This window comes from Streptomyces mangrovi, from assembly GCF_900114215.1.
GTDB lineage: Bacteria > Actinomycetota > Actinomycetes > Streptomycetales > Streptomycetaceae > Streptomyces > Streptomyces barkulensis.
The window spans coordinates 516,191-570,417 of sequence record NZ_FOSG01000001.1 but is presented as its reverse complement, the minus strand read 5'-3'; the positions used below and the strand labels follow the sequence as shown (position 1 = coordinate 570,417).

Here is a 54,227-nt window from a genome sequence, read left to right as displayed (position 1 = left end):
GGGCGGCATGATGGTCGGCATGCGAGCTGTGGTGCAGAGGGTCAGTGGCGCGAAGGTCGTCGTCGCGGGGGAGAGCGTCGGCGAGATCACCGGGGAGGGGCTGTGCGTGCTGGTCGGGGTGACCCACGACGACACCCCCGAGAAGGCCGACCGGCTCGCGCGCAAACTGTGGGGGCTGCGGATCCTGGAGGACGAGAGGTCCTGCTCGGACACCGGCGCCCCCCTGCTGGTCGTCAGCCAGTTCACCCTCTACGGCGACGCGCGCAAGGGACGCCGCCCCACCTGGCAGGCCGCCGCCCCCGGCCCGGTGGCCGAGCCCTTGGTCGAGGAGGTCTGCGCCAGGCTGCGGGCGCTGGGCGCGCGGGTGGAGACGGGCCGCTTCGGGGCGAAGATGGAGGTCTCGCTCACCAACGACGGCCCGTTCACGGTGCTGCTGGAGGTCTGAGGGCCTGTCCCGCGGGTCCGCTCGGTCCGCACGGGCCCGCGGGACAGGCGCCCGGCCCCTGCCGCCCCCCGTAACGGCGGCAGGGACCGCTCACACCCCCCGCTCCCACCCCCCGCTCACACCCCCGTCTCCTGCGGTCACTTCACCGACCCCGCCATGACGCCCTGCACGAAGTGCTTCTGGAAGGCGAAGAACACCACGAGCGGAACGGCCAGCGACAGGAAGGCGCCGGGCGCGAGGATCTCGATGTTGCTGCCGAACTGCCGCATCTCCGACTGGAGCGCGACGGTCAGCGGCTGCGAGTCGCTGTCGGCGAAGATCAGCGCCACCAGCATGTCGTTCCACACCCACAGGAACTGGAAGATGGCCAGGCTCGCGATCGCGGGCCTGCCCACGGGCAGGACGAGCCGGATGAAGATCCGCCACTCCCCGCCGCCGTCCATCCGCGCGGCCTCCAGCATCTCCCGCGGGATCTCCGCGAAGTAGTTGCGCAGCAGGAAGACCGCGAACGGCAGCCCGTAGGCGACGTGGAAGAGGACCACACCGGGGATCGTGCCGAACAGCCCGACCGCGCCCAGCATCTTCGCCACCGGCAGCAGACCGACCTGGACCGGCACCACCAGCAGTCCGACGACCACCAGGAAGATCCAGTCGCGGCCGGGGAACTCCAGCCAGGCGAAGGCGTATCCGGCCAGTGCGGCGACCACCACCACGGCGACGGTGGTGGGCACCGAGATCAGCACGGTGTTCCAGAACGCCTGGGTGATGCCGGAATCCGCCAGCAGGGCCGTGTAGTTGTCGATCGACAGCTGGCCCGGCTCGGTCAGCGCCGTCCACCAGCCGCTGGCGGAGTTGGCCTCCTCCGACCGCAGCGAGGACAGGAACAGCCCCAGCGCGGGGGTGATCCACACCAGCGCGGTGACGACGAGGAAGACCTGGACCGCGGTCTTGCCCAGCAAGGAGCCGATCCGCGCGCCGGCGGGCCGCCGCGTCCGCCCTGCGCCCGGGGGGTGGTGCCCGGCTCCCGCGGCTGCCGCCGCAGCCGCGGGAGCCGGAGCCTGTGCGGCCGCTCCCTTCCCGGCGGGCTCCCCGGCCGGGCCGTCGACGGTGCCGTGGGTCATGACTGGCTCCTGCGGAAACGTCGGATGTTGAAGACCATGGCCGGGACCACCAGGAGCAGCAGCAGGACGCCGATGGCGCTGCCCAGTCCCTGGTTGTTGCCGCCGCCGAAGGACACCAGCCACATCTGCATGGCCAGCACGTTGGCGTCCTGGAGCACCGGGCCCGGGGCGATGATGTAGACGAGGTCGAAGACCTTCATCACATTGATCACCAGCGTCACGAAGACCACGGTCAGCACGGGCGCGAGCAGCGGCACGGTGATCCTGCGGAAGATCTGCCACTCGTTCGCGCCGTCCATCCGCGCGGCCTCCAGCACGTCCCGGGGCATCGCGGCCAGTCCGGCGCCGATCAGCACCATCGAGAAGCCGGTCCAGATCCACAGGTAGGCGCCGATGATCGCCGGGGTGACCAGGGCGGGACCGAGCCAGGAGATCCCGCCGTAGGGCTCGGCGAAGTTGGACGCCGGCAGCCGCAGGGCGTACGAGCCGCCGTCCAGGCCGGTGATGCGGAACGAGCCGTCGGCGGCGGTGGTGGTCTCGCCCACCGCCTTTCCGTCGCGCACCGCCTGGACGGTCATGCCGGGCAGGCCGCGCTCGCCGGAGTCGATCCGGCCCGGCTCGCCGCCCCCGCCGGGGGTGAAGTCCAGGTAGACGGTGCCGGCGAGCGATCCGTCCCCGGCACCGGAGGTGCCTTCGGGCGCGGTGGCGGGTTCCGCGTCGGAGGGCACCTCCTTGGGGGGCACGCCGACGACGCCGAGCGAGACGGTGCGGCCGGGCGCCAGGTCCGCGGCGGTGCCGTAGGAGCCGTCCTCGCCCTTGGCCAGCGGGGTCTCGCCGGAATCCTCCCTGCCCCGGGCGCCGGGGTAGGCGGGGCGGTCGGCGAAGACGTCGTGGACGCCGACGGCGACGGCGTTGAGGACGCCGCGGTCGGGGTCCTGCTCGTAGGTGATGCGGAAGATGATCCCGGCGGCGAGGAAGGAGATCGCCATCGGCATGAACATCAGCAGCTTGAACGCGGTGGCCCAGCGCACCTTCTCGGTGAGCACGGCCAGGATCAGGCCCAGGCCGGTCAGCAGGGCCGGGGCGACCACGACCCAGATCGCGGTGTTGCGGACGGCCTTGAGCGTGGTCGGGTCGCTGAACATCTCGACGTAGTTGTCCGCGCCGACGAAACGGGTGCCGGAGGCGTCGAAGAGACTGCGGCCGATGGAGAACAGGATCGGGTAGGCGACCAGCGCGCCGAGCAGCAGCAGCGCGGGCAGCAGGAAGGCGGCGGCGACGAGCCTGCGGCGGCGCGCCGCGCGCCTGCGGGGGTCGTCGCCCCGGGCGGGCGCCCCCCGCGAGGGGGAGGCGCCGGCCGGGGCGCCGCCCGCTTTCGCGGGCGGCACGGCGGATGCTTCGGCGGACATCGGTGCTTTCGCCTCAGCTCTTCTTCCAGGCCTTGGCCGCGGCGGCCTCCAGCTTCTTCGCGGTGCCCTCCGGGTCGGAGGGGTCGCGCAGGAAGTCCTGGAGGAGCTTCCACTCGCCGGCGCCCTGGGTGCCGCCGAAGGCGGCCGGGGCCTGGTCGGACATGTCGAACCGCACGCCGTCACCGGCCTCCACCAGGGACTGGGCGATCTGCCGGGTGGTCTCGTCCTGGTAGGCGTCCAGGTTCAGGGCCTCGTTGGGGGAGATGAAGCCGCCGGCCCCGGCCCACACCTCGGCGGCCTCCGGGGTGGCCAGGAACTCCACGAACTTCATCCCGGCGTCGGAGTTCTCCCCGTCCTTGAGGACGACCGCCGCGTCCCCGCCGCCGACCACCGGCGGCTCGCCGCCGTCCACGGCCGGGAAGGGGAAGAACTTGGCCTCCTCGCCGACCTTCTTGCCGAACTGCCCGCTGATCAGGCCCGCGACGAAGTCGCCCTCGTAGACCATGCCCGCCTTGGGGTCGTCGCCGAAGACCTTCTCGACGGACTCGGGGAAGTCCGTGCGCAGCGCGCCCGCGCCGCCGCCCTCCACCAGCTCCTTGTCGCCGAAGAGTTCACCGAGGGTGGTCAGGGCCTTGACGACGGACGGGTCGGTCCAGGGGATCTCGTGCGCGGCGAGCTTGTCGTACATCTCCGGGCCCGCCTGGGAGAGGTAGACGTTCTCGAACCAGTCGGTGAGCGGCCAGCCCGCCTCGCCCGCCACGGAGAAGGCGGCCACACCGGAGTCGGAGAGGGTCCGGCCGGCCTCCAGCATCCCGTCGTAGTCCTCGGGCGGGGTGACGCCGGCCTGCTCGAAGGCCTCGGGGCCGTACCAGACGGTCGACTTGTTGGACGCCTTGAAGTACAGGCCGTAGAAGACGTCGTCGATCGTGCCGTACTCCTTCCACACCGGGGCGAAGTAGTCGCGCGCGCGGTCGTCGGCGGTCTTCGACAGCGGCTTGAGCCAGCCCTTCTCGGCGAACTGCTCGAGCACGCCGACCTGCGGGACCATCACCACGTCCGGCGCGTTGCCGCCCTGGATCTTGGAGCCGACGACCGTTGAGACGTTGTCGCCGGTGGAGACGAACTTCATCTCGGCGCCGGTCTTCTCGGTGAAGGCGTCCATCACCTTCTGGAAGTTCTTCTGCTCGATGCCGGTCCACACCCCGGCGACCGTGACCGTCTCGCCCTTCAGCTCCTGGCCGCCCTTGTCGCCGCCCTCGGCGGTGTCGCCGCCGCCGCAGGCGGAGGCGGTCAGGGCGAGGACGAGCGCCGCCGCGCCGGCGGTCGCGGTGCGTCTGGTGGTGCTGCCTGTGTTCATGGCTGTCCCTCTCGGGGTCGGCCGGCCCGGGGGCCGGAGGGTGGATGGTGTGGGGAGTTCGGTGAAGTCGGTGAGGTCCGGGGTTCCGGGAGGTGGAGGTCAGCGGGGTGCGGGATCGGTGACCCACCAGGCGGCGGTGGAGCCGGGGAGCGTCCCGTCCGGGCACTGGCCGCTGGCCAGCAGCGGGGTGCCGGGCACCGGGGCGGGCACGGGGGAGGTGCCGAAGTTGACCGCGCAGACCAGCCCGTCGCCGCGTTCGAAGGCCAGGACCTCCGGTGGCGCCTCCAGCCAGCGCAGCGTCCCCTCGCCGAGCTGGGGCAGATCGCGCCGCAGCTGGAGGCCGTCGCGGTACAGGTGCCAGAACGAGCGGGTGTCGGCCAGCGCCCGGTCGGTGGCGTGCTCGGCGAACCACTCGGGCTGCGGCAGCCACGGGCGGGCCTCCTCCGCGCCCGAACTGAAGCCGAAGGGCGAGGCGTGGCCCGACCACGGCAGCGGTACGCGGCAGCCGTCGCGGATGCGGCTGCGGCTTCCGGTGCGGCGGAAGATGGGGTCGGTGAGCACCTCGTCGGGCAGGTCCACCACCTCGGGCAGGCCCAGCTCCTCGCCCTGGTAGACGTAGGCGGCGCCGGGCAGCGCCAGCATCAGCAGCGCGGCGGCGCGGGCACGTGCGGCGCCCAGGCCGGGGTTGCCCGGCCCGCTTCCCTCGCCCGCGTAGCGGGTGACGGTCCTGACCTGGTCGTGGTTGTTGAGCACCCAGGTGACGGTGGAGCCGGTGCCCGCGATGTCCCGCAGCGCCTCCTCGATGACCCCGCGGAAGGTGTCCGCGTCCCAGGGCGCGCCCAGCAGGTGGAAGAAGAACGCCTGGTGCAGCTCGTCGGGCCGTACGTACTTCGCGTGCTCGCGGGCGGTGGGCACCGACACCTCGCCCACCAGCAGCCGGTCGAGGCCGTCGCGCTCGGCGTACTCGTCGCACAGCGCGCGCCAGCGGCGCCACACGCCGTGCACCTCGGGCTGGTTCCAGGCCAGCGGGTTGACCGAGTCGCGGGTGCGCTCGTCGGCCTCCGGGTCGGGGGAGTCGGGCAGTTCGGGGTGCTTGAACAGCCCGGCGGCGACGTCGACGCGGAAGCCGTCCACGCCCCGGTCCAGCCAGAACCGCAGCACGTGGTCGAAGTGCTCGGCGACGGCGGGGTCGCGCCAGTTGAGGTCGGGCTGCTCGGGCGTGAACAGGTGCAGATACCACTGACCGGGCTCGCCGCCCGGCTCGGTGACGCGCGACCAGGCCGGGCCGCCGAACATCGCCCGCCAGTTGTTGGGCGGCATCTCGCCCTCCGCGCCGCGGCCGTCGGCGAAGTGGAAGAGGGCGCGGTGCGGGCCTCCCGGCCCCTCGGCCAGCGCGGCGCGGAACCAGGGGTGCTCGCTGGAGCAGTGGTTGGGGACGATGTCGAGGACGACCTTCAGGCCCAGGCGGTGGGCGGCGGCCACGAGGCGGTCGAACTCCTCCAGGTCGCCGTAGACCGGGTCCACGTCGAGGTAGTCGGCGACGTCGTAGCCGTGGTCGTGCTGGGGGGAGGGGTAGACGGGGCTGAGCCAGATGCCGTCCACGCCCAGTTTCCGCAGGTACGGCAGTCCGGCGCGGACGCCGGCCAGGTCGCCGATGCCGTCGCCGGTGCTGTCCAGGAAGCTGCGGACGTAGACCTGGTAGACCACCGCGTCCCGCCACCAGTTCCGGGACGCGCCGGGGGAGGAAGCGGGCCGCGCGATGCGGGGTGAGACGCCGTGGTCGGTCGTGGCTGTGAGCATCCCTCGTGATCCCGTTCCTGCTCGCGGAGCACATGCTTCGGAGCCGCTGTTCGTGAGCCGCTGTTATGCATGCATGTTATGTACGGGTGTCATCGAGGTGTCAACGAGTGGTCGAGAAGCCGCCCTCGTATGCCCTGGTATGTCCGGGCAAGGCAAGGGGTGTCCAGAAGTGCTCAGAAGGGAGTGCAGCTACTTAACATGTATGTAGAAGGTGAGTGGCTGAGAGGGGCGCGTAGCCCGCGAGCCGATCAGTCCTCGCGGGAAGGCCCGGCACCCGCGCGCGCGAGGGACCGCAGCTCGCGCGCCAGCCGCGCGACCGCCTGCCGCGGGGTCTGCCGCCCCGCCATCGCGTCGTGCACCACCGCCTGCACCACCAGGCTCACCTGGTCGTAGCGCGGGCTCTTGGGGCGCGGCTCGGCCGCCAGCACGCTCTTGCGCAGGGCCGGCAGATGGGGGAAGGCGCGCACCAGCTCCGGATCGGAGTACAGCGACGCCCGCACCGGGGGCAGCGCCCCCTCGGTGAGCACCCGGCGCTGCACCTGCTCACCGGTCAGGTACGCGATCAGGTCGGCCGCCGTCTCCGGGTGCCGGGACAGGGAGCTGACCGCCAGGTTGGAGCCGCCCAGCACGCTGACGCCCGGACCGTCCGGGCCGGGCAGCGGCACCGCCCCGAACCTCCCGGCCACCTTCGACCCCTCGCCGCCGGCCAGCGCGTACACATACGGCCAGTTGCGCAGGAAGAGCAGCCGCCCGTTCTGGAAGGCCTGCCGGGACTCCTCCTCCTTCCAGGTCAGCGACTCCTTCGGGATCCAGCCCTCGCGCACCCCGTCGGCCAGGAAGGCCAGCCCCTCCACGGTCGCCCCGGAGTCGGCGGTCACCGTCGCGCCCTCGTCGCCCAGGAGCGAGCCGCCCGCCGAGCGCACCGCCTCGGTGGCGTTGGCCGTCAGCCCCTCGTACGGCAGGAACTGGCCCGCGTAGCCGTCCAGTCCGTGCCGGGGGGCGACCTCGCTCGCCAGCCGCTCCAGCTCGGCCCAGGTGCGCGGCGGACGCTCGCCCTCCTTCGCCAGCACGTCCGAGCGGTAGTACAGCAGCCCGGCGTTGGTCACGTACGGCACCGCGTACAGCCGCCCGCCGAAGGTGGCGGTGTCCACCACCGGCGGCAGGAAGGCGTCCAGCGGGAAGCGGCCGGGGTCCACCGGGGCGATCCAGCCGGCCGCCGCGAACTCCGAGGTCCAGGCCACGTCGATGTTGAGCACGTCGAAGCGGGAGCTGCCCGAGCGCAGGCCGGTGACCATCTGGGCGCGGGTCTCGTCGGCGGAGTCCGGCAACTCCACCAGGGTCGCCTCCTCGCCCGGGTGCGCGCGGTTCCAGTCCTCCAGCACCGGGTCGAGGTAGTCGGTCAGATCGCCCGCGGTGACCAGGGTGACGGGGCCGCGCCCCCCGGCGTGCGCGACCGGACCGGCGGCCGGCGAGCCCAGCCCGGCATAACCCGCCAGCACCACGGCGGCGGCCAGGAGCCCCCTCCCCGCGGCCCGCGTCCACCGCATAGGTCCCTCCCCAGCGCACCGGTCGTGCGCGGCCTCACCGTCGAGCACCGGACGCCCATATATACCCGTTGGGCATGGGCGATACTAGACGCCGACCGACAGACAGCCGACGCACCGCCGACCGGGCCGCCGCCGCCCGGAAGGGGCCGCCGGCCCGGCACCGGCCCGGCACGGGACGGGGAGGAGGAGTGCGCGCGTGCGTCTGCCGCTCCTGGCCCTCCTCGCGGCCGGTCCCGCCCACGGATACGAGCTCAAGCAGGCCCTTGAGAAGCTGCTGGGCGCCGCGTACCCTCAGCCGAACGTCGGGCAGATCTACGTCACGCTGGGCAGGCTGGAGAAGTCGGGTCTGATCGAGGGGGAGGACGTCGAGCAGTCCGCCCGGCCCAACAAGCGGATCTACCGGCTCACCGACGCGGGGCGCGAGGCGGTGCGGGCGTGGTTCGAGGAACCGACCGACGAACCCCGGGTGCGCGACGAGTTCTTCATGAAGCTCGCGATCGCCCCGCAGACCGGCCTGGCCGACCAGATCGCACTGATCAACAAGCAGCGCCGCCAGTACCTCAACACCATGCGCGAGCTGTCCCGGCTCGCCGCGGCCGAGGACCGGGACAACCGGGTGGCGCAACTGCTGATCGAGGGCGCGATGCTGCACCTCCAGGCCGACCTCGACTGGCTGGAACGCTGTCAGGAGGAGTTGGAATGAGCCGTTACCGGGCACCCGCCGGCCAGGGCCCCGCCGGCCAGGCCCCCGCCGCACCGGCGAAGGCGCCCCCTCTCCTGCGGGCCGAGGGCCTGGTCAAGACCCACCACGGCGAGGGAGCCCCGGCCAGAGCGGTACGGGGCGTGGACCTGACCGTCTCGCGCGGCGAGTTCGTCGCCGTCACCGGCCCCTCCGGCGCGGGCAAGTCCACCCTGCTCCACCTGCTCGGCGGACTCCAGAGGCCGGACGCCGGCAGCATCTGGTTCGACGGCACCTGCCTGGACTCCTACGGCGAGTCCCAGTGGGCGGTGCTGCGCCGCCGCCGCATCGGCATCGTCTTCCAGTTCTTCAACCTCGTCTCCAACCTCACCGTCGCCGACAACGTCGAACTGCCCGCCCTGCTGGCCGGCGGCAGCCCGAAGGGGGCCCGCGCCGACCGCGCCGAACTCCTGGCCGAACTCGGCCTGGAGGGCAAGGAGCGCAGCATGCCCGGCGAGCTGTCCGGCGGCGAGCAGCAGCGCGTCGCCCTGGCCCGCGCCCTGGTCAACCACCCCGACCTGCTGCTGGCCGACGAGCCCGCCGGCAGCCTCGACAGCCGCGGCACCCGCGAGGTGCTGCGCCTGCTCTCCCGATTCCACGGCCGCGGCCAGACCATCGTGCTGGTCACCCACGACGCCCGGATGGCCAGCGCCGCCGACCGCGTCATCAGCTTCTTCGACGGCCGAATAGCCGACGACGCCGCCCTGGGCGCGGACGGCCCGGGTGTGCGGCGGCGCGGCAAGGGCGTGGCCGGCGTACTGGAACTGAAGGACTGAGACGACGTGCGCGCCACCCTGCGCTGGGCCCACGCCGACCTGCGGGCGCACCGCGGCGAGGCGCTGTTCACCGTCCTGGCCACGGCCGGGATCGTCGCCTCCCTGCTGCTCGCCGGCGCGCTGTTCTCCTACACGGCCGACCCCTGGCAGCGGGTCTTCACCCAGTCCGAGGGCGCGCACGTGTGGATCCACACCCGCGACGGCGCCGAGCCCGAGGAACTGCGCGACCTGGAGGGCGTCGCGGGCCTGTCCGGACCCTTCCGCACCGCCCGCACCACCGTGGAACTGGGCGGCGCGCGGGCGACCGCGGAGCTGCGCGCCACCGGGCCCGAACCGCCCGAGGTGGGACGCCCGCTGGTCACCGCCGGCCGCTGGCCGGCGGCCGGCGCCGCCGACGAGATCGTCCTGGAGGGCTCCCTCGCCCGCGCACTGTGGGCCGAACCCGGCGACACCCTCACCGCACGGGGGGCGCGCGGCAGCGAGCACACGCTGCGCGTCACGGGCGTCGCCGATACCGCCGAGCCCCGCTACGCCCCCGGCGACACCCCCGGCGTCGGCTGGCTGCCGAGAAAGGCCCTGGAGGCGATCCAGCCCGACCCCGAGCGCACCGGGCAGACCGTCGGACTGCGCCTGACCGACCCCGGGGACACCGACTTCATGGTCCAGCGCGCCGTCACCGCCCTCGGCGCCGACCAGGTCTCGCAGGTCACCCGCTGGCAGCAGGCCCGCGCCGACGCCGCGGGCGAGGGGCGGCTGCTCGGCCTGCTCCTGGCCCTCTTCGGACTCGGCGCGCTGCTGGCCGCCGCCCTGGCGGTCGCCGGGGCGATCAGCACCCGCGTCCACGGGCATCTGCGCGACATCTCCGTGCTGAAGGCCATCGGCTTCACCCCCGCCCAGGTCGTCCGCGTCTTCCTCGTCCAGCACCTGGGCTTCGCCCTCCTCGGTGTCGCCGGCGGAGCGGCCGGCACCGAACTGCTGGGCGCGCGCATCCCCGGCCGCATCGGCGAGGCGGTGGACGTGTGGCGGCAACTGCCCGGCCACACCTGGACGGTGCTGGCCACCACCGGCGCCTCCGTCCTCTTCATCGCCACCGCCACCTCGCTGGCCGCCTGGCGCGCCGGCCGGGTGCCGCCCGTACCGGTGGCGCGTACGGCCGTGCCGCGCGGACTGGGCCCGCTGACCCTGCCCGAGCGGCGCGCCCTGGGCCGGGACGCACCCCCCGCCCTCGTCCTGGGCTGGCGCGGCGCGTTCCCCGGCCGGGCCCGCTCGCTGGCCGCCGTCGGACGCCTGGCCGTGCCGCTGGCGATGATCACCGCCGCGCTGGGCGCCTGGGCCACCGTGGACCGCTTCCACGAGCACCCGGAGGAGGTCGGCCTGCCCGCCGCCCTCACCGTGCGCGACGGCTCCCCGGACGGCTCCGAGGCCGACCACCGCGCCCGCACCGGGCGGCTGCTGGCCGCACACCCCGACGTCACCGCCGTCCACCCCGGCACCGAGGTCGAGGCCCTCGTCCCCGGCCAGACCGCCACCATCACCCTGCGCGGCCTGGGCACCGACGCCGACCCCTACCCCTTCGCCCTCGCCGAGGGCCGCCTCCCCGACGGCCCGGACGAGGCCGTCGCCGGGCAGGGGCTGCTCGACCTGCTGGACGTACGCGTCGGCGACTGGGTGCGCATGACCGTCCAGGGCCGCCCGCAGATCCTCCACATCACCGGCCGCTCCATCGAACCCGAGGACGGCGGCCGGGTGATCTCCACCTCCCTGGACAACCTCGATCTGGGCGACGGCCCGGGTCCGGCCGCGCCCGACGTCCACCACCTCGTCCTGCGCGACGGCGCCGACGCCGGGGAGGTCGGCGCCGAACTGGCCGCCTCCTCCGGCGGACGCCTGGAGGTCCGCGAACCGGCCAACCCCGCCGACGAACTGGTCGGCGTGCGCGGCGTCCTCGCCGGACTGATCGCCGTCCTCGCCCTGATAGGGCTCACCGAACTGTCCACCGTCCTCGGCGCCCGCGTCCGCGACCGGGGACGCGACCTGCTCGCACTGAAGGCCATCGGCCTGACCCCACGCCAGATAGCGGGCGTGATCACCGTCTCCACCGCCTTCACCGCCCTGGCCGCCGCCCTGGCCGGCACCGTGCTGGGGGCCGCCGCCGGACGGTGGCTGATCGACGCGCAGGGCCGCTCCAGCGGCATCGGCGCGGGCATAGCCCAGTACCCGCACCCCGGCGTCCTGCTGCTGGTGGCCGCCGCGGCCGTGTCGGGCGCGGTCGCGGTCTCGGCCGTCCCCGCCGCCCGCGCCTCCCGCCGCCGCATCGCCGACACCCTCAGCGAGACCCTCTGACCGGCCGGCCGGCCGGCCCGGCCCGGAGCCGGAAACGGGTTCTCCCCGCTCCGCGGGGGCGGAACGGGGAGAACCCGGAGGAAGGGACTGCTGTCAGAACGGACCGCGCGGGATCAGACGCCCGCGATCGACTGGATCCAGGAGCGGTAGGCCGTCACGTTGGTGTAGGCCGTGGTGGTCTGCCGGTCGCTGGTGGACGCGACGCCGACCTGGACGCCGTTCGCCATCATCGGGCCGCCGGAGTCGCCGCCCGCGGTGATGCCGTCGCCGCGGCGGGCGCAGATCGCCGAACCGTAGTAGGCGTCACGGCAGCCGCCGGTCACGATCACGTTCGCGACCTTCAGGTACTGCGACTGGCAGTTGGCCTCGGAGCCGCACCGGGAGGTGGCGCCCCAGCCGTAGACCTGCACGGTCTGGTTGACCCGCACCGAACCCGGCTGCCCCAGGCGGGCGTAGGTCGCCGAGACGGAGCGGTCCAGGCGGACCAGCGACAGGTCCGAGGAGGAGTGGTTGTAGATCTGGGTGCCGTTGGCGACGGTGCCGCCGCTGTGCTGGTTGAGGCTGCCGATGCGGAACGACAGCCCGCCGCCGCTGACGCAGTGCTTGGCGGTGAGGATCCATGTCGGCGCGATGATCGTCGCGGAGCACGTCTCACGGCCGTTGGAGAACAGCCGCGCGGCCCAGGGCGCGTTCTGCGCGTAGCCGCCGCCGATGATCGGCTGCGGGCCGCCGCTGCCGGGCGCCTCCTTGGCGGAGGCGGCCGGGGCCAGCACGAAGAGGGAGAGAACGGCGGCCATGGCCGCGATCAGAGCGGGGACGAGCCTGGTTATTCGCAAGGGGTGCCTCGCTTCCGGATACACGCGATGGTTCGCGTGTGACCTGTGGGGGAGGCACCAGGATTCCCGTAAGCGGAACGGGCTGGGTACTACCACTTGGCCATAGCACGGTGTTATGGCCCGGGCTTTCGGAGCCTTGAGGGCGGCTCAGAGGTAGATCTGCCGCCCGCAGTCGCGGCAGCGGACCTTGCCGCCGAGCCTCCCGATCCGCCGGTGCCCGCACGAACCGGTCCCCGTAGCGCCGCCTGTGCCGCCCGTTCCGTCCGGCGGCTCGTCCCGGCAGTGGGACTGGAGGCGCACCATGTGGTCCAGCTCCGCGATGCACGGGCCGCACGCGTACACGTCGCCCGTCGCGCCGGGAGTGCGCACCGAACCGATCCACAGCACGCGCACGCCCTCACGGCGGCAGTACAGCCAGCAGCCGCCCGTGGTCCAGCCGTTGGCGTCGTCGGTGTGCGCCGGCAGCGGCCACCCGTCACGCCACGGGCGCTCGACGGCCGGGGCGAACGGAGGCGGCGTCACACCGCACCCCGTTCGATGACGGCCGCCAACTCCCGCGCCACCGGCGCGGAGCACTCGCCGAGGACCACCATCGCGTAACCGGCCGCCCCGTCCGCGCGCACGGGGGTGCGGACGTCCACGGCCGGGAACCGGATTCCCGCCCGCCGCAGCGCCTCGGCGAGTGCGTCACGGGCCGCCTCCGCCTCCCCGATTCGTTGCTCCCCAACCTGATCCGAACCTTCCATCACCATATGGTGTGATCCCTCCGCCGTATCCCTGTGCGAGAAGCGACAGCACGACTACCGTCGGTCGCGTTCGCTTTACGAGCATGAACCGGAGTGGAGCGCGAACACCCGTGGCCGGGAAGCCCTTCCCGGCCGCCCGGCGCCGCTTCCACACATTCCACGGAGGGGGACGGAATGCCGCCGAGAAGAGTGGTCACGGGCCGCAGTCAGGAGCCGCGCCGGCGGTTCGCCGAGGAGTTGCGCACCCTGCGCACCGAACGCGGCGACAGCCTGCGGAAACTGGGCGAGGCACTGGGCTGGGACTGGTCGCTGTTCGGCAAGCTGGAGAGCGGCCAGACCATCGGCAGCCCGGACGTCGCCCAGGCCCTCGACCAGTACTACGGCACCCCGGGCCTGCTGCTGGCCCTGTGGGAGCTGGCGGCCGGGGACGCCACTCAGTTCCGCGAGAAGTACCGCCGCTTCATGGCACTCGAGGGCGAGGCGGTGAGTATTCAGAAGTACTCACCCGGTGTCGTGCCGGGGCTGCTCCAGACCGAGGCGTACGCCCGTGAGCTGCTGACACTGGGTGGCCTGCGTCCAGGTGACGAACTGGAGCAACAGGTGAAGGCGCGCATGAGCCGCAGAGATGTTCTGACGGGCGATGGTGCACCTCAGCTCAGAGCGATTCTCGACGAGGCCGTTCTGCGCCGCCCGTTGCCGGACGCCACGGTATGGCGCGAGCAGTTGAAGTATCTGGTCGATACGGCAGAACTGTGGAACGTGATACTGCAAGTGCTTCCGTTTCGCGCCGGACTGCGCGAACTGAGTCACACGGACACGGCGTTCCTGCGACTCCTGGACGGCAGGACCGTCGCCTGGGTGGAGACCGCCTACAGCGGGGAACTGATCGAGGAAGCGGCCCGGGTCGAAGAACTCCAGGTCGGCTACGATCGGCTGCGCGACCACGCCCTGTCCCCGCGTGACTCGGCGGAGTTCCTACTCCGACTTCTGGAGGAGCATTCATGACCACCTCCCCGCACGAGATAACCGCCGCACGGTGGCGCAAGTCCAGCTACAGCAACCTCAATGGAGGCGACTGCGTCGAGGTTGCCGACAACCTCCCCGGCACCGTCCCCGTGCGCGACAGCAAGACCCCGCACGGCCCGGCCCTCGCCTTCGGCCCGGACGCCTGGGCGTCGTTCCTCACCGCCGTCAAGGGCGACCGGCTCGCCGGCTGAGCCGGACCGGCGGGTGCTGTCGGTTGGTATCCACCGGCACCTTCATCAGATGCCGATGTCAAACGGCCTCGAAGGGGCAGTTGCCTGGATTGTGGGAGAGATCGGAGTGCAGGCGTTGCCAGCCAACATGCTGGTCACTCCACGCGGAGCTTTCGTAGATGGCGGCCTTGGCCTCGGACAGGAAGGTTCCGAACACTCGGGACATGACGTAGATGGTCTCGACCGGGGAGTTTCCTCGGCTCCGTAGTTCTCGAAGTGCCTGCTCGCGTTCAGGGGTGCCTCGACTGACCATGCTCGATGCGAGCGCGTCCAGAGCTGATCGATCCATTGCCTGATCCTCCATTGATCCGGAGTGGACCGCTTGGCCAGCAAGGGCACCAGGTGTCGACGGGACCATACGTCTGCCCTGTTGTCCTGCTGGGAGGCGATCCCAGCAGGACAACAGGTCGCCTCTGGCCTGAAAGGCGGACGCCAAGGTCCAGTCGGCCCACCGAAACCGAGACTGTAGACCGGTTGCGGCGAAGCCCTTACGTCCTGCTGTTCGCGCGAACGGCGATGACGAAGGCCACGGCAAGGAAGGCGATGGAAACCGCCCACCAGAGGGCCGCGTAACCTTCGGTCGCCTGGCTCAGCAGCAGGGAAGCCGCAGCGAGCATCAAGAAGGCGGTCACCCATGCCCGTTTCCGGACCACGGTTCTCTCCGTTCCTGCTTCACGGTTTCAGAGCTGATGACGCCCCGGTACCGTCCCCGTGCGCGACAGCAAGACCTCGCACGGCCCGGTCCTCGCCCCGGACGCCTGGGCGTCGTTCCTCCATGTACGACCGTACGTGAGCTCAAAGGGGCGCGGCAGAACCCGTTCGCGCCCTTGTCGGCCGTCAGGCAGACTTATCGCGATCACGTCAAGGGAGCTGGAGGGTCGGTGCGGGGGAGAGTTCTTTTTGCGGCAGGAGTATTGGTGCTCGCAGTCGGCTGTGCTGGTGAGCAGCCCGAGCGCGATACCGCCTCGGCCACCACGACGACTCCCAGCGCTGCCGCCACCTCACGGGAGCCGGTGGTGCCACTCGATCCGGTGGCGCAGGAATGCGTCCAGGAGGTGATGGAGGTACTGGAGCTGTCCTGGCGGGGGAAGGCGGACCACGGTCGGCCGGATGCCGAGGGTCAGGCGAAGGTGGAGGCGTTCAACAAGGAGAATGCGACGACCCCCCGTCACCTCGTCTTCTCCAAGAACCTGATGCTGGGCTCCGGGTGGATTGCCATGGCGACGAGCGACGGCCAGAGCGAGGACGAGGCCATACAGGAGACGGTCACCGACATCCGTGAGTACGTCGAGACGGACTGCGTGTCCGCCGACGAGTGAGCCCTCGGGGAGGGACTGATGGTCCCGTACCGCTCCCGGTGCAGACATAACACCTTGACGGCAGCTTTCCGGGCGGGCGGATGTCAGGCGCCGTCGTAGAGCGAGCGGATCTCCGTCGCAGCGTGGGCCAGCTCCGCGCGGGCCCCGGGTGGGGTGAGCATCTCCACGTCGGCGCCGAACCGGAGAAGTCTCCGTGGCCGTCTCCCCGCACGGGATGACCGCCGCGCGGTGGCGCAAGTCCAGCCACAGCAACCAGGACGGAGGAGCCTGCGTCGAGGTGGCCGGCAAACCTCCCCGGCCTTCACGCCCGAGCTCAGTAGCGGTAGCGGGCCTGGACCACGATCACACGATCTTCACTCGGCGTCGTCGGCCTCGATCAGCTCACGGGGCGAGACCCGGCCTTCCTCGGCTTCCGCGATCGACTCGGCCAGACGCCGGGCGTTCGCGAGCGAGCGCAGGAGGTGGATCGTCTCCTGCCAGGAGGCGAAGTCCTCCTCCGGCCGCAGTACGGCGTTCCCGTTGCGGGATGTGATGTGCACGGGAGCGCGGTCGTTGTCGACCTGCTCGATCAGCGGAAACAGGTTCCTGCGAGCCTCGCCGGCGGTGATGGACACGGTCACCCCTCCCTTCGGGTGGTACAGGAAACGGCACCACTCACTACCATGTGGGGCCGGCCACGGCTTCCACGAGCCGCCGGAGACAGCCCTTTCACATGCTGCGTACGCCGGACAGTTCACAGGCCAGGGTGGCGGCCACTGTCAGCGGCGGGGGGCGCCCCGCCTGACCTGCCGGGAGCGGTCGCGCCTGCGGCGCGAGGAGTTCGACGACCGCTTCCTGCCGCCGCCGCCGTCCCGTCCCGGGCCCTCGCCCTTGGCGGCGCGGGACGCACCGGCCGTGTCGGCGGCAGGGGCGGTGTCGGCGTCGAACGGCGCCTCTCCGGTCTCCTCCGCCTCGTCGTAGTCCGGGACGTCTCCGAAGTCCGGCGCCTGGAAGGGATTCCGGGCCGGAGGCCGGGACGCCGCCTGGGGGGTCGGGGGCGCCTGGTCGGGAGCGGAGAACAGTTCGGTGGTGTCGATGGGGAGATCTGCCTCTCGGGGCGGAAACGTGGTGTGGGGGGAGGCGGCCGGCCGCCGTGCGGCGGCCGTGCGCGGCGGCCTCAGAGAACGTTCAGCTTGAGGTACGGGCTGAGGATTCGCACCTGCTTGGACCCGAAGTCGACGAGTACCGCGACGCCTTCCTCGACGGTGACGATCCGGCCGAGGCCGTACGTGTCGTGGGTGACCCGCTCTCCCTCGGCGAAGTGCTTGTCGGGCGGTGCGACAGGGGCTTTGAAGGGGCTGGTGGGCAGGTGACGCCGGGCTACGGCCGATTTTGTCATTAACGCCAGTATGCACCCGCCGGTCCGGCTCGCGCCCCGGCGTACCGCTTCCACTTCCCGGTCCGCACCTCCCGCCGGGGTGCGCTCACGGCTCGACGACGGTCTCCTGGGCAGCCGCGGTGTCGCCCGCGAGCAGCTCCGCGTCCACCGGGACGTTCCGCTTCACCAGGGCCAGGGCGATCGGGCCCAGCTCGTGGTGGCGGGCCGAGGTGGTGACGAAGCCGAGCTGCCGCCCCTCCTCCCCGTCCTTGGCCAGCCGCACGGGCGTGCCGTGGCCGGGCAGGTGCACCTCGCTGCCGTCCAGGTGGAGGAAGACCAGCCGGCGCGGCGGCTTCCCCAGGTTGTGGACGCGCGCCACGGTCTCCTGGCCCCGGTAGCAGCCCTTCTGCAGATGGACGGCGGTGCCGATCCAGCCCAGCTCGTGCGGGATGGTGCGGTGGTCGGTCTCCAGCCCCAGCCGGGGCCGGTGCGCCTCGACGCGCAGCGCCTCCAGCGCCAGCACGCCGACCGCCGGGCCCAGGGAGGCGGCGTAGGACTCCAGCTCGCCGCGCGGCAGGAACAGGTCCCGCCCGTACGCCGTCTCGCGGACGGCCACGCCCTCGGGCACCTCGGCGATGGAGCCCGCCGGGAGGTGCACCACGGCGTACTCGGCCGTGGCGTCGGCGACCTCGACCCGGTAGAAGAACTTCATGCTCTCCAGGTAGGCGATCAGCGCCTTCTCGGTGCCCGGCTCGACGTGCATCCAGACCGTGGCGCCGTCGTCCACCAGATAGAGCGCGTGCTCGATGTGGCCGTTGGCGGAGAGGATCAGCGCCTCGGTGGCGCGGCCGGGCTCCAGCTCGCTGACGTGCTGGGTGATCAGCAGGTGGAGCCAGCTCAGACGGTCCTCGCCGGTGACGGTGACCACACCGCGGTGCGAGAGGTCCACCATTCCGCCACCGTCGGCGAGCGTGCGCTGCTCGCGGAAGAGGTCGCCGTAGTGCGCGGCGACGCCTTCGTCCGGCGCCTCGGCGGGTACGGCGCCGGGCAGCGACAGCAGGGGGCTCTTGTACGACATGCGGCCAGCCTACGACCCGGAGCCGCCCGCGCTCTCGTCCGCGTCCCCCTCGGTGTCCTCCGCCTCGGTGTCCTCCACCGCGTTTCCCCCGGAGGCCCGCCCGGCGCAGTCGCGGCAGCGGCCGAAGATCGCGAAGTGCTTCATGTCGGTGTCGAAACCGAACTCCTCCCGCAGCCTGCCGGTGAAGTCGGCGGCGAGCGCGATGTCGGCCTCGATCACCGTGGTGCAGTCCCGGCACACCAGATGCATGTGGTCGTGCCGGTCCGCCAGGTGGTACGTGGGAGCGCCGTGGCCCAGATGGGCGTGGCTGACCAGCCCCAGCTCCTCCAGCAGCTCCAGCGTGCGGTAGACGGTGGAGATGTTCACGCTCCCCGCCGTACGCCGCACCTCGGCGAGGATGTCGTCCGGAGTGGAGTGCTCCAGCTTGTCCACGGCTTCCAGCACGAGCTGGCGCTGCGGCGTCAGCCGGTATCCGCGTCTGCGTAGGTCGCTCTGCCAGTCGGTGCTCACCACAGTGGCCAGTGTAGGAGGGGCGCCGGGCATACCGGCCGGATCGCGCTATCGAGTGCCGAGGAGCCCGGTGAACAGCAGGTCCCCCAGCGTTTCGCGGAGTTCGGCGGTCGTCCGGGCGATCTCCGTGTGGATCCGGACCTTCTCGTCCAGCGCGGCGAGCTGTCCGCCGATCTCCCGCTGGGTATGGAGGGGAGGCAGCGCGACGGGGATGCCGCCCAGATCCCGGAGGGAGATGTGCTGGATCGTCGACCCTCGGGTGTGCCTGGCGATGTAGGTGGCGACGGCCGGTCGCGAGAGGTGGCCCACCAGGAAGTCGGGGAGGACATCGTCCAGCGGCCTGATCCTCACCAGGTGCCCGCTGAACAGCCAGCCCGCCTGCTGCTCGGAGACCAGGGCGGTGCGCCCCACGGCACCCGAACGGGCGAGGAGGACGTCTCCGGGCCTGAGACGGTGGTGGGAGGACTGGACGGGAACGGCTCCCTCCGGGAGCCTGCCGACACCGTCCGGGGTGATCCGCCGGTCGCTGATGTCCCGGGGCCTGACCAGGGGAACGCCCTCACCGTCGTGCTGGCCGGTGCGCAGGGTGGCCCAGGACGGCCCGCCCTGGAGCTCGCAGACCTCCGCGAGACGCACCTCGCGCCACCCCGGCGGCAGTGGACTGTTCGGTCGGCTCATGCGCTGTGCCTCCGCAGTATCGATTCGACGGCCGCGTCGATCCTCGCCGCTTCCTCGTGCAACTTGGCGAGCTCATCGCGCAGGTGATCGATACGGGCGTGGTGGTCGGGCGCGCTCCCCTCCACAGGAGCGGGGGACACGTACAGGGAGGGAGCGAGGGCGTAGCCGTTACCGCGTATCTCGCCGATGCTCGCCGACCTGCTGAACCCGGCCCTTCCCCGGTACGCCGTACCCGTCGCCTGTGCGTCCCGCCAGGCGTGGTACTCCCGGGCGACGGCGGCGACCTCGTGGTCCGGCAGGTGCCGGACGCTGCGCGAGAGCATCTCCCCCAGAGCGCGGGCGTCGATGAAGAGGATCTCGTCGCACCTTCCCCTCGGCGCCCTCAGGATCCACAGCGTCACTGGGATGCCGGTGGAGAAGAAGAGCCCCGGGGGAAGCGAGACCAGGCACTCCACGGCGCCGTCCTCCACCATGGCGGACCGGATCGTCCGCTCTCTCCTGTTGGCCGAGGTGGCCGCGATGTTGGCCATGACCAGACATGCTCGTCCACCAGGAGAGAGCAGGTCCACGGCGTACTGCAGCCAGTCGAAGTTCGCGTTGTGGGAAGGGGGCGGCCCGTACTGCCAGTGGCCCTGCCGGGGTGCGGAGCCGGCGCCGCGGACATTGAACGGAGGATTGGCCAGAAGGAGGTCGACCTTGCGCCCGAGCGGAGCCGTGAGCGCGGACGGAGCAGTGGTACCCGGCTTCATTTCGGCCGAGGAGTGTCCGCGCAGGCCCAGCCCCAGCCTCGCGAGTCGGAGGGAGAACTCGGGCAGACCGGCTCCGCTGACCCGGATGGAGGCCGCGGAGCCGGTGGCGGTCCAGGTGTCGACGACGGCCGTCAGCATCTCGCCCGCACGGCAGAACGGGTCGTGCGCTTCGGTCGCGTCGACAGTGGGTGTCACGAGGGCGGCGGCGGTACGTGCCACGGACACGGGGGTGAAGAGCTCGCTTCCCGCCCGCCCGGCCCACTCCTCGGCATATTTCCTCACCAGGAGATCGAAGGCGCGCACATACTGACCCCGGTCCTCCGCGGCATGCGCGTCGATCAGGCGGACCGCATCTGCCAGGGCCTGTTCCCTGCCCTGCCAGGACTGCACGGTGGAAGGGGAGAGCCCGGTCGGAAGACCGCCCGCGATCACCTGCCGGAGGCCGGCGGTTTCCGGACCGTGCGCCGTGTGGTCGGCGAGCTTCCTCAGTGAGCTCCACATCCGGGGTTGAGAACCGCACAGGTAGATCAGAGCCAGCAGCATCTCGGCGCGATCGGGCAGTGGCACGCTTCCGCGTGGCAGGAGGGTGTCGTCGCTCGCGAGCCGCTCGACGACGCGCAGCAGTGGTGCGGCGTCCACAGCCCTCGAAGACGCGACGGTACTCGCTCCCGAGCCGGCGCGGAAACGATCCCCGTATGTCATACCGGCGGGCTCGTCCTTCCCACGCGCGTTCACCGGGATGACGCGACGGTCCAACCAGTTGGCGACCTCCGCCGCACGGAAGAGTTCCGTGCCGCTCTCCCCGGCCGAAACGGGTCCGGGGAACGTGTCGGGATGACGCCGCTCCCAGTTGCTGACAGCGGGGCGGCGCACTCCGGCGAGCCGGGCGATCTCGGCCCGGGAAACGAGCCTGCCGGTGAGGTCTTCCACGGACGACTCCCTCTGGTCAGAAGCGTGAATCCGGCCCGTTGCGGCGGGCGAGCACGGAGGGAAAGCGGTCGAGTGCCTGGATCTCCTTCACGAGTTCGGGACTCATGTAGCCCAGCAGACGGTAGATCTTGGCGTGATCGGCGGCCAGGTCACGGTGGTGGACGGGCTCGTGGTGCATGACCCGGTTCCGGAGCAGCACCAGCGACCAGAGACTGTCGTAGAGGACTCCACGCCTGCCGGAGTAGTGCGGGAAGGCACGGTGCAGGATGGGCACCCACAGGCGGCGGTCGTAGCCACGGCTGAGAAGCGAGGCCCAGAAGCCGAAGGACAGTTCGGCGACCACGCTGTCCGCGGGCACGGACCGCATACCGCGCTCCTCGCACTTGCGCCGTGCTCTGGCGACCAGACGCCGGCCGTTTCCGTTGAGGGGGAAGGCGTCCCACCAGTCCGCCCCGTACCGCTGCCCGATCCGGTCGTGCAGAGCGTTGCGCAGGGTCACCTCAAGGCAGTGCAGAGGGCCGTAGAGGGCGGCGGATGCCTCCACGTTCCACCAGTAGAGCCGTGTTGCCGCGGCGGCGTCTCCCCCAGTTGCCCGCAGGTAGCGGTTCAGACGGGGCTCGGAGAAGGCGTGCAGCATCCAGTCGGGCAGTTCCTCGGCCATGGTGCTCCCCCCGGAGGTGAGGGCTGCTTCCCGCAGCCCGGTGCGTTATCGGATGGTCGTGGTAGCGTGGTGGTGAAAGCCCCTGGTCCGCCTCTGCAAGCAAGCCGCCAGGGGCACGGCTTTCGGAACCCCCGGTCACTGCTGATGACCGGGGGTTCCGCCGTTTTCCGGGTTTCCCCGGACATGTACGCGGAGCCGCTCCGCCGCGGGACGGCGAGCCGAGGCGTTGGAGGAGAAGCTAGTGACAGGGCAGAGGGATGTCAAAGAGCACTTCCATGCTCTTTGTTTTGTTAACCCTCTGCGGATTGACGGGAGGCGCGACTCTCTGCTCGTTCCGCAGCCCAGTGGGCCCAATGCTGCGGGATGAAAAGGGTGAAAGTGTCGCTCCTGGGAAGAAGAAACCCTCGTGGTGGTCGGTGAAGTGACCACCACGAGGGTATGAAGTCATGGAAACTGTTAACCCTGTGCGAGCGCGCTCGCGCGACTGGGCGGCGGTTCCGGCGTCGTCCGGGCCTGCCCGGAGAAGCGGCCTGCCTGTGAGTGGGGAAGCGGCCTACTTGAAGAAGGCGATCCCGTCGTCCGGGAGGTCCTTGAGGTCCTTGGCCCACTCGCTGGGGTCGACGACCTTCTTCAGGTGCGCCGACATGTACGGGCGCAGCGGGCGCTCCGGGTCGGGGGTGGCCAGCTCGCCGACCCACATCAGGTCGCCCTTGACGTAGCCGTACAGCCGCTTGCCGCCGGAGTACTCGCCGGCCGAGGACAGGCGGGCGAAGGCGTCCGTGACCAGGTCGATCTGCGGCTTCTGCTCGGCCATCTCGCCGTGCCAGACCTCGACGATGCCCCGGTCGCGGGCCATGACGGCCTCGACCCGGCGCTCCGCGTCGATCTTCCAGTAGCCGCTCTCGCTCTCCAGCGGGCGGACCTTCTCGCCCTTGTCGTCCAGCTCCCAGGTCCGCGAGACGTACTCCAGGAAGTCCCGGCCGTCGTGGGAGAAGGTGACCTCCTGGCCGAAGTTGCACTGCTCGCGGTCCGGGAAGTCCGCGACACCCGCGCCCGCCCAGTCGCCCAGGAGGAACGCGAGGGGGACGAGGTCCGGGTGCAGGTCGGACGGAATCTCGATCATGGGGTGCTCAGACGATCTGTCGAGGGCGTGTGGTCGGGTGCGGCCCGGGCCCGGGCCGCACGCGTGGCCCAGGTTATGGGACGGAACGGGTCAGCGCTGGCCCTGGTAGAGCTTCTTCACGGTCAGGCCCATGAACGCCAGGACGCCGACACAGACCAGGACCAGCAGGGCGGTGAAGAATGCCTCAAGCACGGGAGCGCTCCTCGGGGGCTCGGCACGGACGTACGGGCCGGTGGGCGGCCCGCCGACGAGTCTAGTCGGCCCGTGGCGGGGCGTTGCTGTGAGGTGCGCCGCCCCGCCACGGGGCCGTTCGCGGCGGGCTCCGGGGGCTCAGCCCAGGAGCTGGGCCTGGAGGATCACCGTCTGCCGGAACGGCACCGCGGGAGCCGTCCCCTTACGGGTCTGGACGACCAGCGCCACGGTGTCGCCGGCGAGCAGGTACGCGTGGCGGGTGTGGGTCCCGCCGCGGGGCCTGGGCTCGTCGTACACCTCGATCTCGACGTTCTCCGGGGCGGCCTTCGACGGCCGGCTCTCGTCCAGCTCCGAACCCGGCGCCCGGTCCAGCGTCAGTCCCGGGGCCAGGCCCCCGTACACCGCATCGGTGTGGAAGTCGTCCGCGACGGCTCCGCTGTTGAACCGCAGCAGATGGACGCTGGTGCGGGTGCCGTCCGGCATGACCCAGCCGCGGGCGGCGATGTGCCGTACGGCGTCGTCCGCCAGCCGCTGCCGCAGCTCCTCGTGCTCGCCCTTCGCGTAGAGGCCGGTGTACTCCTCGACCGTGACCCAGTCGCCCTTCGACGGGGGGAGCCCGCCGGCCTCCCCGGCCTTCTCGTCCTCCTCGGCCCCCTCGGGCAGGGGGATCAGCAGTTCGCGCAGGTCGGCGTGGTGGATCTCCCCCTCGTTGCCCTGCGCGAAGGGGCGCGGGGAGCCGGCGGGGAGGGCGGGCAGGGTGAGCCGCGGGTACTCCCAGCGCCCGTCGCTCTCGGTGGCCAGGCCCGGCACCTCGTGGCGTTCCAGCCGCGTGATGCCGTAGGCGGTGCCCGCGCAGAACACGCCGAAGACCGTCACGGCGGCCGTCCAGCGGCCGACGGCCCGCAGGACGCGGGCCGACGGGCGGCGGCGCTTCGGCGGCACGGGGGAAAAGGGCACGGCCGGGACGGGGGCGGGGGGAGCGGACGGCTGGGGAGGCACGGCGGCCGCCCGCGCGGCCTGCGCCGAAGTCTCCGCCGCCCCGGTGCTCTGCTCCGTCTGCGGCGGGACGGCGGGCGCGGCCGGCTCCGGCCGGTCTGTGGTGGGCTCGGTCATACGTACTCCCCGGGGGACACCAGGTGGTCGAGCTGGTCCTTCAGCAGTTCGGCGGCGTCCTTCCCGCGGAAGGGCTTGACGCCGTCGGCCTGGAACGAGATCAGGTACTCGTCCTGGTAGGCGGTGCAGAACATCGTCTCCAGTTCGGAGTCGCCGTCCTTGGGCGGCAGGAAGCACCGCGCGTTCTTGTGGCCCTTGATCCTCGGGCCGTCACGGAAGACCGACAGGGCGTCGACCAGCCCGGACTGGAAGCCGCTCAGGTCCTTGACGCCCTTCTCGTTCTTCATGCGCGAGATCTGGATCTCGGCCGTGAACTCGTCGTCGTACGAGGCGTACGTACGCATCACGATGCCCTGGACGCGCAGCTTCTCCACGAACTCGCGGTGCCTGCGGCGCTCCCTGCTCGGCAGGTCCTTGCCGCTCTGGCGCAGCAGGGCCTGGGCCTGCCTGCCGCTGAGTTCGGTGTCGTTGCCGAACTCGGAGATGTCCGGGCCGAGCCGGAAGTCCTCGGGGACCGGCAGCAGCTTCCTGCGCAGCTCGCCGTCGGTGCGGCCCTCCCTGGGGTCCGGTGCCGGATCGTCCTCGGAGGGGGCCTTCGCGGGCTTCTCCCAGATCTTCGTGGGGGCCGAGACGTCGGCGGCGTCCACGGTGGCCTTGGTGTAGGCCAGCCCGCCGCCGGCCGCGCCGAGCACCAGGGCGGCGGACAGCAGGGGGACGAGGACGCGGCGGAGCCGGCCCGTCCCGCCCGTTCCGGTGGTCGGTGGCCCGTCCGGGGCCGGGACGGGGGGCGCCTCCGGGGCGGCCTCCGGGGCCGGGACGGGGGTGGGTGCGGCCGGCGGCCCGGCCGGGGGCCGGTCAGGGGCGCCGTCGGTGCCGTTCCGGTTCTCCTGGTCGCTCACAGCCGCTCCAGCTGCCGCTCGGCCAGGGACCTGATGTCGCGCTTGGCGATCGGCTTGGTGTCGTAGATCCAGATGTCCATCATGATGTCGCCGCGCTGGGCGATGGCCCGGGCCCGGTACATCGGGAGGTAGCCGGACTCGCGGTGGGGTTCGTCGAAGACGTAGTAGCGGCCGTTGCCCGACCCCTCCAGCGCGGTGCCGTCGTTGCCCGCGTGGTCTTCGTAGGACATGTAGTCCTGCTGGCCCTGGGCGTACTCGAGGGCGAACCGGTTCTTCTCCTCGCGGAACTGCACGAGGCTGACGCTCACCGTCCGGTACCTGCCCTGCTCCCAGCCGGTGCTCGCGACGCGGCGCAGGTCTCCGCCGGTCAGGTAGGTGAACATGTACCCGGGGTTCTCGAACTCCCGGGCGTAGGCGGACGGCGAGAGCCAGCCGTCGATGTCCGGACTCAGCTCGAGCTCGCGGGTGCCCTTGGGCCGGTCCAGGAGCAGCTTGCGCAGATCGCCGTCCGTGCGCACCCGCCGGTCCTCCTCGGCGGTCAGCGGCTCGGGCGCCTCGTCCTCGGGCAGCGGCTTCTGCGGGTACGACAGCTTCGCCTGGGACAGCGGGGGCAGCGGGGTGGGCGCGCGGTCGGCCTGGACGGTGTAGCCGCCCGCGAGGCCGCCGACGGCGCCGAGCAGGGCGGCGCAGGCCAGCAGCAGGGCCGTACGGCCGCGGCGGCGGCGCGGCCGCTCCCGGGCCGGTGGCGCGGTCTGTGCCACGGTCTGTGCCACGGTCTGTGCCGCGAGGGGTGCCTCCGGCGGAAGCGGGGGCGGGGGGCCGGCCGGGAGGGCCTGCGCGGGCTCGGGTGCCGGGTCGGGCCCGGCTGCGGGCTCGGGAGGTTCCGCCGGTGTCGGCGGGGGCGTGGACATGAAATCTCCTCACACGTTTGTCGGTTCGCTGACAAGATCGCGGGGGAGAAGGTTGTGCCCGTGCCGGTCACGATCGGATTGCGGTACGCACCACGGGTTACCGTGATCCGCATGGCAGCTGTGTCGAAGAAGCTCGTGATCAAGGTGACGGCCGGGGCGGACGCGCCCGAGCGGTGCTCGCAGGCCTTCACGGTGGCGGCGGTGGCCGTGGCCAGCGGGGTGGAGGTGTCGCTCTGGCTGACCGGGGAGTCGGCGTGGTTCGCGCTGCCGGGCCGGGCGGCGGAGTTCGAGCTGCCGCACTCCGCGCCGCTGCCCGATCTGCTCGACGGCGTCCTGGCGGGCGGGCGGATCACCCTGTGCACCCAGTGCGCGGCGCGGCGCGGGATCGAGGAGAAGGACGTGATCGAGGGCGTCCGCATCGCCGGGGCCCAGGTGTTCGTCAGCGAGATCACGGGTGAGGGCGTGCAGGCCCTCGTCTACTGAGCGCCCGTCCGGCGTGCGTCCGGCGCCCGTCCGGGCAGGACGAAGGCCGTGCCCCGCACAAGGTGTCCAACCCCCGGGGCACGGCCTGAGTGCGTCATACGGCCCGTCACGCGGCCGTCACGCGGTCACGGTCACACCGCGATGGGAACCTCCACCAGGCCGCCCTGCTGGGCGACGACGGTGCGGTCCGCGGTGCCGCCCGGCACCAGGGCGCGCACGGTCCAGGTGCCCTCGGCGGCGTAGAAGCGGAACTGGCCGGTGGCGGAGGTGGGGACCTCGGCCGTGAACTCGCCGGTGCCGTCCAGCAGCCGGACGTACCCGGTGACGGGCTCGCCGTCGCGGGTCACCTGGCCCTGGATCGTCGTCTCACCGGGCTTGATGGAGGAGGCGTCGGGGCCGCCTGCCTGTGCTCCGCACATGTCGGGTGCTCTTCCTTCCGGAACGAGGAGTTGAGTGTGGAGGGGGGAGGTGGCTCAGGCGCTCTTGCCGTCGCCGAGCTCGATCGGCACGCCGACCAGCGAGCCGTACTCGGTCCACGAGCCGTCGTAGTTCTTGACGTTCTCCTGGCCCAGCAGCTCGTGCAGGACGAACCAGGTGTGGGCGGAGCGCTCGCCGATGCGGCAGTAGGCGATGGTGTCCTTGGACAGGTCCACACCCGCCTCCTGGTACAGCTCCTTCAGCTCCTCGTCGGACTTGAAGGTGCCGTCGTCGTTGGCCGACTTCGACCACGGGATGTTGCTGGCGGTCGGGACGTGGCCCGGGCGCTGCGACTGCTCCTGCGGCAGGTGGGCCGGGGCGAGCAGCTTGCCGCTGAACTCGTCGGGGGAGCGGACGTCCACCAGGTTCAGCTTGCCGATGGCCTCGACGACGTCGTCGCGGAAGGCGCGGATCGACTCGTCCTGCTCCTTGGCCCTGTACTCGGTCTTCGCGCGGGTGGGCACCTCGGAGACCAGCTCGCGGGCGTCCAGCTCCCACTTCTTGCGGCCGCCGTCGAGGAGCTTGACGTCCTGGTGGCCGTAGAGCTTGAAGTACCAGTAGGCGTAGGAGGCGAACCAGTTGTTGTTGCCTCCGTAGAGGACGACGGTGTCGTCGTTCGCGATGCCCTTCTCGGACAGCAGCTTCTCGAAGCCGGCCTGGTCGACGAAGTCGCGGCGGACCGGGTCCTGGAGGTCGGTCCTCCAGTCGATCCGGACGGCGTTCCTGATGTGGTTCTTGTCGTAGGCCGAGGTGTCCTCGTCCACCTCGACGATGACCACCTTGGGGTCGTCGATGTGGGCCTCGACCCAGTCGGCGTCGACCAGGACGTCACTGCGGCTCATGTCTCTCCTCCGGAGGGCAGGTACTGCGGGGTGTGCGGTGCGGTGGACGTGCGTGCGGCGGCGCGGGGCGCCGGCGGGCGCGCACGGGGCTGTACGCCGCGGTGGCGGGGACAGCGGGGTGGTGTGCGGCTGCGGTCCGGGCTGCGAAGGGCGCCGAGAGCCGGCCGTCAGACGACGGCGCGACAGAGCATGGCGGCGACACGGCAAAGATCGACTGCCCGTCGCTTCGTGAGATCCGCCTGTCGCTTCATGAGGGCGATCGTAGGGACGGAGGGGCGGGCGTGTCACCGTAGTTCCAGATGGTGAGAAGCGAATGCCCGCGATGCGAGACGACGGGAGGGGGGAAGCGCCCCACCGAACGGATGCGCGGATCTTCGGGAGGCGGTTTCTGGGAAGCGGACGCGGGCGTCTCGGAGAGTGGACGGGCCGGGTGGTGTGCGAGCGGTGCGCCGAGCGGGACGGGCGGATGTCGACGGACCCGGCGTCAGCCGGCCAGGTCCACGTTCGAGCCGCTCAGGTGCAGCACGACGCCCTTCTCGTCCACCTCCGCCCTCTCCAGCTTCAGCCCCCTGGGGAGGCCGGTGATCTCCAGCTTGCGGTCTATCTGCGCCCGCACCATGTCCTCGGCCACGGGCAGGTCGGGGAGGTCCTCGGCGTGCAGCGCGACGGTGTCGCCGTTCTCCACCTTCAGCGAGCTGTGCAGGGTGAGCTCCACGAGGGTGAGGTTCACGTCCAGCCTCACCTGGTTCTTCGCGGCCCGCTCCGCACCGGCGTAGGCGAGGGAGGCGCCCTTCGCGCCCGCCTCGGTCAGATCCCGGTAGCTGATCCGCGCACTGCCGGTGGCCCGGTCGGCGACGGCGGAGGAGAAGTTGTTCTCCAGCCGCACGTCACTGAGGTGCACCTCCACCTCGGTCACGTCCACGTCGCGCCCGCCGACCTGGACCGTCAGCCCGTTCATCGTGGCGTCCACCGACTCCAGTTCCTTGCCCACGACCTGGGTCAGGAAGGGGAAGCCGTTGATCTCCACGGCGGGCCGCTCGTCCAGCCCCCTGGAACTTTGGACCTTCTCGGCGACCTCGTCCTCGGCGAAGTTCACCGCCAGCCGGTCGGCGCCGACGAACAGGCCGCCGAAGAGGACGAGAAGTCCCAGCAGGGCTTTGAGTGCGCGCATCGTGGTGGTCCCCCCAGAGTGGCCGGGTGCGGTCGGGTCGGTCGGACTGGTCGCGCTGATCGGACTGAGCGGAACGGACTGAGCGGAACGGATTGAGCTGATCGGACTGATCGATTTGATCGACGCCGACGGAAGCCGATCGGGTTCCGGCGAGCCTAACCCGTGGTGTCCCACGACAGGTCCGTACCACGGGTCCGCGCAGCGGTCGGGCCCGGGGCGCCCCGCCCCACGCCCCGCCCGGCGCCCGACGCCCGCCCCGCGCCTCTATGCGAGCGCCCTGCCGAGCAGGTAGACCGCCGGCACGGCGGCGGTCAGCGGCAGTGCCACGCCGGCTGTCATGTGGACGAAGCGGGAGGGGAAGTCGTAGCTCGCCACCCGCAGCCCGATCAGTGCGCACACCCCGGCCGCCAGTCCCAGCACCGCGCCGGAACCGCCCAGGGTGGTGAACTGCCCGGCCGCGACACCCGCGCCCGCGGCGGCCGACAGCGAGACGACCACGGAGACCGCCTGCGGCAGCGGCAGCGCCCGGGCGAGCGCGGCGGCCGCCACGGCGAGCGCACCGACCGTCACCGCGTCGGGCTCGGCGGCCAGATGGCCGGTGGCGAGCACCGTGAGGGCGGTGGAGGTGACCCCGGCCGTCAGGGCGTACAGGCGCTCGTCGGGCGAGGAGTGGTTGCGCAGCTGGAGGACGAGGACGAACAGCACCCACGCCCCGAGCGTGCCGATGACGACGGCCGAGGCGTGCTCGGTGCCGAGCGCCAGCAGGGCGATGTCCGCGGTGACGCCCGCCAGGAACGCCAGGGCGATGCCCTGCCGTGCGGGCCACATGCCGTTGAGCCGGAACCAGCCCGCGGCCGTGACCGCCTGGAGCAGCACCACGGCGACGGCCGACACCGGGCGGGAGACCTGGGCGGTGGCCGCGAGCAGTACGGCCAGGAGGGCGGTGAGGGCGGCGGGCGTCAGGCCCGGCGCGATGATCGGGCTGCCGGTGCGCCGCGGGGCGCCGGCGGCGGAGCCGGCCGTGGCGGCGGGAGCGGTGGCGGTGGGGGCGGCGGTGTGGGTGGCGCCCTGTTCCGGCGGCAGGGGCCCGGGGCCGGGGTGGTGGGGCGGCGCGGGGACGCCGGGGGCACCGTACGGGGCCTGGTCCGGGGCGGCGTACTGGTCGTGCCGGCCGTACTGGTCGTACTGCTGGTTCTGACCGTGCTGCTGGTACCGGCCGTACCGGTCCTGCCCGCCGTACTCCCCGTACGCCTCCTGCCCGCCGTGCCCGCCGTACGCGTCGTACCCGCCGTACGCGGGGCCCGTGGGGCCCGAAGGGCCGTGGCCGTAGCCCTGGCCGTGGCCGTAGGGGCCGGGTCGCGAGCCGTACGGCTGCCCGGGCGGGTACTGCTGGTCGGTCATCGGGAGCCTCCCGCGAAGGGGGGAAGCACCTCGACGGTGCCGCCCTCGGTCAGTCGGACGAGATGGTGGTCGCGCTTGCCGACCGGATCACCGTCCACCAGGAAGGAGCACAGGCCCAGTACCCGGTCGAAGTCCGGCCGGCCGGCGTGCCGCCGGCGCGCCTCGGCCAGCGCCTCGGCCAGCGTGTGGGCCTCATATCTCTCCTCGGTGATCCCGGCGGCGGCCTTGGCCGCGGCCCAGTAGCGGATCATGCCGCTCGGCATGGTGTGTCCCTCTCAGCCGTCCGTCGTGCCGTCACCATGATGGCGCGGCGCCCGCCCGGTCCGCGCCGTCGCCCAGGTGGCGATCCGCTCCAGCAGTTCCGGGGGCGCGGCGTTCTCGGCGTGTCCGAAGCCGCGCTCGATCCACAGTTCCGTGGCCGCCGGGTCGGCGGCCTCCGCCAGCGAGTACGGGTGGTCCAGCGGGAAGTAGGCGTCCCGGTCGCCGTGCACCACCAGCAGCGGGGTCGGGGCGATCAGCGGTGCGGCCTCCACCGGCGACAGCGGTACCGGGTCCCAGTCCCGGTGGTGGATGCGGGTGCGCAGCCCGTAGCGGGAGACCAGGCGGCCGGCGGGGTGCTGGATCGCCCAGTGGACCCGCCGCATGGCCGGGGTGCCCCGGTAGTACCAGCGGGCGGGGGCGCTCACGGCGACGACCGCATCGGTGTGTGCATCTGTGCGCCCCCGGTGCATCCTGTGCGCAGCGTCACCGGCACCGGCCCCGCCGCCCGGCCCGGCACCGCCCGCCGCCCCGGCCGGCTCCGCCCGGTGGAGCGCCGCGTGCCGCAGCACCACAGAGCCACCCATCGAGAAACCGGCCGTCGCCACCGTCGAGTGCCCCAGCGAACGCGCCCAGCGCACCGCCGCGGCGAGGTCGAGCACCTCCCGGTCGCCGACCGTGGAGCGCCCGCCGGAGCGGCCGTGTCCGCGGAAGGAGAACGTGATCACGTCCGCATGCCGGGCGAACACCTGTGACACTCGTCGCACCGCGGGCCGCTCCAGCGAACCGGTGAAGCCGTGCGCGACGACGATCGCCGGGCCCCGCCCCGCGGCCTGCCCCACGCCCTCGCCCCGGCCGCCGAGATCCCCTTCGCGTGGCTGGTGGCAGGCGTCTATGCCCACTCCGTCGTCGGTCCGCAGCCGTGCCCGCAGGAGCGTGCGCGAAGGCGCCCGCCACTCCGCGCCGTCGGGACTCTCTGTGACCGGAACGCCACGGGAAAGCCCCTCCGACCCCTCCGCATCCTCGCTCATGTGGGATATTGTCGATGACGAGAAGGATCCGGGCAGCGCCGCCCCCGGGTCCTTTCGTGCTTTCGGAGCGCAGTACGAAGCAGTGCCGCCACACGCCCCACCACGGGGCCGGGGAAGGACTCGACGTCATGAGCTCGCTACTCCTGCTGACCAACGCCCTCCAGCCCTCCACCGAAGTCCTGCCCGCGCTCGGCCTGCTGCTGCACAACGTCCGTGTGGCCCCGGCCGAGGGCCCGGCGCTGGTGGACACCCCCGGCGCCGACGCCGTCCTGATCGACGGCCGCCGCGACCTGCCGCAGGTGCGCTCCCTGTGCCAGCTGCTGCGCTCCACGGGGCCGGGCTGCCCGCTGATCCTGGTGGTCACCGAGGGCGGCCTCGCGGCCGTCACCGCCGAGTGGGGCGTCGACGACGTCCTGCTGGACACCGCTGGCCCGGCCGAGGTCGAGGCCCGGCTGCGGCTGGCCACCGGGCGGCGGCAGATCTCCGGCGAGGACGGCCCCGCGGAGATCCGCACCGGCGACCTGTCGGTGGACGAGGCCACCTACAGCGCCAAGCTCAAGGGACGCGTGCTGGACCTGACCTTCAAGGAGTTCGAGCTGCTGAAGTACCTGGCGCAGCACCCCGGCCGGGTGTTCACCAGGGCGCAGCTCCTCCAGGAGGTGTGGGGCTACGACTACTTCGGCGGCACCCGGACCGTCGACGTCCACGTACGGCGGCTGCGGGCCAAGCTCGGCCCGGAGCACGAGTCGCTGATCGGGACCGTGCGCAACGTCGGCTACCGCTTCGTGCTGCCGGAGAAGAAGGAGCCGACCCCCGAGGAGCGCAAGGCGCGCAAGGATGCGAGGGCGACCGTGGACGCCGCCGAGAGGATGGCGCAGGACGCGGCGAACGGCGTCGGCGGGGAGGCGGCCGGCGGCGGGCGGAAGACCGCCGCTCGCCGGGGAGGGAACTGAGTCGGCGCGCGTAGACTTCCCGCTGTGGCGAAGGTGACGCGGGACGATGTGGCGAGACTGGCGGGTACGTCGACCGCGGTCGTCAGTTATGTGATAAACGATGGGCCCCGGCCGGTCGCGCCGGCGACCCGCGAGCGCGTGCTCGCCGCGATCAAGGAGCTGGGATACCGGCCGGACCGGGTCGCGCAGGCGATGGCGTCCCGGCGCACCGACCTGATAGGGCTGATCGTCCCCGACGCCCGGCAGCCGTTCTTCGCGGAGATGGCGCACGCGGTCGAACAGGCCGCCGCCGACCGCGGGAAGATGGTGCTCGTCGGCAACTCCGACTACCTCGACGAGCGCGAGGTGCACTATCTGCGGGCCTTCCTCGGCATGCGCGTCTCGGGCCTGATCCTGATCAGCCAGGGCCCCAGCGAGCGCGCCGCCGCCGAGATAGAGGCGTGGGACGCGCGCGTGGTGCTGCTGCACCGGCGGCCCGAGGCGATCGACGACGTGGCCGTCGTCCTCGACGACGTCGGCGGCGCCCAGATGGTCACCCGGCACCTGCTGGAGCACGGCCACGACTACGTGGCCTGCCTGGGCGGCGTGGAGTCCACCCCCGCCTACGGCGACCCGGTCACCGACCACGTCGAGGGCTGGCGCCGGGCCATGAAGGAGGCCGACCGCTCCACCGACGGCCGCCTCTTCCAGGCCCCCTACAACCGCTACGACACCTACCGCGTCGCCCTGGACCTGCTGGCCGGCCCCGACCGCCCGCCCGCGCTGGTGTGCGCCACCGACGACCAGGCCATCGGCGTGCTGCGCGCCGCCCGCGAACTGGGCATCGACGTGCCCGGCGAGCTGGCGGTGGCCGGGTTCGACGACGTCAAGGAGGCGGCGCTGACCGACCCGCCGCTGACCACGGTGGGCTCGGACCGCGAGGCGATGGCCCGCGCGGCGGTCGACCTGGTGCTGGACGACGGGGTGCGCACGACGGGCTCGCGGCGCGAGCGCGTGCGCCAGTTCCCCTCGGGGCTGGTGGTGCGCCGCTCCTGCGGCTGCGGCGGCTGACAGGGCCGGAAACCGGGGCCGGGCGGGCTCCGGCCCGGGCTCCCGGGGACACCGGGGACGGTTCTTCCCCGGCTTTCAGCCCGCCCTCATGAAGTTCTCATTCCGGGCGCGCACGGTTGTGTGCATGAGCGACCACGAGACGAACCGCGCGTATCCGCCCCGCCCGCCGTACGAGCCCTCCGTCCCCGGCCCCGTCCCCGAATCCGCCCCCGAGCCCGCCCCCGGCGCGCACGCCCGGCGGCGGGCGCGCCGCCCCGCCGGACTGCTGGCGGCCGTGGCGATCGTGGCCGCCGCGGTCGGCGGCGGTACGGCGACCCTGGCCACCGGCACGTTCGGGGGCGGCGCCGCGCCCGCCGCCACCTCCTCCGTCCTCGGCACCAACGCCGCCGACACCGGCACCGGCGTCGCCGAGGTCGTCAAGGCCGTCACCCCGAGCGTCGTGGAGATCGGCGCCTCCTCCCGCTCCGGCTCCGCCACCGGATCCGGCGTGGTGATCTCCGAGAGCGGCGAGATCCTCACCAACAACCACGTCGTCTCCGGCGCCACCGAGATCGAGGTCACCTTCTTCGACGGCCGAACCGCCCGCGCCGAGATCGTCGGCACCGAGCCCGACCTCGACATGGCGCTGATCCGGGTCGAGGACGCCGGCGACCTCACCCCCGCCGAGCTCGGCGACTCCGGCGCCGTCCGCGTCGGCGACCGCGTCGTCGCCTTCGGCTCGCCCCAGGGCCTGTCGGGCACGGTCACCAGCGGCATCGTCTCCGCCAAGGGCCGCGAGGTCACCGTGGAGCGGACGGGGGAGGACGGCCGGCCCAGGGACGACCGGTCCTGGCCCTTCGAGTTCGACGGCGGCCGGTACAACGGCGAGCTGGGCCCCGAGACCACCACCTACGAGGCCATCCAGACCGACGCCTCACTCAACCCCGGCAACTCCGGCGGCCCGCTGGTCGACATGAACGGCCGCGTCGTCGGCATCAACTCCGCCATCCACAGCAACGCCTCCACCGCCGCCGAGGCGGGCAGCGTCGGCCTGGGCTTCGCCGTACCCGTCGATGACGTCGAGGAGATCCTCGACGACCTGCGCGCCGGCGGATGAGGCGGGTGCGACACTCGCCACCATGACCACCACCTCCTCCGCCACGCCCCACCTCGCCCCGCCCGCGCGCGTGCTGGTCGTCGACGACGAGCCGGCCGTACGGGAGGCCCTGCGCCGCAGCCTGGCCTTCGAGGGCTACGAGACCGAGCTCGCCGCCGACGGCCTGGAGGCGCTGCGCCGGGTGGAGGCGTACCGCCCGGACCTGGTGATCCTGGACGTGCTGATGCCGCGCATGGACGGGCTGACCGCCGCCCGGCGGCTGCGCGCGAGCGGGGTGACCGTCCCCGTGCTGATGCTCACCGCCCGCGACACCGTCGGCGACCGTGTCACCGGCCTGGACGCGGGCGCGGACGACTACCTGGTCAAACCGTTCGAGCTGGACGAGCTGCTGGCCCGCATCCGCGCCCTGCTGCGCCGCAGCTCCTACGCCCGCGAGCAGGCCGGCGCCGAGGAGACCGAGGTGCTCTCCTTCGCCGACCTGCGCATGGACCTCACCACGCGCGAGGTCACCCGCGGCGGGCGGCCGGTGGAGCTGACGCGCACGGAGTTCACGCTGCTGGAGATGTTCATGGCCCACCCGCGCCAGGTCCTCACCCGCGAGCAGATCCTCAAGGCCGTCTGGGGCTTCGACTTCGAGCCCTCCTCCAACTCCCTGGACGTGTACGTGATGTACCTGCGCCGCAAGACCGAGGCGGGTGGTGAGCCGCGCCTGGTGCACACCGTGCGCGGCGTCGGCTACGTCCTGCGGGACACCCCGGGCCCGGCCCCGGCCCCGGGCAGCACCGCAGGAGAGCCGCACCCGTGACCTCCCGGCTCAACTCCCTGCCGCTGCGCTCGCGTCTGGCACTACTGGTCGCGGTTGCCGTGGCGGTCGCGGTGGCGGCGTGCTCGCTGGCCGCCTGGCTCCTGGTGCGGGCGGAGCTCGTCGACTCCCTCGACGACGCCCTGCACGCCAACCGGGTCCCCGACAGCCGGCTCATCGAACTCGTGCGCGCCGGGCAGTGCCGGGCGGTTCCGGAGGAGGAGCGGCTGGACACCCCCAATCCCTTCGACTCCACCGTGCAGCTCGTGGACCGGGACGGCGACAGGTGCATGGCCTTCGGAGAGCGGCCCCTGCCGGTCTCCGCCGCCGACGTGGCCGTCGCCCGCGGCGAGCGCGCGGAGGCCCTGCACACCGTCACCGCGGGCGGCGAGGAGTACCGCGTGCTCACCACCCCCCTGCGCGGCACGGACGCCGCCGTGACCGTGGCCCGCCCGATGGCCGAGATCGACCAGAGCCTGGACACCCTCGCCCTCGTCCTCGGTCTGGTCGCCGCCACCGGCGTGCTCGGCGCGGCGGGCGCCGGCGTCCTGCTCGCGCGCGCCGGCCTGCGCCCGGTGGACCGGCTGACGGACGCGGTCGAACACGTCGCCCGCACCGAGGACCTGGCCGTCCGCATCCCCGTCGACGGCGACGACGAGATCGCCCGCCTGTCACGCTCCTTCAACGCCATGACCGCCGCCCTGGCCACCTCCCGCGACCTCCAGCAGCAACTGATCGCCGACGCCGGACACGAATTGCGCACCCCGCTGACCTCGCTGCGCACCAACATCGACCTGCTGGTGCGCAGCGAGCAGGCCGCCCGCCCGCTGCCGCCCGGGGACCGCCGGGAACTGCTGGAGTCGGTGCGCGCCCAGATCGGCGAACTCGCCGCCCTCATCGGCGACCTCCAGGAACTGTCCCGGCCCGACGCGGCGCCCGCCGGCGGACCGGTGGAGATCACCGGCCTGCACGAGATCGCCGAACGCGCCGTGGAACGCGCCCGGTTGCGCGGCTCGGACATCACCGTCAACCGCGACCTGGCCCCCTGGTACGTGCGCGCCGAACCGGCCGCACTGGAGAGGGCGGTGGTCAACCTGCTGGACAACGCCGTGAAGTTCTCCCCGCCCGGCGGGACGATCGACGTCCGCCTCGACGGCTCCACCGGCACCCTGCGCGTACGCGACCGGGGCCCCGGCATCCCCGAGGACGAACTCCCCCACGTCTTCGACCGCTTCTGGCGCTCCCCGTCCGCCCGCGGCCTCCCCGGCTCGGGCCTGGGCCTGGCCATCGTGGCCCGCACCGTGCGCCGCAGCGGCGGCGAGATCACCCTCCACCCGGCCCCCGGCGGCGGCACGGAAGCCGTCCTGCGCCTCCCCGGCGCCCCGGTGCCCCCGCCGGAGACACCCGGCCGTTCCGGTGGAGGGCCGGGCGGAACGGCTACGGGGTGAGGCGCTCGGCGAGTTCCGTCTCGTCGGCGACGAACCACGTCTGCCGTCCGCGGTCGCACTCGCGGACGAAGTCCCGCAGCGACGCACTGGCCGCCGTACGGGCGGAGACGTCGCCGACGACGGCGAGCCCGAGGCGGTAGTTGGCGAACTTCTGGACGATCTCCCCGGCGAGGCCGGTGCGCAGCCGGAAGAAGTCCTCGTGCAGCCGCCCGGCGGGCACGGCGACCCACCGGGCGCCCTGGTAGCCGGCGTCGCCGATCAGGTCCAGCGCCTCACGCTCCCCGATGGCCGCGCCCTCGTCGGCGCACATCAGGACGGGAGTGCCGTGGAACGTCCGAAGGGTGGTCATGGCGGCCGAGCCTAGGCGGGAGGGCGTACGGCGTCGAAGCGTTTTCCGGTGCCGGGTCCCGGCCCGGTGCCGGGCCCCGGCGGGATCCGGGCGCCGCTCAGTCCAGCTCCACGTCCTCGGCGATGCGCCGGGCCCTGATGTAGGGGCCGCCCTCGTACTCCTCGTACAGCGTCTCCGCGAGGTCCACGCCGAGTTCCCGCTCGACCTCGGCGATCTCGAACTCGCCCACGACGCCGGTGACGCGGACCGGATCGTCCTGGTCCACGGCCGGCATCTCCCCCTCGACGACCAGCAGCGGTTCGATGTCACTGGGCTCGTTCCCGCCGACGGTGAAGACCCAGGGCGAGATGACGTCGTGGACCCGGCCCTCGACCGTCCTGTCCTGTCCGATCACGGACTCGGCATCGCCGCTCTCGAACGCCTCGTTCACCTCGGTGATGCCCTCGGCGCCGTTCCCGCCGCATCCCGCCGACGCGGAAAGCGCGAGCAGCAGCGCGAGCAGCGCCGCCGACCGTCGGCGGCCGGGAACGTCCCGGGCGTGTCGCGTGGGCATCTCCTGTCGTCCTCTCACTCTCGGAAATCCTCCGGGCGGGCCGTCGGCGGGTGTCCGGCCGGGCGGGCCGCCGCGCGGGACGGTGCTTCCTCACTCCAGACGGGCCGAGGTGTCGACGGAGGAGGCCACGACGTAGTGCTCCTCCTCCCAGTCGGTGAAGGCGTCCTCGTTCCAGTCCACGTCGAGCCCGTCCGCCACCTCCTCGGGGACGAAGCCCTCCCGCACGGTGCCGGTGACCCGCACGGTGTCACCCTCCGCCACCTCGGTGGTGTCCGCGGAGACGACCAGGAGGCTCCTGACGTCGCCCGTGTCGTCCCCCCTGTCCTCCGGGTCGGCGCGGGCGACGGTGAAGGCGTGCGCGTCGACGACCTCGCCGACCTCGGCCGTCAGGACGATCCGCCTGCCCGTCCAGGTGGTGACGTCGTTCCAGAACTCGGCCTCCGCCAGATCCCCGTAGACGAACTCGTACCCGTCCTCCGCGCCCTGCGCGGCCCCGACGCTCACCGACGCCTCGGGAGCGGGCGACTCGTCCCCGCCGCAGCCGGTCAGGACGGCGGCACCGACCACGACCGCGGACACCACCGACAGCGGCAGGGCGGCACTCCTCCGCGTCCGGCGGCACTTCACGCTGCGGGGCATGTCCTCGGATCCTCTCGACGCGGGGGCGTTCCCGTGCGCCCCGGGTGACCGGACGCCGGGGCGGCCAAACCGGCGAACCGACGCGCAGAATCATTCCGGCCCTGGCGCCGGGCCATGCCGCGCACGCCGTTTCCACCCCTGCGGGAGCCGGATCTTCACTCGGGCGGCGGCACGCGGTCCGCCATCGCGGGAACCCGCCGGGCGGCGCGCGGCGGCGGACGGCGCCGAAGCGTTATCCGGTGCCGCACCAGGCGGAACGGCCGGTAACATCCCATATCCGCAATGTAGTTGGGGGTATCGCGATGGCAGGGGCCGAGCACGCCGCACTCCGTCCGCTCCAGCCGGACGACCCCCGGGAGGTCGCCGGATACCGGCTGACCGCCCGGATCGGCGAGGGCGGCATGGGCGCGGTCTACCTGTCCGGCACCCGCGGCAACCAGCCGGTGGCGCTGAAGGTCATCCGGCGCGAGTTCGCCCGGGACGCGGAGTTCCGGCGCCGTTTCGAGCAGGAGGTGCGGGCCGCCCGGCGGGTCCAGGGCTACCACATCGTGCCGGTGCTGGACCACGACACCGGCGGCGAGCAGCCCTGGCTGGCCACCGCCTACGTGCCGGGCATCCCGCTCGACGACGCGCTCGCCCTGCACGGGCCCCTGCCGCTGCCCGCCGCGCTCCAGCTCACCGCCTGCACGGCGCGGGCACTCCAGGCCGTGCACACCGCCGGAGTGATCCACCGGGACCTCAAGCCCGGCAACGTCCTGCTGGGCACCGACGGGCCCTGGATCATCGACTTCGGCATCGCGCGGGCCGCGGACTCCACCCAGCTCACGCGCAGCGGCGGGTTCATCGGCACCCCGCAGTACATGTCGCCCGAGCACGCCTCCGGGGACACCGTCACGGCGGCCTCCGACGTCTTCTCGCTCGGCCTGGTCGCGGCCGTCGCCGCCACCGGGCGCCACCCGTACGGCGACGGCGCCGCCATCACCCTCGCCGCCCAGATCGCCAACACCGCCCAGCGCCCGCCGGACCTGTCCGGCTACCCCGAGCCGCTGCGGGGTGTGCTGGAGCGCTGCCTGGCGGCGGACCCGGCCGCGAGGCCCGCCCCCGGGGAACTGGCCGAGCTGTGCGAGGAGGCGTCCGGCAGGCCGGTCCGGGACTTCGCCGACTGGCTGCCCGCCCCACTCGCCGCCGGGATCGCCGAACGGGCGCGGGCCGCCCAGAACCCGCCCCCGCCGGCGCCGTACGCCTACACGCCCACCCAGGGCCCCGGCGCTCCCGCGGGGCCGTACGCGGCCCCGACCGCCACCGCGCACGGTGCCCCGTCCGCCGCGCCCCCGTACGGGCCGGGACAGGGGCCGGTGGCCGACCCGGGTGTGCGGGGCGGGGAGAGGCCGCGCCGCCGTACGGCGCTGCTGGCCGCGGGAGCCGTCCTGGTCCTGGCCGCCGCGATCGGCGGGACGTGGGCGGTCGCCACCGCGGGGAACGAGGGCGGAGGCGCGCGGGCGGACGCCGGCGGCGCGACGCCGGAGCCCGACGGCCGCCGGACAACGGAGGACGGGAAGGGGCGGGAGGAGGAGAGCGGCACGCCCTCCCCGGACGACGGCGGGCAGGCGTCCGGGGAGCCGAGCACGGACACGACGGCTCCCGCCTTCGAGCCGGTCTTCGAGAAGCGGCCGATCACCATCGCCACGCCCCCCACCCTCGACACCACCTACGTGGACCTGGACGAGGCGAGGGTGGATCCGACCGGCAGCATCGGCTACGGCGACACGGAGCTGCTGTTCCGCGACACCTCCGTCCAGTTCAGGACGGCCCTGGGGGAGAGCACGGGCACCACCCCGCGGGAGTGCCAGGAGGCCGCCACGTCCAACCCGCTCCCGAGCAAGCTGCGCGCCGGGGAGATCAACGACGAGGGCGCGCCGGACAAGGGCGACGTGCTGTGCACGGTGACCACCGAGGGCGACCTGGCGATGCTGGAGGTCACCGACATGGTGCCGGCGGAGCATGACTACAACGTCCCCACCGTCAGGGCGAATCTGACCCTGTGGAAGATCGGCTGAGTACCGGGTACGGAGAACGCCCGACATCGAGAACGCCGCCGACCGGTCGGGTGACCGGTCGGCGGCGCTGTGGGGGAGCTCCGCGGGCCGGGGGAAGGCGGCCCGCGGAGGGAGGGTCATCCGCCGCAGGGGGTCACCGGATGACCGTGATCCGGTCCGCCGCCGGGGCGTCGATCGGGTCGGCGGCGGAGGAGTTGGCGGTCAGGTAGTCCTGGAGGGCGGCCAGGTCGTCGCTGCCCACCAGCGGGTCGGTGCCCTGCGCCAGGGTCGGGAAGCCGTCGCCGCCGCCCGCCAGGAAGGAGTTGACCGCGACGCGGTAGGAGGCCGACGGGTCGAGAGGCTCGCCGTTCAGCCGCACCGAGTCCGCGACGATCCGGTCCGCGCCGGACCGGGTGAGGTCGAGGGTGTAGGTGAGGCCGGAGGAGACCTGGAGGATCTTCGGGGAGGCCTCGTTGGCGCCGCTGACCTGCTCGCGCAGCACCGTCAGAAGCTGCTCGCCGGTGAGGGTGGTCAGGTTGACGGTGTTGGAGAAGGGCTGGACGGTGAAGCCCTCGGCGTACGTCACCACGCCGTCGCCCTCGGCGCCGGAGGCCGCGTACACCAGGTCGGAGCGGATGCCGCCGGGGTTCATCAGCGCCAGGTCCGCCTCGGGGTCCAGCCCGCGGGCGTGGGCGAACTGGGCGTCGGCGATCAGGTCGCCCAGCGGGGACTCGGGCACGGTGCGGTCGGCGGTGATGTCCTCGGAGATCCAGCCGATGGGACGGCCCGCGACGGGCGCGGCCAGCCCCTTCCAGTAGTCGATCAGGGAGGTGAGGTCGGCGGCCCTCTCCTGGTTGCGGTGGACGACGCGGTTGGCGCCCTCCACCGAGGCGCGCACGATGTCGCGGGTGCGGCGGTCGTACTCCATGTTCAGCTCGGTGAACAGCCGGCCGTAGGAGGCGGCGGAGGTGACCAGGCGGTCCTCGCCCCGCGGGTCGGGGACGGAGCAGACGTACGGCTGGTGGGTGTGGCCGGTGATCAGCGCGTCCACGCCCGCGTTCGTCCGCTTCGCGATGTCGACGATCGGGCCGGACAGCTTGCCGCCGTCCTCGCCGCAGTCGGCGTTGTAGGCGCTGGAGGCCGGGGTGCCGCCCTCGTGGATCAGCGCGATGACGGCGTTGACGCCCTTGCGGCGCAACTCCTTGGTGTACTTGTCGATGGTCTCGGCCTCGTCGAGGAACTTCAGTCCCTTGACGCCCTCGGCCGAGACGATGTCGGGCGTGCCCTCCAGCGTGACGCCGATGAAGCCGACGCGGACACCCTTCATCCTCTTGACGGTGTAGGGGGCCATCAGCGGCTTGCCGGTCTTCTCGTCGACGACGTTGGCCGCGAGGATCGGGAAGTCGGCGCCGCCGAAGGCGCGGCCCTCGTCGTAGCAGCCGTCCTCGGGGTGGCAGCCGCCGCTCTGCAGGCGCTTGAGCTCGGCGGCGCCCTCGTCGAACTCGTGGTTGCCGACGCCCACGACGTCCATGCCGAGCGCGTTCATCGCCTCGATGGTGGGCTCGTCGTGGAAGAGGCCCGACAGCAGCGGGCTGGCGCCGACGATGTCGCCGGGGGCGACGGTGACCGAGTACGGGTTGCCCTCACGGGCCTCGCGCAGGGAGGTGGCGAGGTACTCGGCGCCGCCCGCGTCGATCTGCTCGGTGGTGCCGTCGGGGTGCTCGTGGGTCACACGGCCGGAGGAACCGGTCGGGGGTTCCAGGTTGCCGTGGAAGTCGTTGATGGCGAGCACCTGGAGGTCGACGGTGCGGCCGTGGTGCTTGCCGCGGTCGCCGTGTGCGCCGGGGGCCGCCGACGGGGCGTCCTGTGCGGCGGCGGGCATGGCGGCGCCGAGGGCGCCGACCGTCAGCAGACCGGCCGCGGCTGCGGTGAGTCTGCGGGAGAGGGGAGACCGCTTGGGCGGAGTGGACATGTTCTGTCCCCTTCTGTTCCCTTGTCGAGGCCGTGAATTGGCCCGGAAGTGGCCGGTGGTGGCGGGGGGAAGCCTAGGTCAACGCGCGTAGCGTGTCATTGTTGCTTTGGTAACCGCCGGGTTTCGATGCTGCGTAGGCTTCTCCCCATGAGCGACGTGGTGGTTGTGGACGAGCTGACGCCCGAGGCCGTGCGGCAGGCCCAGGCTCTGATCGACGAGGCCGCCCGGGTGGACGGCCAGCCCGCCGTCTCCGAGCAGGGCCGCCTCCAGTTGCGCGGCGGTCACCGCGCGGGAGTGCGGCACCTGCTGCTCTGGCAACGGGGGGAGCTGGCCGGTTACGGGCAGCTGGAGGACACCGACCCGGTCGAGGCCCCGACCGGCGAGTTCGTCGTCCACCCCGACCACCGCGACCAGGGCCACGGACTGGCCCTGGGCCGCGCGCTGCTGGAGGCGTCGGGCCGGCGGCTGCGGGTGTGGGCGCACGGCGGCCACCCGGCCGCACGCCACCTGGCCCGGCTGCTCGGCCTCACCCTCTTCCGCGAACTGCGCCAGATGCGGCGTCCGCTGACGGGACTGGACCTGCCCGAGCCGTCGCTGCCGCCGGGGGTGCGGCTGCGCACCTTCGTCCCCGGCCGGGACGACGCCGCCTGGCTGGCCGCCAACGCCGCCGCCTTCGCCCACCACCCCGAGCAGGGCGGCATGACCCAGCGCGACCTGGACGACCGCAAGGCCGAGACGTGGTTCGACCCCAAGGGGTTCTTCCTCGCCGTGCGCGACGGCGGGCGTGACGGGGAGGGCGAGGAACTGCTCGGCTTCCACTGGACGAAGGTCCACAGTGCCGAGCAGCTCGGCGAAGTGTACGTCGTCGGCGTCGCCCCGGGCGCGCAGGGCGGCGGCCTGGGCAAGGCGCTGACGCTGGTGGGCCTGCGCTACCTCGCCCGCGACCGCGGCCTGCCGACCGCGATGCTGTACGTGGACGCCGACAACACCGCTGCCGTGAAGGTCTACGAGGGCCTGGGCTTCGAGACCCACGAGGTGGACCTGATGTACCGCACGGAGGGCTGAACCGGCCGCCGGCCGGAGGGGCTTGATCGGGGCGGCCGGGAGAACGGGGTCAGGCCGTCGCGGGCGCCCCCAGTACGTCCCGCAGTCGGCGGGCCTCCTTCACCAGGCGGCCGCCGCCGCCCCGGGCGGCGGCCTGGGCCACCCCGTCGACCGGCCCGCGCGCCCCGCAGGTCCCGGCGCACTCGGCGGCCAGCGCCAGCAGATCCGGCAGCCCCCGCACCGGCTCACGTATCGCCAGCATCCCCGGCAGCGCGGCGGCCAGCACCGCGAACACCGTGGCCGGGGCCCCGGCGCGTACCGCCTCCCGCAGCGACTCCAGCAGCCGGTTCGGCTTCACCGTCCCGGCCGCCACCGTCTCGGCCACGTCCCGGCCCAGCCGCGCCGCGTCCAGATCGCCGCGTGCCGCCAGCACCAGCAGCGCGTCCACGGCCGCGGTGCGGTCCTCCGGGTGCCGTGCGCCCAGGGTGTGCGCCAGCCCCAGGTGGACGGCTTCTCCCGCCGCGCCCCCGGCCTCGGCCAGCGCGGGCAGCAGCGCCGCGCCGCCGCGCAGGTCCTCGTCGCCGGTGGCGGCGAAGGTGGGCTGCAGGCGCAGGGCGACCAGCTCACGGTGGACGGGCAGGACGGAGGGCCACAGCCGGACGCCCAGGTTCCAGGACGTCTCGTCCCGCTTGCCGTCGGCGATGTACCGGCCCAGCAACCCCTGGAAGGCGGGGCCGAGCACGCAGGGCAGGGCCACCGCCTCAGTGGAGAGCCGCACCCGGACGACGGGGCTGCCGTAGCCGCGCAGGCGGTGCGTGGGCCGCGCGTCGCGGACCGGCTCGGGCAGCGACGGACCGCCCGCCTCCAGCCAGGCGCGCACCCGCCGCCCCGCCTCGCCGCCCAGCCGCCCGGCGGCGGCCAGGACGCCCGGACCGGCGGCGGAGACGTCCAGCCGAAGCAGCGCCTGGTCCAGATCGCAGGGGCCGGGCACGGCGCCCGCCCGTTCGTACTCGGCCAGCCGGGCGACCAGTTCGGCCGGGTCGATCCGCCCGTCGGCGGTGGTGGGGGTGGCCAGCAGGAACGGCGGCGGGTCGTTCAGCACCCGCCAGGCGGCCTCCAGCAGACGGACCGCGAGGACCTCCCCGAAAGGCGTGAGATTCCGGCCGTGCGGATGTGGCACGGCATGGGCGCCCGACGCCGACGGCGCGACGGGGGCGTCCTCACCGCACAGCACCGCCGCCATGTAGTGGAGATGGCCCGGACCCGGATCGCCCCACCAGGCATGCCGCCCGTTCCAGGGACGGTCGCGGATGACCGGCTCCAGCGCCCGCACCAGGCCTTCGCGGTCCCGGTGGGCGTGGCGGACCAGGCCGTCCAGGGCCCGCTCGAAGGCGGCCGCGTCGACACCGGGTGCGGTGGCGGGCCGGAACTCGGCCGCCCGTACGGCGGCCATGACGGCGCCGACCTCCTCGGCCACCTCGGCGGCCGTGGCGAGCGGCGGCGCCAACGGCACCGGCTCGGGGACGGGTGGCAGGAGATCCTCCCAGGGCCCGGCGGCCCCGTCGTCCGGCGGCTCCACCCCCAGCAACTCGGCGGCGCGGGGACGCAAGGTGGGGCTCAACGCCTCGGCAGCCGAGGCCAGTTCGGGGAGCACCGCGTCCCCGGCGTGCTTCAGGTGGCGGGCGATCAGGTTCAGCGCCCGCTCCTGGAGGGCGGTGTCCTCGTGGCCGAGGGCGTCGGCGGCGGCGAGCACCACAGCCCCGGCCCGCCCCCGGTCGCGGCGGGCGGCGGCGTCCAGCCAGCTCAACTGGGCGCGCACCAGCTTCTTCTCCGTCCGGAACAGCACCGCCCGCGACGCCTGGGCCAACCGCTCGTCGTCCAGCCGCCCGGCCGCGTCCAGGGCGGTCAGCCGCTCCTGGGCGTGGGCCGCGACGGTGGAGGGCGCGTCGGGCAGCAGCCGCAGCAGGGTGGTGGCGCGGGCCGCGTACTCGTCGTCGGTGGGGGCGAGCCCGTTCAGGACGGAGAGGAAACCGCGCAGCTCGGCCGGGCGTCCACCCCGCAGCAGCCGGGACAGGCAGCCGTCGAGCAGTGTGGAACGCTCCAGCCGCCCCTCGGCGGCGAGCGCCGCCAGGGCCTTCGGCCAGGAGTCGGTGCCCTCGGTCAGCAGGGCGCCGACGCCCTCCACCTCGAACATGAGCGGGGCGAGCGCGTCCAGGAACGGATCGGCGCGCAGCCGCTCCAGAAGCGAGTAGGGGGTGCCGTCCGGGGCGCCGGGCCGGTGCTGGGGCTGGGAGGGCCAGCTCCGGTTCCGCACCCATTCCTGGACGAACGCCCCGCCGGTCGGCACGGCGCATCCCGAGCGCAAGACCAGCGCCTCGACCAGGGTGTAGTGGCCCCAGCCCCACTCGCTGTCCGCCTGGCGGCGCCCGGCGACACGGTGGGCGACATCCCCCTGCCAGTGCGCCGGCCGGTCACCGAGGACCGCCAGGAGACAGGGGGTGTCGGCGGGCTCGACCAGGCTCAGATCGGTGTGCCCGAGCCACTGGGCGGCAGCGGCCGCGCCCGTGTGGCAGCCGGCGCCCGCGATGACCAGCGCCCGCCTGCGCGGCCGGGCCTGGTAGCCCCACTCCTCGCGCAACCGGGTGCGCCACGCCTTCAGATGAGGCACGCACGAGCGCCGCTGGGCGTCGGACAGGGCGGCGATCAGGTCGGGCAGCCGCCGGTGCTCGCCGCCCGCCACGGCGAGCAGCACCGCGTACGAGTCCCCGTCCAGCTCCCGCTCGGCTGCCGCCAGCACCTCGCGTTCCCCGTCGGTCAGATGGTCCGTGCGCGCCCGTCCGCGCACCAGCCGGGCCAGGGCGCTTCCCATGCCGCTCACCGGGCACCCGCCCGGGTGGTCGTGGCGGCGGAGGCCGGGGTGTCCCGGGTGTCCTGGCCGCCCCGGGCGTCCAGGGCGATGCGCACGGCCAGGGCGTGACGGCACGGGCCACGCCCGCCCCGGTAGCGGGCCCACCAGCGGCAGGTGCAGCTCAGCCCCTCGCCTCCGGCCCGCACCCGGTGGTCGTGGTCGCCGGCGGTGACGGTGAAGGTGCCGTCCGCCTCCGCGCGCACCGCACCGGCCGCCACCAGCTCGCGGGCGGCACGCAGCCGGGGGTTGTGCCGCTCGGCCCGCCCGGCGTCGTAGGGCAGCTCGCGGTGGAAGTACGCCGCCTCGGCCGCGTCGTAGCCGATCCGCCCGGCGGTGCCCAGCACGGTCAGGGCGGCGCGCACCCGCTGCGCCGTCAGACCAGACCGCCGGGCAAGCTCCCCGACGTCCACGCGCGGCTCCCAGGCCAGCAGCACCGAGACCAGATCGGCGTCCTCGGCCGCCTCCTCACCGGACAGCGCCTCCAGCACCGCTCCCTCCCCCGAGAAACCGCGCGCGGGATCGGGGGAGAGGGTGAGCGTCAGCCGCATCCCCGGCAGCAGCAGCTCCCAGGCGGAGGCCGCCGCGCCGCTCGCGGTCGTCGCGGGCGGCCCGTACAGGCGCAGCCCGGTGGCGTGGCGCAGCACCCGCAGCAGGGCCGAGAGCCGGTCCGGGCCGGGCAGGCAGACGGCGCCGGGCACGGGCCGGGTGGTCGGCCGCAGGGAACGCCCGGCCTGCACCACCCAGAGAGCGGACCCCGAACCCGGACGGGTGCGCGGCAGGGAACGCAGGAGGCGCACCGCCTCGGCGGCGGTGACCTCCGCGCGCAGGTCGAAGGCGGAGGCGATCACCTGGGTCTCGGCGAAGCCGCGCAGCCAGCGGTCCGGCAGCGGCACCTTCTTCTCCACCACCGGCCCGTCGAAGGTGGTCACCTCCAGCTCCTCCGGACCGACCCGCAGGTGGAGGGGATCGGAGGGGCCCACCCGGACCAGCGCCTCGCGCAGCGGGTTGTTGACGTCCACATTGGTGGTGCCGTGGCCGATGTCGTCCCCGTCCAGGCCCTCGCCGAGGATGTCGAGACGGGCGTAGACGCCACAGCAGCCGGAGAACGACTCGAACCGCAGCCGGTCGCCGTTGCCCGTCACCACCGGGTCCAGGGACGCGGCCGCCAGGCGCTGGTAGTAGCGGGCCGAGGCCACGTCGGCGACGGACAGCAGAGCCGCGGCGGCGGCCTCGGGAGCGGTCACGAACCCGGAGAAGAACCGGGGATGCGCGCTCATCCCCGTCGGCGTCGCCCCGCCCGAGGTCTCCAGCCCCAGCTCGGGCCCGCCCGCGCCGCCGCGCACGGCCGAGGGCCGGAGATAGGTGTAGGTATGCACCGCTGATGCCGTGGTCGTCATGGCACACGAACGTAGAGGCGACCTCTGACAATCAGTCCGAGCGGCTGTGGAGGGCCCGGTCAGCGACCGGCGGCGTACGCGGTGAAGTCGGCCCACGCCTCCGGCGTGAACGTCAGCCGGGCTCCCCGTATGCGCTTGGAGTCGCGGACGTGGACCGTGCCGGAGGCGGTGGCGACCTCAACACACGCGGGTCCATCGTTGGTGCTGTGGCTGCTCTTGGTCCACTCCAGCTCCGAGCCGTCTCCGGCGGAGGGCTTGAGAGTCATGTCATCTCTCCCAGCACTTTCCTGATGAAGGCCAGAGACTCACGCGGTGTGAGGGCCTGGGCACGAAGCATGCCATACCTCATCTCCAGAATCCGCACCTCTTTCGGGTCGGAGATCAGGCGGCTGGTGAGCTGAACTTCGTTCTGGGCGACTGCTGTTCTGTCCTTGAAGCTCAGAACCCTCAGCGATCCGCTGAGCGCGGCATGCTCCTCGATCTCCGTGGGCATCACCTGGATCTTGACGTGCCGCAGTTCGCTCAGTTCCAGGAGATGTTCAAGCTGGCGTCGCAGGACAGCCCTGCCTCCGAGCGGGCGCCGAAGTGTGGCCTCTTCCTGAACAAAGGTCAGCAGAGGGGCAGGATGCCGCGTCAGGATCTCCTGCCTGGCCATGCGTGCGGCCACCAGTCGTTCGAGTTCCTCCTCACTGCATGAGGGGAGGCGCAGGCCGAACAGCGCTCTCGCGTACTCCTCTGTCTGGAGGAGACCGTCGATGACGGTGTTGGTGTACGACCCCACCTCCACGGCCTCGGACTCCAGCTTGGCCAGATCCCGCACCTTCTTCGGGTAGCGGGCCTCCTCCACGTCCTTCTTCATCGCGGCGAGCTTGCCGTCCGCGCCCATGACCCGGTCCGCCTTGGTCAGGAAGTCCGGGTGCGGCAGCCGCTTGGCGCGCTCTACCGCCGAGACCATGCCCAGGCTGTAGCCGATGGCGTCGCCCAGCTCCTGCTGCGTCAGGCCCGCACCTTCTCGCCACAGCTTGATCTGGCGGCATGTGGCCCGGATCGCCGGGCCGTACTCGTCCTCCCAGTCCTCCTCCCAGGAAGCGCCGTCCGCACCGTTCGTCGTGTGGTCCGTCTGGTGTCCGTGTCGCCTGCCGCCGTTGTCCGTGCTCATTCGCACCATCCCCTCCGTCACGCCCGTGTCCAACGGGCCCGCCCCCGGCCCGTCACCCCGTACAGGCCGCACAGATCCGGCCCGCGATTCCACATCGGCCGGTGTCCGGAGCACGGCCGGAACGCCGCCATCGACCACAGTAGTGACGTATCGGTCACTATGGGTCACAAGGGTTCGAAAATCGCTCGAACGAGGAATTCCGCCTCGCCCGGCCCCGGCTCGTACCCCACTCCGCCCCCACCCCGGCGGCGTCCGCCGCACCCCGCCGTACACTCTCGGAACACCGCCGCGACGGTTCGCCGGAGCGAATCGTTCCGGTGCCCGGCACCCGCGCGAAGTGCGGGGATCGCCTGACAGCCATGTCGACTTAACCGGCGATTCAGACTCGCTTGCGAGCATCGCGGAATGCAGCCCGTCGAGCCGAAGGCGTCGGCCCCGGGGCCACGCCCCGGGCCGCAGCTTCCCGACGCGCCGTTGCCTCTGGCGGCGCGGAACAATGGAGGAATGAGCCAGCCCGTCCAGCCCTCCGTCGGTTTCATCGCCGCCTCGCGCCCGCACGCCATGGTCACGCCTCCGCATGACACCGGCCTCGACTCCGACTCCGACGCCTACCGGGAGGGCGAGGGCCCCGACGGGGCGGACGAGGAGCTGCCGCAGGGACGTTTCCTCGACCGGGAGCGCAGCTGGCTCGCCTTCAACGAGCGGGTGCTGGAGCTGGCCGAGGACACCGCCACGCCGCTGCTGGAGCGGGCGAACTTCCTGGCCATCTTCGCCAGCAACCTCGACGAGTTCTTCATGGTGCGCGTCGCCGGCCTCAAGCGCCGTATCGCCACCGGGGTGGCCACCCGCTCCGCCTCCGGCCTGCAGCCGCGCGAGGTGCTGGAGCTGATCTGGAACCGCTCGCGCGAGCTCATGGCCCGGCACGCCGCCTGTTTCCAGCAGGACGTCCTGCCGGCCCTGGCCGACGAGGGCATCCACCTGGTGCGCTGGCCGGATCTCACGGAGAAGGAGCAGGCCCGCCTGTTCACCCTCTTCCGGCAGCAGATCTACCCCGTGCTGACCCCGCTGGCGGTGGACCCGGCCCACCCCTTCCCCTACATCTCCGGGCTGTCGCTGAACCTGGCCGTGGTGGTGCGCAACCCGGTCAGCGGGCACAACCACTTCGCGCGGGTGAAGGTGCCGCCGCTGCTGTCCCGCTTCCTGGAGGCATCCCCGCAGCGCTACGTGCCCATCGAGGACGTGATCGCGGCCCACCTGGAGGAGCTGTTCCCCGGGATGGAGGTCCTGGCCCACCACATGTTCCGGGTCACCCGCAACGAGGACCTGGAGGTGGAGGAGGACGACGCCGAGAACCTCCTGATGGCGCTGGAGAAGGAGCTGATGCGGCGCCGCTTCGGCCCGCCGGTGCGCCTGGAGGTCGAGGAGTCCATCGACCCGTACGTGCTGGACCTGCTGGTGCGCGAGCTGAAGGTCTCCGAGGCCGAGGTCTACCCGCTGCCCGGCCCGCTGGACCTCACCGGCCTGTTCGGAATCGCCTCGCTGGACAAGCCGGAGCTGAAGTACCGCAAGTTCATCGCCGGCACCCACCGCGACCTGGCCGAGGTCGAGTCGGCCTCCGCGCCCGACGTCTTCGGGGCGCTGCGCGAGCGCGATGTGCTGCTGCACCACCCCTACGACTCCTTCTCCACCTCCGTGCAGCGCTTCCTGGAGCAGGCCGCGGCCGACCCGGACGTGCTGGCGATCAAGCAGACGCTGTACCGCACCTCCGGCGACTCCCCGATCGTGGACGCGCTGATAGACGCGGCCGAGTCCGGCAAGCAGGTGCTGGTGCTGGTGGAGATCAAGGCCCGCTTCGACGAGCAGGCCAACATCAAGTGGGCGCGGAAGCTGGAGGAGGCCGGCTGCCACGTCGTCTACGGCCTCGTCGGCCTCAAGACGCACTGCAAGCTGTCGCTGGTGGTGCGGCAGGAGGGCGAGACGCTGCGCCGCTACAGCCACGTCGGCACCGGCAACTACCACCCCAAGACCGCCCGCCTGTACGAGGACCTGGGTCTGCTGACGGCCGACCCGCAGGTCGGCGCCGACCTGTCCGACCTGTTCAACCGGCTGTCGGGCTACTCGCGCCGCACCACCTACCGCCGGCTGCTGGTCGCGCCCAGCTCGCTGCGCGACGGACTGATCCAGCGCGTCAACCGCGAGATAGCCCACCACCGGGCCGGACGGCCGGCGTATGTGCGGATCAAGGTCAACTCGATCGTCGACGAGGCGCTCGTCGACTCCCTCTACCGCGCCTCCCGGGCCGGGGTGCCCGTCGACGTGTGGGTGCGCGGCATCTGCGCGGTACGGCCGGGGGTGGCGGGGCTGTCGGAGAACATCCGGGTGCGCAGCGTGCTGGGGCGCTTCCTGGAGCACTCCCGGGTCTTCGCCTTCGCGGGCGGGGGAGATCCGGAGGTGTGGATCGGCAGCGCCGACATGATGCACCGCAACCTCGACCGGCGGATCGAGGCGCTGGTACGGGTCACCGACCCCGGCCACCGGGCCGCCCTCGACCGGCTGCTGGAGACCGGCATGGCGGACACCACCGCCTCCTGGCACCTCGGTCCGGACGGCGAGTGGACGCGCCACGCGACCGACGCCGAGGGGCGGCCCCTGCGGAACGTCCAGGAAATGCTCATCGACGCCCGGAGGCGCCGACGTGGTCCAGCCACATGACCTGCCCCTCAACGCGGCCGACGGGGGAGGGGAGCCGTATCCGAAGACGCTTCCGGAGGTCCGCGAGGACCCCGGCGAGGCGCTCTCGGATCTGGGGGAGGCCACGGCGGGCGAGGTGCTGGCCGATTACCTCCACCGGCAGGCCACCGGTTTCCTGCGCGGTCTGCGGCTGCACGAGGAGAGCGCGGGCAGCGCCGAGTCGGCGGCCGTCGCGGCCGAGGCCGTGCGGACGATGCGCCGCTGCGCCCGCCGCGTCGGCGCGGCACTGCGGGTCTACCGGCCGCTGACCGACACCGCCCGGGCCGACCAGCTCGGCTCCGAGCTGGCCTGGCTGTCGGGCGTGCTGGGGCGGGAGCGGGCGTACGAGGTGCGGCTGGAGAGGCTGCTGGGGGCGCTGCACCGGCTGTCGTCGGCGCCGGCCGGGGCGGCGGTCGCCGACGGTTCCGCGGCCGGTTCCGCGGCCGGTTCCGCGACCACCGGCCCGCCCGCCCAGTGCGGCTCCTCCTCGTCCGGCGGCGGCCTGGGGATCGGCGCGGCCCGCGCCGGGGCTCTGCTGGAGCGGCAGCTCACCCTCGCCCGGACCCGCGCCCACTCCGCCGCCCTCCAGACGCTCGGCTCGGCCCGCTTCCACGCCGTGGCCGACGCGGTCGCCGTCCTGGCCTCCGAGGCGCCGCTGGCCGGCGAGGCCGCCGCCCGCCCCGCCGTGCACGTACTGCCGCCGCTGGCCGAGCTGGCCCACCGGCGGGCGGCGGAGGCGGTGGACGCGCTGCCGCTGACCCGGGCCCGCCAGTCGTACAACGGCGAGGCGTTCGCCCACACCCTCGTCGTGGACGGGGAGCTGGACGCGGCCTGGAACCAGGTGCGGCTGCTGGTGCGGCTGCGCCGTTACGCCCACGAGGTGCTGGGCGCCTGCGATCCCGCGCTGACCGCCGCGAGCCGGGCGCTTGACCGGCACCGGGACGCCGCCGAGGCGGCCTCGGCGGCGTCCGCCGCGGCCCGCACCCCCCGTATCGCCCCCGCCACCGCCTATGCGCTGGGGGTGCTCCACGCCGACCAGCGGCACGAGGTGGAGGCGGCGAGGTTCAGTTTCGGGCGGCTGTGGCGCCCGGCGGCTTCGGCCCAGCAGGCCCAGCAGGCCCGGCCGGCCGGGGCGGACCAGCAGGCGCCGGGTGCGGGCGCGGCCCCGGTGGTCTCCAGCACGGAACGGGGCCGCTGATGGGCGGCCCGGGCTCCGGCTCCCGTACGATCCGCGCGGCCGGCTGTGTGCTGTGGCGCCGTACGCGCTCCGGCGCGGGGGCGGGCGAGGGCGCCCGCACCGGTGCGGCGGGCATCGAGATCGCGCTCGTCCACCGCCCCAAGTGGGACGACTGGTCGCACCCGAAAGGCAAGCTCAAACCGGGCGAGGCGGCCCTGCCCGCGGCGGTGCGCGAGGTGCGCGAGGAGACCGGCATGTCCTGCACACCGGGCGCGGTGCTGCCCACCACGTACTACGAGACCGGCGGCCGGACCAAGGAGGTCCGCTACTGGGCGGCCGAGGCGACCGGCGGAGCCTTCACCCCCGGCGACGAGGTGGACCGGCTGCTGTGGCTGCCTCCGGAGGAGGCCCGGCGGCAGCTCACCCAGGAGCAGGACCGGCTGCTCGTCGACGCCCTGCTGGCCGGCCTCCACCTCGGCTGAGGCCCGGCCCGGCCTTCCCGAACGCCCTACGGAAGCCTGCCCTTGCCCGCCCCGACCTGCCCTTTCAACAGAGTTGAGTCGGCACTTGTCAATTTTCCTTCCTGGAGTTATACAAGAGTCAGAGGGCATCACAGGAAGCAGTGCCAGGGAAGGAGATGACCCGTGATGCTGATGCGTACCGACCCGTTCCGCGAGCTCGACCGCCTCACCGAGCAGCTGCTGGGCACCACGGCCCGCCCGGTCGGAATGCCGATGGACGCCTACCGCTCCGGTGACGACGTGGTGGTCCACTTCGACCTCCCCGGCGTCGACCCGGAGAGCGTCGACCTTGACGTCGAGCGCAACGTCCTGACCGTCCACGCCGAGCGCCGGTGGCTCGGACCGGAGGACGCCGAGCGGATCGCCGCCGAGCGGCCCACCGGCAAGTTCAGCCGGCAGCTGTTCCTCGGCGACACCCTCGACACCGAGCGGATCGACGCCTCGTACGACGCCGGTGTCCTGACGCTGCGCATCCCGGTGGCCGAGCAGGCCAAGCCGCGCAAGATCCAGATCAGCGGCGGCTCCGACAAGAAGCAGCTGACCGGCTGACCAGTTGGCCAACTGCCCCCCGAGGTCGCCGAGGGCCCGAGGAATCCGAGCCCCCGCGCCCTCACATCCCCTTCCTGCCGCCGCCCGGCGCCAGGGCCTCCCACCGCACGGTGACCTCGCCCTGGCGCCAGCGACGCGGCCCGTCCACGACCGGCCAGCGGGCGGCGATCTCCTCCACCGAACGCATCCAGCGCTGCCGCGCGCCCAGCGCGGCGTACGGGGAGGCCGCCGCCCAGGCCCGGTCCATGTCGAGCAGGAAGGCGTGCACCGGCTCACCGGGCACATT

The 54,227-nt window shown here is 72.9% G+C and carries 56 protein-coding genes and 1 pseudogene (1 of these 57 cut by a window edge); 20 read left to right on the top strand and 37 right to left on the bottom strand.

Annotation, left to right across the window (positions count from 1 at the left end; translation table 11 throughout):
• Positions 1-19 precede the first annotated feature (19 nt).
• Positions 20-445, top strand: coding sequence for a D-aminoacyl-tRNA deacylase (gene dtd, locus BM237_RS02535; RefSeq protein ID WP_093847423.1), 426 nt, complete (start codon positions 20-22; stop codon positions 443-445).
• Positions 446-582: 137 nt separating this feature from the next.
• Here the strand turns inward: dtd and BM237_RS02530 are convergent, their stop codons facing one another.
• From BM237_RS02530 to BM237_RS02510, 5 genes are all read right to left on the bottom strand, one after another.
• The gene (locus BM237_RS02530) at positions 583-1,566 is read right to left on the bottom strand and encodes a carbohydrate ABC transporter permease (RefSeq protein ID WP_093847214.1); all 984 of its coding nucleotides are present in this window, start codon (positions 1,564-1,566) and stop codon (positions 583-585) included.
• A complete protein-coding gene (locus BM237_RS02525) occupies positions 1,563-2,975 on the bottom strand; it encodes an ABC transporter permease (protein WP_093847212.1) in 1,413 nt (470 codons plus the stop codon). The genes BM237_RS02530 and BM237_RS02525 overlap by 4 nt, the downstream gene beginning before the upstream one ends.
• A 13-nt stretch (positions 2,976-2,988) precedes the next feature.
• On the bottom strand, positions 2,989-4,332 hold the full coding sequence (locus tag BM237_RS02520; RefSeq protein WP_093847210.1) for an ABC transporter substrate-binding protein: 1,344 nt from the start codon (positions 4,330-4,332) through the stop codon (positions 2,989-2,991).
• 99 nt (positions 4,333-4,431) lie between these two features.
• Positions 4,432-6,132: a glycoside hydrolase family 13 protein gene (locus BM237_RS02515; RefSeq protein WP_093847208.1), complete on the bottom strand. Its 1,701-nt coding sequence runs from the start codon at positions 6,130-6,132 to the stop codon at positions 4,432-4,434.
• Between the two features lie 248 nt (positions 6,133-6,380).
• A complete protein-coding gene (locus BM237_RS02510) occupies positions 6,381-7,679 on the bottom strand; it encodes an ABC transporter substrate-binding protein (RefSeq protein ID WP_093847206.1) in 1,299 nt (432 codons plus the stop codon).
• A gap of 196 nt (positions 7,680-7,875) precedes the next feature.
• Here BM237_RS02510 and BM237_RS02505 point away from each other — a divergent pair, with 196 nt between their 5' ends.
• From BM237_RS02505 to BM237_RS02495, 3 genes are read left to right on the top strand one after another with little or no spacing between them, the layout of a single operon-like run.
• Positions 7,876-8,382: a PadR family transcriptional regulator gene (locus BM237_RS02505; protein ID WP_093847204.1), complete on the top strand. Its 507-nt coding sequence runs from the start codon at positions 7,876-7,878 to the stop codon at positions 8,380-8,382.
• Complete coding sequence (locus BM237_RS02500; protein ID WP_093847202.1) at positions 8,379-9,194, top strand: ABC transporter ATP-binding protein; 816 nt, start codon at positions 8,379-8,381, stop codon at positions 9,192-9,194. Before BM237_RS02505 ends, BM237_RS02500 begins: the two co-directional genes overlap by 4 nt.
• Positions 9,195-9,200: 6 nt before the next feature.
• Positions 9,201-11,537 carry an ABC transporter permease gene (locus tag BM237_RS02495; protein ID WP_093847200.1) on the top strand — a complete coding sequence of 779 codons (2,337 nt, stop codon included), beginning with the start codon at positions 9,201-9,203 and terminating at the stop codon, positions 11,535-11,537.
• Between the two features lie 113 nt (positions 11,538-11,650).
• Here the strand turns inward: BM237_RS02495 and BM237_RS02490 are convergent, their stop codons facing one another.
• The 3 genes from BM237_RS02490 to BM237_RS02480 all read right to left on the bottom strand — a co-directional run bounded on the left by BM237_RS02490 (position 11,651) and on the right by BM237_RS02480 (position 13,119).
• Positions 11,651-12,334 carry a S1 family peptidase gene (locus BM237_RS02490; RefSeq protein WP_093847198.1) on the bottom strand — a complete coding sequence of 228 codons (684 nt, stop codon included), beginning with the start codon at positions 12,332-12,334 and terminating at the stop codon, positions 11,651-11,653.
• A gap of 186 nt (positions 12,335-12,520) precedes the next feature.
• Complete coding sequence (locus tag BM237_RS02485) at positions 12,521-12,895, bottom strand: hypothetical protein (protein WP_245793358.1); 375 nt, start codon at positions 12,893-12,895, stop codon at positions 12,521-12,523.
• A complete protein-coding gene (locus BM237_RS02480; protein ID WP_093847420.1) occupies positions 12,892-13,119 on the bottom strand; it encodes a hypothetical protein in 228 nt (75 codons plus the stop codon). The genes BM237_RS02485 and BM237_RS02480 overlap by 4 nt, the downstream gene beginning before the upstream one ends.
• A 174-nt stretch (positions 13,120-13,293) precedes the next feature.
• On the opposite strand from BM237_RS02480, the gene BM237_RS02475 reads away from it, so the two are divergent.
• Positions 13,294-14,124, top strand: a complete 831-nt coding sequence (locus BM237_RS02475) for a helix-turn-helix domain-containing protein (RefSeq protein ID WP_093847196.1) — start codon at positions 13,294-13,296, stop codon at positions 14,122-14,124.
• Entirely contained in the window at positions 14,121-14,336 is a 216-nt protein-coding gene (locus BM237_RS02470; RefSeq protein WP_093847194.1) for a DUF397 domain-containing protein, read from the top strand. The genes BM237_RS02475 and BM237_RS02470 overlap by 4 nt, the downstream gene beginning before the upstream one ends.
• Before the next feature lie 58 nt (positions 14,337-14,394).
• Here BM237_RS02470 and BM237_RS28925 read toward each other — a convergent pair whose 3' ends face one another.
• Together BM237_RS28925 and BM237_RS29130 are read right to left on the bottom strand one after the other, a co-directional pair.
• The gene (locus BM237_RS28925) at positions 14,395-14,679 is read right to left on the bottom strand and encodes a hypothetical protein (RefSeq protein WP_139238053.1); all 285 of its coding nucleotides are present in this window, start codon (positions 14,677-14,679) and stop codon (positions 14,395-14,397) included.
• Between the two features lie 184 nt (positions 14,680-14,863).
• Positions 14,864-15,007, bottom strand: coding sequence for a hypothetical protein (locus BM237_RS29130; RefSeq protein WP_175540856.1), 144 nt, complete (start codon positions 15,005-15,007; stop codon positions 14,864-14,866).
• A 285-nt stretch (positions 15,008-15,292) separates the two neighbouring features.
• Here BM237_RS29130 and BM237_RS28640 point away from each other — a divergent pair, with 285 nt between their 5' ends.
• Both BM237_RS28640 and BM237_RS30470 read left to right on the top strand, forming a co-directional pair.
• Entirely contained in the window at positions 15,293-15,694 is a 402-nt protein-coding gene (locus BM237_RS28640) for a hypothetical protein (protein ID WP_093847192.1), read from the top strand.
• A gap of 214 nt (positions 15,695-15,908) precedes the next feature.
• A pseudogene (locus BM237_RS30470) lies at positions 15,909-15,980 on the top strand (DUF397 domain-containing protein); the annotation flags it as partial.
• A gap of 67 nt (positions 15,981-16,047) precedes the next feature.
• Here the strand turns inward: BM237_RS30470 and BM237_RS02455 are convergent.
• The 11 genes from BM237_RS02455 to BM237_RS02400 form a co-directional block, all read right to left on the bottom strand.
• A complete protein-coding gene (locus BM237_RS02455; RefSeq protein ID WP_093847419.1) occupies positions 16,048-16,308 on the bottom strand; it encodes a type II toxin-antitoxin system Phd/YefM family antitoxin in 261 nt (86 codons plus the stop codon).
• A 542-nt stretch (positions 16,309-16,850) separates the two neighbouring features.
• A complete protein-coding gene (locus BM237_RS02450) occupies positions 16,851-17,072 on the bottom strand; it encodes a hypothetical protein (RefSeq protein ID WP_093847417.1) in 222 nt (73 codons plus the stop codon).
• Between the two features lie 85 nt (positions 17,073-17,157).
• A complete protein-coding gene (ygfZ, locus tag BM237_RS02445) occupies positions 17,158-18,129 on the bottom strand; it encodes a CAF17-like 4Fe-4S cluster assembly/insertion protein YgfZ (protein ID WP_093847190.1) in 972 nt (323 codons plus the stop codon).
• A gap of 9 nt (positions 18,130-18,138) precedes the next feature.
• Positions 18,139-18,642: a Fur family transcriptional regulator gene (locus BM237_RS02440; RefSeq protein WP_093847188.1), complete on the bottom strand. Its 504-nt coding sequence runs from the start codon at positions 18,640-18,642 to the stop codon at positions 18,139-18,141.
• A 45-nt stretch (positions 18,643-18,687) separates the two neighbouring features.
• Positions 18,688-19,317: a restriction endonuclease subunit S gene (locus BM237_RS02435; RefSeq protein WP_093847186.1), complete on the bottom strand. Its 630-nt coding sequence runs from the start codon at positions 19,315-19,317 to the stop codon at positions 18,688-18,690.
• Positions 19,314-20,996: an N-6 DNA methylase gene (locus BM237_RS02430; protein WP_093847184.1), complete on the bottom strand. Its 1,683-nt coding sequence runs from the start codon at positions 20,994-20,996 to the stop codon at positions 19,314-19,316. The genes BM237_RS02435 and BM237_RS02430 overlap by 4 nt, the downstream gene beginning before the upstream one ends.
• Positions 20,997-21,012: 16 nt before the next feature.
• Positions 21,013-21,657: a hypothetical protein gene (locus tag BM237_RS02425; RefSeq protein ID WP_093847183.1), complete on the bottom strand. Its 645-nt coding sequence runs from the start codon at positions 21,655-21,657 to the stop codon at positions 21,013-21,015.
• A gap of 553 nt (positions 21,658-22,210) precedes the next feature.
• Complete coding sequence (locus tag BM237_RS02420) at positions 22,211-22,780, bottom strand: heme-binding beta-barrel domain-containing protein (RefSeq protein WP_093847181.1); 570 nt, start codon at positions 22,778-22,780, stop codon at positions 22,211-22,213.
• 330 nt (positions 22,781-23,110) lie between these two features.
• Positions 23,111-24,085, bottom strand: coding sequence for a hypothetical protein (locus tag BM237_RS02410; protein ID WP_175540854.1), 975 nt, complete (start codon positions 24,083-24,085; stop codon positions 23,111-23,113).
• Entirely contained in the window at positions 24,082-24,984 is a 903-nt protein-coding gene (locus BM237_RS02405) for a hypothetical protein (RefSeq protein WP_093847177.1), read from the bottom strand. The genes BM237_RS02410 and BM237_RS02405 overlap by 4 nt, the downstream gene beginning before the upstream one ends.
• Positions 24,981-25,745 (bottom strand): hypothetical protein, encoded by a 765-nt coding sequence (locus BM237_RS02400; protein ID WP_175540853.1) that lies wholly within the window; start codon positions 25,743-25,745, stop codon positions 24,981-24,983. Before BM237_RS02400 ends, BM237_RS02405 begins: the two co-directional genes overlap by 4 nt.
• Positions 25,746-26,015: 270 nt before the next feature.
• On the opposite strand from BM237_RS02400, the gene BM237_RS02395 reads away from it, so the two are divergent.
• Positions 26,016-26,378: a DsrE family protein gene (locus tag BM237_RS02395; RefSeq protein ID WP_093847175.1), complete on the top strand. Its 363-nt coding sequence runs from the start codon at positions 26,016-26,018 to the stop codon at positions 26,376-26,378.
• A 131-nt stretch (positions 26,379-26,509) separates the two neighbouring features.
• Here BM237_RS02395 and BM237_RS02390 read toward each other — a convergent pair whose 3' ends face one another.
• The 7 genes from BM237_RS02390 to BM237_RS02360 all read right to left on the bottom strand — a co-directional run bounded on the left by BM237_RS02390 (position 26,510) and on the right by BM237_RS02360 (position 31,558).
• Positions 26,510-26,797 carry a DUF1416 domain-containing protein gene (locus tag BM237_RS02390; protein ID WP_093847173.1) on the bottom strand — a complete coding sequence of 96 codons (288 nt, stop codon included), beginning with the start codon at positions 26,795-26,797 and terminating at the stop codon, positions 26,510-26,512.
• A 54-nt stretch (positions 26,798-26,851) separates the two neighbouring features.
• Positions 26,852-27,697: a sulfurtransferase gene (locus BM237_RS02385; RefSeq protein WP_093847171.1), complete on the bottom strand. Its 846-nt coding sequence runs from the start codon at positions 27,695-27,697 to the stop codon at positions 26,852-26,854.
• Positions 27,698-27,864: 167 nt separating this feature from the next.
• Positions 27,865-27,948, bottom strand: coding sequence for a putative leader peptide (locus BM237_RS30465; protein WP_369126573.1), 84 nt, complete (start codon positions 27,946-27,948; stop codon positions 27,865-27,867).
• 233 nt (positions 27,949-28,181) lie between these two features.
• A complete protein-coding gene (locus BM237_RS02375; RefSeq protein WP_093847169.1) occupies positions 28,182-28,868 on the bottom strand; it encodes an LmeA family phospholipid-binding protein in 687 nt (228 codons plus the stop codon).
• A 264-nt stretch (positions 28,869-29,132) separates the two neighbouring features.
• Complete coding sequence (locus BM237_RS29650) at positions 29,133-30,269, bottom strand: hypothetical protein (protein ID WP_245793357.1); 1,137 nt, start codon at positions 30,267-30,269, stop codon at positions 29,133-29,135.
• Positions 30,266-30,532 carry a MoaD/ThiS family protein gene (locus BM237_RS02365; protein WP_093847167.1) on the bottom strand — a complete coding sequence of 89 codons (267 nt, stop codon included), beginning with the start codon at positions 30,530-30,532 and terminating at the stop codon, positions 30,266-30,268. Before BM237_RS02365 ends, BM237_RS29650 begins: the two co-directional genes overlap by 4 nt.
• 12 nt (positions 30,533-30,544) lie before the next feature.
• Positions 30,545-31,558: an alpha/beta hydrolase gene (locus tag BM237_RS02360; RefSeq protein ID WP_093847166.1), complete on the bottom strand. Its 1,014-nt coding sequence runs from the start codon at positions 31,556-31,558 to the stop codon at positions 30,545-30,547.
• A gap of 128 nt (positions 31,559-31,686) precedes the next feature.
• On the opposite strand from BM237_RS02360, the gene BM237_RS02355 reads away from it, so the two are divergent.
• From BM237_RS02355 to BM237_RS02335, 5 genes are all read left to right on the top strand, one after another.
• Positions 31,687-32,511 (top strand): response regulator transcription factor, encoded by an 825-nt coding sequence (locus BM237_RS02355; RefSeq protein WP_245793356.1) that lies wholly within the window; start codon positions 31,687-31,689, stop codon positions 32,509-32,511.
• 24 nt (positions 32,512-32,535) lie between these two features.
• Positions 32,536-33,561: a LacI family DNA-binding transcriptional regulator gene (locus BM237_RS02350; RefSeq protein WP_093847164.1), complete on the top strand. Its 1,026-nt coding sequence runs from the start codon at positions 32,536-32,538 to the stop codon at positions 33,559-33,561.
• A gap of 124 nt (positions 33,562-33,685) precedes the next feature.
• Complete coding sequence (locus tag BM237_RS02345; protein WP_093847162.1) at positions 33,686-34,657, top strand: S1C family serine protease; 972 nt, start codon at positions 33,686-33,688, stop codon at positions 34,655-34,657.
• A gap of 22 nt (positions 34,658-34,679) precedes the next feature.
• Entirely contained in the window at positions 34,680-35,462 is a 783-nt protein-coding gene (locus BM237_RS02340; protein WP_093847160.1) for a response regulator transcription factor, read from the top strand.
• A complete protein-coding gene (locus tag BM237_RS02335) occupies positions 35,459-36,907 on the top strand; it encodes a HAMP domain-containing sensor histidine kinase (RefSeq protein ID WP_093847159.1) in 1,449 nt (482 codons plus the stop codon). Before BM237_RS02340 ends, BM237_RS02335 begins: the two co-directional genes overlap by 4 nt.
• On the opposite strand, the gene BM237_RS02330 is transcribed toward BM237_RS02335, so the two are convergent.
• The 3 genes from BM237_RS02330 to BM237_RS02320 form a co-directional block, all read right to left on the bottom strand.
• Positions 36,897-37,256, bottom strand: coding sequence for a DUF4180 domain-containing protein (locus BM237_RS02330; protein WP_093847157.1), 360 nt, complete (start codon positions 37,254-37,256; stop codon positions 36,897-36,899). The two genes, BM237_RS02335 and BM237_RS02330, sit on opposite strands and share 11 nt — an antisense overlap.
• Before the next feature lie 97 nt (positions 37,257-37,353).
• Positions 37,354-37,809 (bottom strand): hypothetical protein, encoded by a 456-nt coding sequence (locus BM237_RS02325; RefSeq protein ID WP_093847155.1) that lies wholly within the window; start codon positions 37,807-37,809, stop codon positions 37,354-37,356.
• Between the two features lie 90 nt (positions 37,810-37,899).
• Positions 37,900-38,448: a hypothetical protein gene (locus BM237_RS02320; RefSeq protein WP_093847153.1), complete on the bottom strand. Its 549-nt coding sequence runs from the start codon at positions 38,446-38,448 to the stop codon at positions 37,900-37,902.
• 302 nt (positions 38,449-38,750) lie between these two features.
• On the opposite strand from BM237_RS02320, the gene BM237_RS02315 reads away from it, so the two are divergent.
• Positions 38,751-40,505: a serine/threonine-protein kinase gene (locus BM237_RS02315; RefSeq protein WP_093847151.1), complete on the top strand. Its 1,755-nt coding sequence runs from the start codon at positions 38,751-38,753 to the stop codon at positions 40,503-40,505.
• Positions 40,506-40,638: 133 nt separating this feature from the next.
• On the opposite strand, the gene BM237_RS02310 is transcribed toward BM237_RS02315, so the two are convergent.
• Positions 40,639-42,456 carry a bifunctional metallophosphatase/5'-nucleotidase gene (locus BM237_RS02310; protein ID WP_093847149.1) on the bottom strand — a complete coding sequence of 606 codons (1,818 nt, stop codon included), beginning with the start codon at positions 42,454-42,456 and terminating at the stop codon, positions 40,639-40,641.
• Between the two features lie 147 nt (positions 42,457-42,603).
• Between BM237_RS02310 and mshD the strand changes: the two genes are divergently transcribed.
• Complete coding sequence (mshD, locus tag BM237_RS02305; protein ID WP_245793355.1) at positions 42,604-43,521, top strand: mycothiol synthase; 918 nt, start codon at positions 42,604-42,606, stop codon at positions 43,519-43,521.
• A 49-nt stretch (positions 43,522-43,570) separates the two neighbouring features.
• On the opposite strand, the gene BM237_RS29125 is transcribed toward mshD, so the two are convergent.
• From BM237_RS29125 to BM237_RS02285, 4 genes are read right to left on the bottom strand one after another with little or no spacing between them, the layout of a single operon-like run.
• Positions 43,571-46,369, bottom strand: coding sequence for a DUF7824 domain-containing protein (locus BM237_RS29125; protein ID WP_093847145.1), 2,799 nt, complete (start codon positions 46,367-46,369; stop codon positions 43,571-43,573).
• Positions 46,370-46,374: 5 nt separating this feature from the next.
• The gene (locus BM237_RS02295; protein WP_093847143.1) at positions 46,375-47,805 is read right to left on the bottom strand and encodes an SWIM zinc finger family protein; all 1,431 of its coding nucleotides are present in this window, start codon (positions 47,803-47,805) and stop codon (positions 46,375-46,377) included.
• 59 nt (positions 47,806-47,864) lie between these two features.
• A complete protein-coding gene (locus BM237_RS02290) occupies positions 47,865-48,071 on the bottom strand; it encodes a DUF397 domain-containing protein (protein WP_093847141.1) in 207 nt (68 codons plus the stop codon).
• Entirely contained in the window at positions 48,068-48,964 is an 897-nt protein-coding gene (locus BM237_RS02285; RefSeq protein WP_093847411.1) for a helix-turn-helix domain-containing protein, read from the bottom strand. Before BM237_RS02285 ends, BM237_RS02290 begins: the two co-directional genes overlap by 4 nt.
• A 504-nt stretch (positions 48,965-49,468) precedes the next feature.
• Between BM237_RS02285 and BM237_RS02280 the strand changes: the two genes are divergently transcribed.
• The 4 genes from BM237_RS02280 (at position 49,469) to BM237_RS02265 (ending at position 53,941) form a co-directional block, all read left to right on the top strand.
• Positions 49,469-51,676 (top strand): RNA degradosome polyphosphate kinase, encoded by a 2,208-nt coding sequence (locus BM237_RS02280; protein WP_093847139.1) that lies wholly within the window; start codon positions 49,469-49,471, stop codon positions 51,674-51,676.
• Between the two features lie 91 nt (positions 51,677-51,767).
• The gene (locus BM237_RS02275; protein WP_245793374.1) at positions 51,768-52,892 is read left to right on the top strand and encodes a CHAD domain-containing protein; all 1,125 of its coding nucleotides are present in this window, start codon (positions 51,768-51,770) and stop codon (positions 52,890-52,892) included.
• Positions 52,892-53,353 carry an NUDIX hydrolase gene (locus BM237_RS02270; protein ID WP_093847135.1) on the top strand — a complete coding sequence of 154 codons (462 nt, stop codon included), beginning with the start codon at positions 52,892-52,894 and terminating at the stop codon, positions 53,351-53,353. Before BM237_RS02275 ends, BM237_RS02270 begins: the two co-directional genes overlap by 1 nt.
• Before the next feature lie 165 nt (positions 53,354-53,518).
• Entirely contained in the window at positions 53,519-53,941 is a 423-nt protein-coding gene (locus tag BM237_RS02265) for an Hsp20/alpha crystallin family protein (RefSeq protein WP_093847134.1), read from the top strand.
• Positions 53,942-54,002: 61 nt separating this feature from the next.
• On the opposite strand, the gene BM237_RS02260 is transcribed toward BM237_RS02265, so the two are convergent.
• Positions 54,003-54,227, bottom strand: the final stretch of a protein-coding gene (locus BM237_RS02260) for a class I SAM-dependent methyltransferase (RefSeq protein WP_093847132.1). 600 nt of this gene lie beyond the right edge of the window; the window shows 225 of its 825 coding nt (coding positions 601-825); its start codon lies beyond the right edge, outside the window; it ends in the stop codon at positions 54,003-54,005.

What these genes read in the sequence shown, in the direction of transcription:
- BM237_RS02435 (WP_093847186.1), bottom strand. Translation starts at nt 19,317, where the DNA reads ATGAGCCGACCGAACAGTCCACTGCCGCCGGGGTGGCGCGAGGTGCGT.
- BM237_RS02310 (WP_093847149.1), bottom strand. Translation starts at nt 42,456, where the DNA reads ATGTCCACTCCGCCCAAGCGGTCTCCCCTCTCCCGCAGACTCACCGCA.
- BM237_RS02425 (WP_093847183.1), bottom strand. Translation starts at nt 21,657, where the DNA reads ATGGCCGAGGAACTGCCCGACTGGATGCTGCACGCCTTCTCCGAGCCC.
- BM237_RS02315 (WP_093847151.1), top strand. Translation starts at nt 38,751, where the DNA reads ATGGCAGGGGCCGAGCACGCCGCACTCCGTCCGCTCCAGCCGGACGAC.
- BM237_RS02330 (WP_093847157.1), bottom strand. Translation starts at nt 37,256, where the DNA reads ATGACCACCCTTCGGACGTTCCACGGCACTCCCGTCCTGATGTGCGCC.
- BM237_RS29125 (WP_093847145.1), bottom strand. Translation starts at nt 46,369, where the DNA reads ATGGGAAGCGCCCTGGCCCGGCTGGTGCGCGGACGGGCGCGCACGGAC.
- BM237_RS02450 (WP_093847417.1), bottom strand. Translation starts at nt 17,072, where the DNA reads ATGACAAAATCGGCCGTAGCCCGGCGTCACCTGCCCACCAGCCCCTTC.
- BM237_RS02320 (WP_093847153.1), bottom strand. Translation starts at nt 38,448, where the DNA reads ATGCCCCGCAGCGTGAAGTGCCGCCGGACGCGGAGGAGTGCCGCCCTG.
- BM237_RS02265 (WP_093847134.1), top strand. Translation starts at nt 53,519, where the DNA reads ATGCTGATGCGTACCGACCCGTTCCGCGAGCTCGACCGCCTCACCGAG.
- BM237_RS02290 (WP_093847141.1), bottom strand. Translation starts at nt 48,071, where the DNA reads ATGACTCTCAAGCCCTCCGCCGGAGACGGCTCGGAGCTGGAGTGGACC.
- BM237_RS02365 (WP_093847167.1), bottom strand. Translation starts at nt 30,532, where the DNA reads ATGCCGAGCGGCATGATCCGCTACTGGGCCGCGGCCAAGGCCGCCGCC.
- BM237_RS02515 (WP_093847208.1), bottom strand. Translation starts at nt 6,132, where the DNA reads ATGCTCACAGCCACGACCGACCACGGCGTCTCACCCCGCATCGCGCGG.
- BM237_RS02470 (WP_093847194.1), top strand. Translation starts at nt 14,121, where the DNA reads ATGACCACCTCCCCGCACGAGATAACCGCCGCACGGTGGCGCAAGTCC.
- BM237_RS02325 (WP_093847155.1), bottom strand. Translation starts at nt 37,809, where the DNA reads ATGCCCACGCGACACGCCCGGGACGTTCCCGGCCGCCGACGGTCGGCG.
- BM237_RS28925 (WP_139238053.1), bottom strand. Translation starts at nt 14,679, where the DNA reads ATGGAGGATCAGGCAATGGATCGATCAGCTCTGGACGCGCTCGCATCG.
- BM237_RS02340 (WP_093847160.1), top strand. Translation starts at nt 34,680, where the DNA reads ATGACCACCACCTCCTCCGCCACGCCCCACCTCGCCCCGCCCGCGCGC.
- BM237_RS02510 (WP_093847206.1), bottom strand. Translation starts at nt 7,679, where the DNA reads ATGCGGTGGACGCGGGCCGCGGGGAGGGGGCTCCTGGCCGCCGCCGTG.
- BM237_RS02525 (WP_093847212.1), bottom strand. Translation starts at nt 2,975, where the DNA reads ATGTCCGCCGAAGCATCCGCCGTGCCGCCCGCGAAAGCGGGCGGCGCC.
- BM237_RS02530 (WP_093847214.1), bottom strand. Translation starts at nt 1,566, where the DNA reads ATGACCCACGGCACCGTCGACGGCCCGGCCGGGGAGCCCGCCGGGAAG.
- BM237_RS02390 (WP_093847173.1), bottom strand. Translation starts at nt 26,797, where the DNA reads ATGTGCGGAGCACAGGCAGGCGGCCCCGACGCCTCCTCCATCAAGCCC.
- BM237_RS02480 (WP_093847420.1), bottom strand. Translation starts at nt 13,119, where the DNA reads ATGGAAGGTTCGGATCAGGTTGGGGAGCAACGAATCGGGGAGGCGGAG.
- BM237_RS02285 (WP_093847411.1), bottom strand. Translation starts at nt 48,964, where the DNA reads ATGAGCACGGACAACGGCGGCAGGCGACACGGACACCAGACGGACCAC.
- BM237_RS02410 (WP_175540854.1), bottom strand. Translation starts at nt 24,085, where the DNA reads ATGACCGAGCCCACCACAGACCGGCCGGAGCCGGCCGCGCCCGCCGTC.
- BM237_RS02475 (WP_093847196.1), top strand. Translation starts at nt 13,294, where the DNA reads ATGCCGCCGAGAAGAGTGGTCACGGGCCGCAGTCAGGAGCCGCGCCGG.
- BM237_RS02420 (WP_093847181.1), bottom strand. Translation starts at nt 22,780, where the DNA reads ATGATCGAGATTCCGTCCGACCTGCACCCGGACCTCGTCCCCCTCGCG.
- BM237_RS29650 (WP_245793357.1), bottom strand. Translation starts at nt 30,269, where the DNA reads ATGACCGACCAGCAGTACCCGCCCGGGCAGCCGTACGGCTCGCGACCC.
- BM237_RS02490 (WP_093847198.1), bottom strand. Translation starts at nt 12,334, where the DNA reads ATGGCCGCCGTTCTCTCCCTCTTCGTGCTGGCCCCGGCCGCCTCCGCC.
- BM237_RS02270 (WP_093847135.1), top strand. Translation starts at nt 52,892, where the DNA reads ATGGGCGGCCCGGGCTCCGGCTCCCGTACGATCCGCGCGGCCGGCTGT.
- BM237_RS02360 (WP_093847166.1), bottom strand. Translation starts at nt 31,558, where the DNA reads ATGAGCGAGGATGCGGAGGGGTCGGAGGGGCTTTCCCGTGGCGTTCCG.
- BM237_RS02500 (WP_093847202.1), top strand. Translation starts at nt 8,379, where the DNA reads ATGAGCCGTTACCGGGCACCCGCCGGCCAGGGCCCCGCCGGCCAGGCC.
- BM237_RS02295 (WP_093847143.1), bottom strand. Translation starts at nt 47,805, where the DNA reads ATGACGACCACGGCATCAGCGGTGCATACCTACACCTATCTCCGGCCC.
- mshD (WP_245793355.1), top strand. Translation starts at nt 42,604, where the DNA reads ATGAGCGACGTGGTGGTTGTGGACGAGCTGACGCCCGAGGCCGTGCGG.
- BM237_RS02355 (WP_245793356.1), top strand. Translation starts at nt 31,687, where the DNA reads ATGAGCTCGCTACTCCTGCTGACCAACGCCCTCCAGCCCTCCACCGAA.
- BM237_RS30465 (WP_369126573.1), bottom strand. Translation starts at nt 27,948, where the DNA reads ATGAAGCGACAGGCGGATCTCACGAAGCGACGGGCAGTCGATCTTTGC.
- BM237_RS02375 (WP_093847169.1), bottom strand. Translation starts at nt 28,868, where the DNA reads ATGCGCGCACTCAAAGCCCTGCTGGGACTTCTCGTCCTCTTCGGCGGC.
- BM237_RS02345 (WP_093847162.1), top strand. Translation starts at nt 33,686, where the DNA reads ATGAGCGACCACGAGACGAACCGCGCGTATCCGCCCCGCCCGCCGTAC.
- dtd (WP_093847423.1), top strand. Translation starts at nt 20, where the DNA reads ATGCGAGCTGTGGTGCAGAGGGTCAGTGGCGCGAAGGTCGTCGTCGCG.
- ygfZ (WP_093847190.1), bottom strand. Translation starts at nt 18,129, where the DNA reads ATGTCGTACAAGAGCCCCCTGCTGTCGCTGCCCGGCGCCGTACCCGCC.
- BM237_RS02280 (WP_093847139.1), top strand. Translation starts at nt 49,469, where the DNA reads ATGAGCCAGCCCGTCCAGCCCTCCGTCGGTTTCATCGCCGCCTCGCGC.
- BM237_RS02385 (WP_093847171.1), bottom strand. Translation starts at nt 27,697, where the DNA reads ATGAGCCGCAGTGACGTCCTGGTCGACGCCGACTGGGTCGAGGCCCAC.
- BM237_RS02520 (WP_093847210.1), bottom strand. Translation starts at nt 4,332, where the DNA reads ATGAACACAGGCAGCACCACCAGACGCACCGCGACCGCCGGCGCGGCG.